Origin of the sequence: Alloalcanivorax sp. (assembly GCF_964221125.1) — a bacterium.
Lineage (GTDB): Bacteria > Pseudomonadota > Gammaproteobacteria > Pseudomonadales > Alcanivoracaceae > Alloalcanivorax > Alloalcanivorax venustensis.
Genome location: NZ_CAXPXK010000024.1, coordinates 1 through 45,940 on the forward strand (window position 1 = coordinate 1; position 45,940 = coordinate 45,940).

Annotated in this window: 44 protein-coding genes; 23 read left to right on the forward strand and 21 right to left on the reverse strand. The window is 66.3% G+C overall.

Annotation, left to right across the window (positions count from 1 at the left end; all coding sequences use genetic code 11):
- From ACEQZD_RS02915 to ACEQZD_RS02930, 4 genes are all read right to left on the reverse strand, one after another.
- A partial coding sequence (locus ACEQZD_RS02915; RefSeq protein WP_370183844.1) for an SDR family NAD(P)-dependent oxidoreductase occupies positions 1–526 on the reverse strand: 526 nt, incomplete at its 3' end.
- Between the two features lie 4 nt (positions 527–530).
- Positions 531–1,781, reverse strand: coding sequence for an acyl-CoA dehydrogenase family protein (locus tag ACEQZD_RS02920; protein WP_335629518.1), 1,251 nt, complete (start codon positions 1,779–1,781; stop codon positions 531–533).
- A 6-nt stretch (positions 1,782–1,787) separates the two neighbouring features.
- Complete coding sequence (locus ACEQZD_RS02925; RefSeq protein ID WP_370183846.1) at positions 1,788–3,509, reverse strand: class I adenylate-forming enzyme family protein; 1,722 nt, start codon at positions 3,507–3,509, stop codon at positions 1,788–1,790.
- 156 nt (positions 3,510–3,665) lie between these two features.
- Complete coding sequence (locus ACEQZD_RS02930; RefSeq protein ID WP_335629516.1) at positions 3,666–4,343, reverse strand: TetR/AcrR family transcriptional regulator; 678 nt, start codon at positions 4,341–4,343, stop codon at positions 3,666–3,668.
- Positions 4,344–4,576: 233 nt separating this feature from the next.
- Here ACEQZD_RS02930 and yghU point away from each other — a divergent pair, with 233 nt between their 5' ends.
- Complete coding sequence (gene yghU, locus ACEQZD_RS02935) at positions 4,577–5,446, forward strand: glutathione-dependent disulfide-bond oxidoreductase (RefSeq protein WP_335629515.1); 870 nt, start codon at positions 4,577–4,579, stop codon at positions 5,444–5,446.
- 251 nt (positions 5,447–5,697) lie between these two features.
- Here yghU and ACEQZD_RS02940 read toward each other — a convergent pair whose 3' ends face one another.
- From ACEQZD_RS02940 to ACEQZD_RS02965, 6 genes are all read right to left on the reverse strand, one after another.
- The gene (locus ACEQZD_RS02940; protein WP_335629514.1) at positions 5,698–6,222 is read right to left on the reverse strand and encodes a DUF2894 domain-containing protein; all 525 of its coding nucleotides are present in this window, start codon (positions 6,220–6,222) and stop codon (positions 5,698–5,700) included.
- Positions 6,215–6,883 carry an OmpA family protein gene (locus ACEQZD_RS02945; RefSeq protein ID WP_335629513.1) on the reverse strand — a complete coding sequence of 223 codons (669 nt, stop codon included), beginning with the start codon at positions 6,881–6,883 and terminating at the stop codon, positions 6,215–6,217. The genes ACEQZD_RS02940 and ACEQZD_RS02945 overlap by 8 nt, the downstream gene beginning before the upstream one ends.
- Entirely contained in the window at positions 6,883–8,946 is a 2,064-nt protein-coding gene (locus ACEQZD_RS02950; RefSeq protein ID WP_370183848.1) for a DUF802 domain-containing protein, read from the reverse strand. The genes ACEQZD_RS02945 and ACEQZD_RS02950 overlap by 1 nt, the downstream gene beginning before the upstream one ends.
- Positions 8,943–9,713 (reverse strand): DUF3348 family protein, encoded by a 771-nt coding sequence (locus ACEQZD_RS02955; protein WP_370183849.1) that lies wholly within the window; start codon positions 9,711–9,713, stop codon positions 8,943–8,945. Before ACEQZD_RS02955 ends, ACEQZD_RS02950 begins: the two co-directional genes overlap by 4 nt.
- Positions 9,714–9,883: 170 nt before the next feature.
- Positions 9,884–11,332 (reverse strand): alkaline phosphatase PhoX, encoded by a 1,449-nt coding sequence (locus ACEQZD_RS02960; protein ID WP_370183850.1) that lies wholly within the window; start codon positions 11,330–11,332, stop codon positions 9,884–9,886.
- 120 nt (positions 11,333–11,452) lie between these two features.
- A complete protein-coding gene (locus ACEQZD_RS02965) occupies positions 11,453–12,667 on the reverse strand; it encodes an MFS transporter (RefSeq protein ID WP_370183851.1) in 1,215 nt (404 codons plus the stop codon).
- A 157-nt stretch (positions 12,668–12,824) separates the two neighbouring features.
- On the opposite strand from ACEQZD_RS02965, the gene ACEQZD_RS02970 reads away from it, so the two are divergent.
- Positions 12,825–13,640 (forward strand): thioesterase family protein, encoded by an 816-nt coding sequence (locus ACEQZD_RS02970; RefSeq protein ID WP_335629508.1) that lies wholly within the window; start codon positions 12,825–12,827, stop codon positions 13,638–13,640.
- Between the two features lie 40 nt (positions 13,641–13,680).
- Positions 13,681–13,941 carry a DksA/TraR family C4-type zinc finger protein gene (locus ACEQZD_RS02975; RefSeq protein WP_142949208.1) on the forward strand — a complete coding sequence of 87 codons (261 nt, stop codon included), beginning with the start codon at positions 13,681–13,683 and terminating at the stop codon, positions 13,939–13,941.
- Positions 13,942–13,957: 16 nt separating this feature from the next.
- Here ACEQZD_RS02975 and ACEQZD_RS02980 read toward each other — a convergent pair whose 3' ends face one another.
- Both ACEQZD_RS02980 and ACEQZD_RS02985 read right to left on the reverse strand, forming a co-directional pair.
- Positions 13,958–15,049, reverse strand: coding sequence for an AI-2E family transporter (locus ACEQZD_RS02980; RefSeq protein ID WP_335629507.1), 1,092 nt, complete (start codon positions 15,047–15,049; stop codon positions 13,958–13,960).
- A 178-nt stretch (positions 15,050–15,227) separates the two neighbouring features.
- The gene (locus tag ACEQZD_RS02985) at positions 15,228–16,181 is read right to left on the reverse strand and encodes an aldo/keto reductase (protein WP_370183853.1); all 954 of its coding nucleotides are present in this window, start codon (positions 16,179–16,181) and stop codon (positions 15,228–15,230) included.
- A gap of 128 nt (positions 16,182–16,309) precedes the next feature.
- On the opposite strand from ACEQZD_RS02985, the gene ACEQZD_RS02990 reads away from it, so the two are divergent.
- Positions 16,310–17,188: a haloalkane dehalogenase gene (locus tag ACEQZD_RS02990; protein ID WP_142949205.1), complete on the forward strand. Its 879-nt coding sequence runs from the start codon at positions 16,310–16,312 to the stop codon at positions 17,186–17,188.
- A gap of 15 nt (positions 17,189–17,203) precedes the next feature.
- Here the strand turns inward: ACEQZD_RS02990 and ACEQZD_RS02995 are convergent, their stop codons facing one another.
- Both ACEQZD_RS02995 and ACEQZD_RS03000 read right to left on the reverse strand, forming a co-directional pair.
- On the reverse strand, positions 17,204–17,377 hold the full coding sequence (locus tag ACEQZD_RS02995) for a YqaE/Pmp3 family membrane protein (RefSeq protein WP_142949204.1): 174 nt from the start codon (positions 17,375–17,377) through the stop codon (positions 17,204–17,206).
- A gap of 79 nt (positions 17,378–17,456) precedes the next feature.
- Complete coding sequence (locus ACEQZD_RS03000; protein ID WP_370183855.1) at positions 17,457–18,509, reverse strand: methyl-accepting chemotaxis protein; 1,053 nt, start codon at positions 18,507–18,509, stop codon at positions 17,457–17,459.
- Between the two features lie 200 nt (positions 18,510–18,709).
- On the opposite strand from ACEQZD_RS03000, the gene ACEQZD_RS03005 reads away from it, so the two are divergent.
- The 5 genes from ACEQZD_RS03005 (at position 18,710) to ACEQZD_RS03025 (ending at position 24,060) form a co-directional block, all read left to right on the forward strand.
- On the forward strand, positions 18,710–19,069 hold the full coding sequence (locus ACEQZD_RS03005; RefSeq protein ID WP_067606640.1) for an STAS/SEC14 domain-containing protein: 360 nt from the start codon (positions 18,710–18,712) through the stop codon (positions 19,067–19,069).
- A gap of 217 nt (positions 19,070–19,286) precedes the next feature.
- Entirely contained in the window at positions 19,287–19,493 is a 207-nt protein-coding gene (locus ACEQZD_RS03010; RefSeq protein ID WP_067607036.1) for a cold-shock protein, read from the forward strand.
- 259 nt (positions 19,494–19,752) lie between these two features.
- Entirely contained in the window at positions 19,753–20,907 is a 1,155-nt protein-coding gene (locus ACEQZD_RS03015; RefSeq protein ID WP_370183857.1) for a TAXI family TRAP transporter solute-binding subunit, read from the forward strand.
- Between the two features lie 75 nt (positions 20,908–20,982).
- The gene (locus tag ACEQZD_RS03020) at positions 20,983–22,932 is read left to right on the forward strand and encodes a TRAP transporter permease (protein WP_255442539.1); all 1,950 of its coding nucleotides are present in this window, start codon (positions 20,983–20,985) and stop codon (positions 22,930–22,932) included.
- 30 nt (positions 22,933–22,962) lie between these two features.
- The gene (locus ACEQZD_RS03025) at positions 22,963–24,060 is read left to right on the forward strand and encodes a histone deacetylase (protein ID WP_335629502.1); all 1,098 of its coding nucleotides are present in this window, start codon (positions 22,963–22,965) and stop codon (positions 24,058–24,060) included.
- On the opposite strand, the gene ACEQZD_RS03030 is transcribed toward ACEQZD_RS03025, so the two are convergent.
- On the reverse strand, positions 24,057–26,030 hold the full coding sequence (locus ACEQZD_RS03030) for a hypothetical protein (protein ID WP_335629501.1): 1,974 nt from the start codon (positions 26,028–26,030) through the stop codon (positions 24,057–24,059). The genes ACEQZD_RS03025 and ACEQZD_RS03030 overlap by 4 nt on opposite strands.
- Positions 26,031–26,242: 212 nt before the next feature.
- On the opposite strand from ACEQZD_RS03030, the gene ACEQZD_RS03035 reads away from it, so the two are divergent.
- Together ACEQZD_RS03035 and ACEQZD_RS03040 are read left to right on the forward strand one after the other, a co-directional pair.
- A complete protein-coding gene (locus ACEQZD_RS03035; RefSeq protein ID WP_142949198.1) occupies positions 26,243–27,472 on the forward strand; it encodes an acetyl-CoA carboxylase biotin carboxylase subunit family protein in 1,230 nt (409 codons plus the stop codon).
- 68 nt (positions 27,473–27,540) lie between these two features.
- Positions 27,541–28,848: a pyridoxal phosphate-dependent aminotransferase gene (locus tag ACEQZD_RS03040; protein ID WP_370183861.1), complete on the forward strand. Its 1,308-nt coding sequence runs from the start codon at positions 27,541–27,543 to the stop codon at positions 28,846–28,848.
- 13 nt (positions 28,849–28,861) lie between these two features.
- Here the strand turns inward: ACEQZD_RS03040 and ACEQZD_RS03045 are convergent, their stop codons facing one another.
- Complete coding sequence (locus ACEQZD_RS03045; protein WP_067611662.1) at positions 28,862–29,284, reverse strand: VOC family protein; 423 nt, start codon at positions 29,282–29,284, stop codon at positions 28,862–28,864.
- Positions 29,285–29,474: 190 nt separating this feature from the next.
- On the opposite strand from ACEQZD_RS03045, the gene ACEQZD_RS03050 reads away from it, so the two are divergent.
- The 8 genes from ACEQZD_RS03050 (at position 29,475) to ACEQZD_RS03085 (ending at position 36,934) form a co-directional block, all read left to right on the forward strand.
- Positions 29,475–30,941 (forward strand): amidase, encoded by a 1,467-nt coding sequence (locus ACEQZD_RS03050; protein ID WP_370183864.1) that lies wholly within the window; start codon positions 29,475–29,477, stop codon positions 30,939–30,941.
- 166 nt (positions 30,942–31,107) lie between these two features.
- Entirely contained in the window at positions 31,108–32,154 is a 1,047-nt protein-coding gene (dctP, locus tag ACEQZD_RS03055) for a TRAP transporter substrate-binding protein DctP (protein ID WP_194855217.1), read from the forward strand.
- A gap of 76 nt (positions 32,155–32,230) precedes the next feature.
- Positions 32,231–32,818: a TRAP transporter small permease subunit gene (locus ACEQZD_RS03060; RefSeq protein ID WP_194855216.1), complete on the forward strand. Its 588-nt coding sequence runs from the start codon at positions 32,231–32,233 to the stop codon at positions 32,816–32,818.
- Entirely contained in the window at positions 32,815–34,125 is a 1,311-nt protein-coding gene (locus tag ACEQZD_RS03065) for a TRAP transporter large permease subunit (protein ID WP_067611650.1), read from the forward strand. The genes ACEQZD_RS03060 and ACEQZD_RS03065 overlap by 4 nt, the downstream gene beginning before the upstream one ends.
- 122 nt (positions 34,126–34,247) lie before the next feature.
- A complete protein-coding gene (locus ACEQZD_RS03070) occupies positions 34,248–34,808 on the forward strand; it encodes a gamma carbonic anhydrase family protein (protein ID WP_370183867.1) in 561 nt (186 codons plus the stop codon).
- Between the two features lie 81 nt (positions 34,809–34,889).
- Positions 34,890–35,288 carry a YciI family protein gene (locus ACEQZD_RS03075; RefSeq protein WP_370183868.1) on the forward strand — a complete coding sequence of 133 codons (399 nt, stop codon included), beginning with the start codon at positions 34,890–34,892 and terminating at the stop codon, positions 35,286–35,288.
- Positions 35,278–36,522 (forward strand): RNA polymerase sigma factor, encoded by a 1,245-nt coding sequence (locus tag ACEQZD_RS03080; protein ID WP_370183869.1) that lies wholly within the window; start codon positions 35,278–35,280, stop codon positions 36,520–36,522. Before ACEQZD_RS03075 ends, ACEQZD_RS03080 begins: the two co-directional genes overlap by 11 nt.
- Before the next feature lie 55 nt (positions 36,523–36,577).
- Positions 36,578–36,934, forward strand: a complete 357-nt coding sequence (locus tag ACEQZD_RS03085) for a YciI family protein (RefSeq protein ID WP_370183871.1) — start codon at positions 36,578–36,580, stop codon at positions 36,932–36,934.
- A gap of 64 nt (positions 36,935–36,998) precedes the next feature.
- Here ACEQZD_RS03085 and ACEQZD_RS03090 read toward each other — a convergent pair whose 3' ends face one another.
- Positions 36,999–38,621 (reverse strand): long-chain-fatty-acid--CoA ligase, encoded by a 1,623-nt coding sequence (locus ACEQZD_RS03090; RefSeq protein WP_370183873.1) that lies wholly within the window; start codon positions 38,619–38,621, stop codon positions 36,999–37,001.
- A 297-nt stretch (positions 38,622–38,918) separates the two neighbouring features.
- Here ACEQZD_RS03090 and ACEQZD_RS03095 point away from each other — a divergent pair, with 297 nt between their 5' ends.
- From ACEQZD_RS03095 to ACEQZD_RS03105, 3 genes are all read left to right on the forward strand, one after another.
- Positions 38,919–39,740 (forward strand): arylamine N-acetyltransferase, encoded by an 822-nt coding sequence (locus ACEQZD_RS03095; protein WP_370183874.1) that lies wholly within the window; start codon positions 38,919–38,921, stop codon positions 39,738–39,740.
- A 62-nt stretch (positions 39,741–39,802) separates the two neighbouring features.
- On the forward strand, positions 39,803–40,714 hold the full coding sequence (locus ACEQZD_RS03100; protein WP_370183876.1) for a recombination-associated protein RdgC: 912 nt from the start codon (positions 39,803–39,805) through the stop codon (positions 40,712–40,714).
- 80 nt (positions 40,715–40,794) lie between these two features.
- Positions 40,795–41,184: a nuclear transport factor 2 family protein gene (locus ACEQZD_RS03105; protein ID WP_370183878.1), complete on the forward strand. Its 390-nt coding sequence runs from the start codon at positions 40,795–40,797 to the stop codon at positions 41,182–41,184.
- A gap of 9 nt (positions 41,185–41,193) precedes the next feature.
- On the opposite strand, the gene ACEQZD_RS03110 is transcribed toward ACEQZD_RS03105, so the two are convergent.
- From ACEQZD_RS03110 to ACEQZD_RS03125, 4 genes are all read right to left on the reverse strand, one after another.
- Positions 41,194–41,946 (reverse strand): VOC family protein, encoded by a 753-nt coding sequence (locus ACEQZD_RS03110; protein WP_370183880.1) that lies wholly within the window; start codon positions 41,944–41,946, stop codon positions 41,194–41,196.
- Entirely contained in the window at positions 41,946–43,073 is a 1,128-nt protein-coding gene (locus ACEQZD_RS03115; RefSeq protein ID WP_194855211.1) for a zinc-dependent alcohol dehydrogenase family protein, read from the reverse strand. Before ACEQZD_RS03115 ends, ACEQZD_RS03110 begins: the two co-directional genes overlap by 1 nt.
- A complete protein-coding gene (locus ACEQZD_RS03120; protein ID WP_335629491.1) occupies positions 43,070–44,461 on the reverse strand; it encodes a hypothetical protein in 1,392 nt (463 codons plus the stop codon). The genes ACEQZD_RS03115 and ACEQZD_RS03120 overlap by 4 nt, the downstream gene beginning before the upstream one ends.
- A gap of 77 nt (positions 44,462–44,538) precedes the next feature.
- On the reverse strand, positions 44,539–45,294 hold the full coding sequence (locus tag ACEQZD_RS03125) for a TSUP family transporter (RefSeq protein ID WP_335629490.1): 756 nt from the start codon (positions 45,292–45,294) through the stop codon (positions 44,539–44,541).
- 161 nt (positions 45,295–45,455) lie between these two features.
- Here ACEQZD_RS03125 and ACEQZD_RS03130 point away from each other — a divergent pair.
- A partial coding sequence (locus ACEQZD_RS03130; protein WP_370183882.1) for a hypothetical protein occupies positions 45,456–45,940 on the forward strand: 485 nt, incomplete at its 3' end.

Below are 45,940 nucleotides of genomic sequence, written 5' to 3' on the forward strand. Positions count from 1 at the left end.
TGCGCACCAGGCCGATCAGCGCCAGCTTGGAGGTGCCGTACACGCCCAGGGTGTCGGACGGCTTAAAGGCGCCGACGCTGGCGGTGAACATCATCGAGCCGTTGCCTTTCTCGATCATGTCCGGCGCCACCAGGCGCGCCAGCCACAGGTTGGCTTGCACGTTCACCTGCATGGTTTTTTCGTAGGCGTCGTCGGGGATCTCGGAGATCGGCCCGTAGTGCACATTGACGCCGGCGTTGCCGACCAGAATGTCCACCGGCCCGGCGAGCTGGTGGGTTTTCTCCACCAGCGTCTCCAGTTCCTGTTTGCGGCCGGCGTTGGCGGCCACCCCGTGCACGCGCTCGGCGCCCACCGCCTGGTTGATCTCGGCGGCGGTCTCATCGAGCGTTTCCTGGGTGCGCGCGGAGATCACCACCGTGGCACCATGCGCGGCCAGGGCGTGGGCCATCGCTTTGCCCATGCCCTTGGAGGCGCCGGTCATCAGCGCCACCTTGCCGGTCAGATCGAACAGCTTGGTTTCTACCATGGCGTTACGCTCCGGTCTGGTTGTAGCGGTTCACTTCGTTGCGGGCGACCACGTTGTGGTGCACTTCGTCCGGACCGTCGGCGAGGCGCAGGGTGCGCTGCTGCATGTACATCTCGGACAGCGGCGACCACTGGCTGACACCGGTGGCGCCGTGGATCTGGATCGCCTGGTCGATGATCTGGCAGCACTTCTCCGGCACCATCGCTTTCGCCATGGACACCCAGATGCGCGCTTCCTTGTTGCCCATCACGTCCATCGCCTTGGCGGCTTTCAGGACGATCATGCGCATCGCTTCGATCTCGATGCGGGCACGGGACACGGTCTCCATGTTCTTGCCCAGGTTGATGATCTGCTTGCCGAACGCTTCGCGGTTCATGCCGCGCTCGAGAATCAGGTCCAGGGCTTTTTCGGCGGAACCGATGGAACGCATGCAGTGGTGGATGCGGCCCGGGCCGAGGCGCAGCTGGGAAATCTCGAAGCCGCGGCCTTCGCCCCAAAGAATGTTTTCTTTCGGCACGCGCACGTTGTCCAGCTTGATGTGCATGTGGCCGTGCGGCGCGTGGTCGTGGCCGAACACGCGCATCGGGCCGAGCACGTGCACGCCGGGGGCGTCCATGGGCACCAGAATTTGCGACTGCTGACGGAAGGTGGGCGCGTCCGGGCTGGTCTTGACCATGCAGATCATGATCTTGCAGCGCGGGTCGCCGGCGCCGGAAATATAGTATTTCTCGCCGTTGATCACCCAGTCGTCGCCGTCCAGCACGGCGCTGGTTTCAATGTTGCGGGCGTCGGAGGAGGCCACCTGCGGTTCGGTCATGCCGAAGCAGGAACGGATCTCGCCGGCCAGCAGCGGCTTCAGCCACTTCTCTTTCTGCTCGGGGGTGCCGACGCGCTCCAGCACTTCCATGTTGCCGGTGTCCGGCGCGGAGCAGTTCAGGGTCTGGGACGCCAGCGGGTTCTTGCCCAGCTCGAAGGCGATGTAGGCGTAGTCCAGGTTGGACAGGCCTTCGCCGGTTTCCGCGTTGGGCAGGAAGAAGTTCCACAGGCCGGCTTCGCGGGCCTTGTTCTTGGCGGTTTCCAGAAGCTCCAGCTGGCCGGGGGCGTAGCTGAAACGCTCCGCGCGGCCTTCGCCCAGACGGTGGAATTCCTCGGTGATCGGGTCCACGTTCTCGCGGATGTGCTTGGCCAGGGCGTCCAGCAGCGGGCGCGCGTCTTCGGACATGGCCAGGTTGTTCAGATCGGTATCGTTACCCATGGGTGTTTACTCCTCGTTGATGGGGGCGCCCGCCTCGGTGTCGGCGGCCAGGCATTGTGCGCGCAGGGCGCGGCGGTCGGTTTTGTCGGTGCCGCCCCGGGGCAGCGGGTCGCTGCGCAGCCAGATGCGGTCGGGAATCTTGAAACGGGCCAGATGGTCGGCCAGGAACGCTTGCAGCCCGGCTTCGTCAACGCGGGCGCCGGGCTTGAGCTGCACGCCGGCGCCGACGATCTCGCCCAGGCGCGGGTCGGGAATCGGGAACACGCCGGCTTCGGCCACCTCCGGGTGGCGGTGCAGGGCGCCTTCCACTTCCAGGCAGGCGATGTTCTCGCCGCCCCGGATGATGATGCTCTTCTTGCGGTCGACGATGTAGATCAGGCCTTCCTCGTCGATGCGCGCCAGGTCGCCGGTGTACAGCCAGCCGTCGCGCACGGTGTCGGCGGTGGCTTCGGGCTGGTTCAGATAGCAGCGCATATTGGCGGCGCTTTTCACGGTCAGCTCGCCGATCTCGCCGGTGGGCACCTCAACGCCGTCGCCGTCGACGATGCGCATTGCCTGCAGCGGCGGCGTCGGCCGGCCGGCGGCTTCCGGGTGGGCCACATAGTCGGGGCCGCCGATCAGAATGCCCAGGGCGTTGGTTTCGGTCATGCCCCAGCCGGAGGCGATGGCGGCGGCGGGGAAGGCTTCGGCGAGCTGGCCCACCTGGGCGGCGGGCCGCTTGGCACCGCCGCCTCCGATCGCTTCCCGGGTGTCCAGGCTTTCGCCCAGGGCGCGGGCGGTATCCATCAATTCGGCGGACTGGGTGGGCACGCCGGTGAAGCGGGTGATGCGCTCGCGCTTGATCAGGCGCACCGCCTCTTGTGGGTCCCACTTGTACATCAGGGTCAGGGTGGCGCCGCTGGCCAGGCCCTGCAGGAAATTCGACTGCAAGGCGGTGACGTGGAACAGCGGCGTCACCACCAGAAACGAGGGTGGCTGAACCTGATCCGGCTCCGGCAGGGGCGGCGGCGGGTCCGCCACCAGCGGTGCCATCAACCGCGCCATGATCCAGGAGTACACCGCCGAGATCGCGCCGCGATGGGTGAGCACCACGCCCTTGGGGTTGCCGGTGGACCCGGAGGAGTACAGCACGGCGAAGTCGTCGTCCGGGGCGATGGTCACATCCGGCCAGCGGTCGTCGCGGCCGCCGTCGCGCAGTTGTTCATAGCGCGGCCGGCCGGGCAGGGCTTCGGCGTCGCGCACGGCGATCAGCGCCAGGCCGTTGTCGGCGGCCAGCCTCTCGATGCGCTGGTGGCGCGGGCCGTCGGCGAACACCACCCGGGCGCCGCAGTCCGTCAGGCCGTAGGCCAGTTCCTGCTCCGACCACCAGGCGTTCATCGGCACCGCCACCGCGCCCAGCGCGGCCACCGCCAGAATCAGGATCGGCAGCTCCGGGTAGTTGCGCATGGCGATCGCCACCGGGTCGCCCTGGCGCACGCCCAGGTCGTCGGCCAGGGCGTTGGCGACGCGCCGCACCTCCCGGCACAGCTCGGCGTGGCGCCAGCGTTCGTCCTGGTAGACCAGGGCGTCGCGGTCCCCATAAGCGGGGGCGGCGTCTTCCAGCAGCACGCGCAGGTGTGCCGGGGCATTGGCGAATACCGGATAGCGGACTCCGCCGATCACCGCCTCGGTGAGCGCGAAGCGGGGATCGCTGGCGGCGATATGCGCCTGGGCGTCTTCGGGCGTCAATTGTTCTCCTTATGCACGGCGAGCGCCGTGGGCTGGCTGACACTTGTCAGGAATCAAGCTAAGGCGGATGGTGGCGGCAAGTCAAGCGCCGTTGACCGACGGGTCACACCGGAATCAGGAATAATGGAATGCTATTTCGACGGGTAAGCGTCTGAATTAATTGGGCTTTTCGCCCAGCTGGTCGACCATGGCGCGGACCGCCGCGGCCACCGTCTTGAGGATCACGGTGTCGTCGATGTCGCGGTTCAGCCAGTCGCGCATGGGCGCGAACGCGGCCAGGAAGACGATCATGTTGGCCACCACTTCGGCGCGCGGGTCGTCCTCGGGCAGACCGGTGCGTTCGCGCAGCTGGTCGGCTAAGGCATTGAGCACCGTCTCGTCGCGGGCGCGCATGGTCTTGCGGTCTTCGTCGCGGAGGTGGGGAATGGAGCGGTAGATCAGCAGGGTGCCCTGGCGCTTCTTGGTCCAGACGTCCTGGAAGAACGCCGCTACCTGATCCTCGAACGGCACGTCCGGGTCGCGCTCCAGACGCTCCGCCAGGGTCGGCACGTCCTGGGCGAACCACAGTTTGTTGAGCAGCCGGCGCAGGATGTCGTTTTTGTTGGCGATGTAATCGTAGATGCTCGCCTGGTTGACGCCGGAGCGCGCGCAGATGTCGCGGATGGTGGTGGCGTCGAAGCCCTTTTCCAGAAACAAGGACAGGGCCGCGTCGCAGATCTGGTTGCGGCGCGTCTCGGTGAGCGCGCTGTCCTGCACGCCGTCCACTGTGGCTTCCACCAGTTGCTGCTCGCTGTCGAGGGCGGTTTTATCGTTGTGTTCAGGTTCCGCCGGCAAGCGTCTTCTCCACAATCAGGTCGGTCCGGGAAGGTCGCTCGGACGTTAGCACAGTTGTTTCAGGGGCGGAAGAAAGCGGCCGGCGGCGCGCTTCGAGCGGCGCCAGGATCGGGCAAGGATCGGCGGGTTATGGAGCATCACGCGGCTATCTTGCCGCCGTCTTGAGCGTTATCTTGTCATTCTTTGCCCCTGAACCCGGGTATTACTTCGTTTGTCTGATCGAGAGAGTAGTTATGAGCGACGACACCTACACGCCTCCGAAAGTCTGGAAATGGGACGCGGAAAGCGGCGGCAAATTCGCCAGCATCAACCGGCCCATCGCCGGCCCCACCCATGACAAAGACCTGCCGGTGGGCAAGCATCCTCTGCAGCTGTATTCCCTGGCCACGCCCAACGGCGTCAAGGTGACGGTGCTGCTGGAAGAGCTTCTGGAAAAGGGCTTCGAAGGCGCGGAGTACGACGCCTGGTTGATCCGCATCACCGAGGGCGAGCAGTTCGGCAGCGGGTTCGTGGACATCAACCCCAACTCCAAGATCCCGGCCCTGGTGGATCAGAGCCAGGACCCGTCGGTGCGCGTGTTCGAGTCCGGCGCCATCCTGCTCTACCTGGCGGAAAAGTTCGGCGCCTTCCTGCCCACTGATCCGGCCAAGCGCACCGAATGTCTCAACTGGCTGTTCTGGCAGATGGGCGCGGTGCCGTTCCTGGGCGGCGGCTTCGGTCACTTCTACGCCTACGCCCCGGAGAAATACGAATACCCGATCAACCGCTACACCATGGAAGTGAAGCGCCAGCTGGACGTGCTCGACCGCCGCCTGGCGGACAACCGCTTCCTGTCCGGCGACGACTACACCATCGCCGACATGGCGGTCTGGCCCTGGTACGGCGCCCTGGTCACTAACAAGGTGTACGAAGCCGCCGAATTCCTGGAAGCGCACACCTACAAGAACGTGCTGCGCTGGGAAGCGGAGATCGCCGAGCGCCCCGCCGTGCAGCGCGGCCGCATGGTCAACCGCGCCTGGGGCGAGCCCAGCGAACAGCTGCGCGAGCGCCACGACGCCAGCGACTTCCAGCTGCGCACCCAGGACAAGCTGGAAGACTCATAGCCGCGACACTGGTGTGAGCGGACCCTTGTGGTGGCGGCCTTTGTGGGAGCGGGCCCCGCCCGCGAAAGGGAGCGAAGCTCCCGGCCAAGGTTGCCCCGCTGGATTCCAGAGGCTTTTTAACAGCGCCATAAACGGCGTCTCTGGGATCCTGCCGGCAAGCGTTGCTTGCCTTTCGCGGGCTGGGCCCGCTCGCACAAGGTGGTCCCTTTCGCAGCGGGTCCCGCTCCAAATGACTTGCCAAAAACCCGTGCTTACGAAGATCGTTTTGTGGCGGGGATTTTCTCCAACACCATCAGGTCATCCAGGTAGGTGACCAGATGCTCCAGGTATTCCGGCGACACTTCCTGCAGCGCGGCCAGCGCGCGGGCCACCTGCCGGTGGGCGTTGAGCGGGCCGGCGTCGTCGGGCACGTGGGTGATGGCGTGCTGGATGCGCGCGGCCAACTGCTGTCGGGCCTGGGCCTCGCGGATCGGCGCAAGGGCTTTCAGCTCCATGGGCGCTTCGCCATCGCCACGCAGTCGGGTCAGCAACGTGGCCAGCGGGGATTCGTACCGCGGCGTAGCGGGATCGCCCTGGCTTTCATCGTCGTCGGCGTCCGCGCGGGCCCGGTAGTCCGCGAGTGCCTGTTCCAGTTTTTCCTGATGTTTTTGCGACGGCGCGCGCCGGCTTTCGGCCAGGCGCGTGGCGAAGCTCTCCAGATAGGTGAAACGCACCGGGTCGCGGTGGTGGGCGCCGGTCTGGCGCAGGGCTTCCAGTTGCGCCAGCACCTCACTCATCGAGTTGCCCGGTCTGTTCCGGCTCGCCGGCGGTGGCGTCGGCGCGCGGCACGGTGGTGATCTCCACGCGCCGGTTTTTGGCGCGGGCGGCGTCGTCCACGTTGGCGGTCACCGGCTGGTTGTCGCCGAAGGCGGCGGCGAAAATGCGCGCCTCCGGCAGGCCCTGATCGATCAGGGTGCGGGTCACCGTGAGCGCGCGCTGGGCGGACAGGCCCCAGTTGTCCGCGTAGCGCGGGTTGCCCTGCTGGATCGGCAGGTCGTCGGTGAAGCCGCTCACCATCAGCAGCTCGTCGTGTTGCGCCAGGTAGGTTTGCAGCGGTTCCACCAGGCTCTCCAGCAGCGCACGGCCCTCCGGCTGCAGGCGGTCCGCGTTGAGCGCGAACAGCACGCTGCCGTTGATGCCGATGCGGCCGTTCTGGAACGAGATGCGGCCGCTGGCGAGCGGGTCGGCGAGCGCCTCTTCCAACGCCTGGCGTCGTTGCTGCTCGGCCTGCAGTTTGGCGCGTTCCTGCTCCAGCGACTGGCTCAGTTCCAGCTGAATGCCGATCACCCACACCAGCAGCAGCACGAAGATGCCCACCAGCGCCGCCATCAGGTCCGAGAAGATCGCCCACACCGGGGTGGACTGAGCGCCGTCCTGGCCGTCGTGAAGCTCGTCCATCAGCGCGCCTCGCCGGCTTTGAGGGCGGCCAGGGCGTCGATCACTTCCTTTTGCGAACTCAGGCTGAGATCGATCACCTCGCGGGCCTGCTCCACGTAGTAGGCCAGCTGCTCGTCGCTGCGCGCGGCGGACTGTTCCAGGGACGTCTCGATGCGTCTGAGGTTATCCAGCAGCTTGCCGTTGGACTCGCTGAACAGGTTCACCGCGGTGCCGAAGGCGTCGCCCAGGCTGGCCACCTCGTGGGCCCCGCCGGTGATGTCGGCGGCGGCCTCGTCCAGGCGGGCGGTCTGCGCGTCCACCTGGCCGGCGAAGGTATCGCTGACCTCCTTGAGTACGCCGCCGGCGTCGCGGATCAGCGTTTCCACCGCGTCGCGCTGCACGCCGGCCGCCTGCTGCTGGGCGGTGAGCAGGGCGTCCAGCTCGCCCATGATGCGGCGGCGTTCCTCCAGCAGTTCGTTGTCCCGTTCGCTGCTTTGCGCCATTTCCTCGCGCAGGCGGCTGATCACTTCGGCGGCCGCCTTGGGCGTCTCCGAGGCGGTTTCGATCAGCCGCGTCATCGGCGCTTCCAGGGCGGTGCCCAGCTCGGTGAGGTGGCGGGTGACGGTGGCTTCCAGGTCGGCCAGGCGCTGCGTGGCCGCGTCGCCGCGCGCCGCCTCCTGATCCCGCAAGGCGCTGAGCTGCTCGCCGGTTTGCGCGAGCAGGGCGTCCAGGCCTTGCCGCTGCCCTTCCACCAGGCCGTCGGCGGTGTGCCGGAAGCGGTCCGTGTGGCCGCACAGGGTGTCGCCGAGGTCGCTGACCAGGCGGGCGAGGGTCTGCTGTTGTTGCTCGAGGCCTTCCCGCCAGCCCTCGGCGGTGGCGTCGCCGGCTTGTTGGAAGCGCTCGGTGATGGCGGTCAGGCGTTGCTGGTTGTCGGCCCGGGCCTGTTGCTGGTCGTCGCGGATCTGCGTCAGCAGGGCGTCGCCGTGGGCCTGGAAGCGGTCGTTGTGCGCTTGCAGGGCGGCGGCCACCTTGTCGGTGAGGCTTTGCGCGGTCTGTTGGTGCTCGGCCAGGCCCTCGCGCCAGTGGCGCGCCGCTTGCTCGGTGGTGGTGTCGAAGCGCTCGGCGATCCGGCTCAGCTGGCTTTCGGTGAGCGTGTTGAGGCGCTGGTGGCTCTGCTCCGCCTGGTCGTTGAGGCGTTCCAGAGCCTCGGCGATCACCGGGCGGACGCTTTCCGCCGCCAGCCGGCTGCTGTCCGCCAGGCTGGTGCTCAGGCTGTCGCCGACGGACGCCGCCAGTTGGCGGTAGTGCTCGGCGGTCTGCTCGTGGAACTGCTTTTGATTGTCGGTGAGCGCGCTGTTGAGCTGGTCGCCCATCTGCTCCAGGCGTCGGGTCAGGGCCTGCAGGCTGTCGACCACGGCGGGGAAGGCGTCGGACTGTGATTGCAGGGCGCGGAACGCCTCCTGCTGCTGATGTTTCAGGGAAAACGCGCGCAGATCGCGGCGCAGCACGGCGTCCAGGTCACGGCCCACCAGGGTACGCTCGCGGCGGCTCAGGGTGGCGCCCAGCCCCAGCATGGCGGAGGCGGCGACACCGGCGATGGAGGTGCCGAAGGCCAGGCTGAGCCCGGCGATGGGCGCCGCCAGCGCGCTCTGCACGGCGGCCAGGTTGTTGCCGCCTTCCAGGGCACTGACCGCGCCCTGCAGGGTGACGATCATGCCGATAAAGGTACCCAGCAGGCCCAGCATCACCAGCAGGCCGGACAGGTAGGGCGTCAGCATGGGCCCGGGCAGTGGCGTGCTTTCCCCTTCCACGCGCCGGCGCACGGCGCCGCGCAGGGCGGCGGGCAGCTCGGCCAGCCAGCGCTCCAGGCCGTCGCCGTCACCGGGCGGGGTCTCCAGTTGCCGGGCCAGTTGCGTGCTGTCGGCGCGGAAGCGGCGCAGCTCCAGGAAGCCGAAGGCGTACACGAAGGCGATCAGCAGGGTGGCGGTGAGGGCCACCAGGTTGGTGCCCAGAAAGCCGATGCCCACCCAGGCCACGGTGGCCGCGCCGAGCAGGCATACCAGTGCGAATAAAAAGCGTGTCATTGAGGTCCTTGTGGGTGGTTGTGCGCGCTTTCCAGCGCCATGAGCAAGCCCTGCACCGGCTCCAGGCGGGTGTCCAGCTCCGCCAGCAACAGGGTCTTCATCTCCTGGCAGAAGCGGTGCAGCCAGGCGCCTTCCTTCATCCAGTCCTGGGGATCGTCGCCGGGCGTATCGCTGAGCAGGCTGTGCTGGCGGTCCGGCCAGAGCGCCAGGAAGCGCTTTTCCAGCACGCCGGGCACGGCACCGAAGCCCTTGCGGGCGTAGCCGGTAAGGGTGTTGTCGAGCACCGCGTCGATGCGCGCTAGCCGCGCCAGGGCCGGGCCGTGGTCGGTGAGCGCGCCACGGGCTTTCAGCCGCAGCGGCGGCACGGCGGCGGCCATCTGCCGCTGCTTGCTCTGATAGAAGCGCCGGTAGGGCTCGAAATCCGGCGGCTCGGCCGGGCTTGGGCCGGCCTGCGGCGCCGGCAGACCGTTGCGGGTGCCGATCCGCTCGGCGGTGACGCTGGCTTCGATGGCGTCCCGCTGGCTTTGGCGCAGTTTCTCCAGCTCCGCGCGCAGCCGCTCGGCGGCCTTGCCGTCGGCGCCGAAATGGCCGTCCCGGGACGCCACGTTGGCGGCGTCCAGCGCCACGGTGTCGGACAGGTCGAACAGCCGCGCCAGCCGTTCGCCGAAGCACGGCAGCGGCGCGCCGGCCGCGCGCACGCCCAGGCCCGCCAGCTGCCGCCGCAGCGGGCCGGTGTTGTTCACGCTGTTGGGCCTGCCGTTGCTCATCGCCGCGCCCTGGTTGGACATCCATGGAGAATAGAGGGCCCGACGCGCCCTGGCGCCGGGAAGCCGCACATTCTAATCAGGAACGGCCGGCGATGATAATGGCGGCATGTAGCCGCCCGACCGGCGCCCTGGAAAGGGCGCGGCGGGGCGGACGGGGCAGGGGGCGCGGGTCAGGCGCGGCGGAAGGCTTCCGGGATGGTCAGCTCGTAGGTGGCGCCGGTGGGCAGCAGCAGCGCGGAGGGGCCGCGCTGGGAACTGAAGTAAAGCCGCGAGCCGTCCGGGGTGAAGGCGGGGCCGGTGAGTTCGCTGCCGCCGCCGGGGATTTGCAGCAGGATTCTGGCGGGCTGGTTGGGCACCATCACCATCAGACGCATCAGGTCGCCGTCTTCCGCCACCACCACGTCGCCGGCCGGGCCGACGACGATATTGTCCACGTCATTGAACGGCGCTTCGCCGCTGCCGATCAGTTGCTCGTTGTCGAACACCACTTCGATCTGGTCGTTGTCGATGTCCAGGGCGTAGACCCGGTTGTCGCCTTTGCAGGCCAGGAACACCACCGCGCGTAGCGGGTTGGCGCTGCCCGCGATGTCGGGCCGCTGGCCCTCCGGCAGGGTCTGCACCCACAGGCCTTCGCCGCCTTTGAAGCGGGTGCCCGGGGCGCCCTGGCCGGTGGCCGCCTCGATCTCGGCGCGCACCGTTTCCTGGGCGCGGTGCGGGTCCTGCACCGGCACCCAGCGCACCTTGTGCAGGCGGCGGGCCTGGTCCAGGTCTTCCTGGTAGGCGCCGTTGGCGAAGCCGTCCACTTCCAGCACCTCCAGCACGCCGTTATCCAGGTCCAGGCCCGGTTCCCCGGTGATCGAGGTGACCACGCCGGCGGACCGGAAGCGGTACAGACGGCCGTTGCCGTCGTCCTCGGACAGGTACAGGGTGCGGGTGTCCCAGTCCGCCACGGCGGCTTCGTGGTTGAAAATACCCAGCGCCGGATGCGCCCGCGCCAGAGATGCGGGCCCCAGCGGGTGGCACTCATAGACCTGGCCGTCGGTGGTCTCCTCGCAGGACAACCAGGTGCCCCAGGGCGTGGCGCCGCCGGCGCAGTTGCGGCGGGTGTTGCGCAGGATGCGGTAGGCGTCGATGACGGTGCCGTCGCGGTCGAACCGCAACGCGCCCACGCCGCCGCCGGGGGCGATTTCACTGTTGGAGACATAGACCCAGCCGCCGTCTTCCCGCACCGGGAACACTGCGCCGCCGTCCGGGAAGATGTGCCAGTTGTCGCGCAGCAAGCCGGTGAGGTTGGGCAGACCGGAGATCGGATCTTCCAGGTGCCGGGCCACGCGGCGGATCGAGAACCCCTCGGGAATCAGAATGCCGTCCACGTCGCTTTCCACCAGCTCGCCGATACCGGCCAGCGGCCCCGCTTCCAGGGGCAGCATGGTGGCCGGCGGTACCGGCGGCTCGGGAGCGGGCGGCTCCGGCTCCGACGGGCTGGGGGTCGGTGACGGGGTGCCCGCCGGGCTGCCCGAGGACGAGGAACCGCCGCCGCAGGCGGTGATCACCGCGGCGCCGGCACCGTAGAACATGGCCTGGATCAGTTTGCGTCGGGTCAGGGTTACGGAGTTCATAAGCCGGTCCGGAGTCGATAACGGCGGACAGGCTGGCCGCCGATGATGACAATCCGGTGATGCCGGCGGCGCCGGTGGCGGTCGGTAACAAAAGTCGAACCGAACGGTTACCGAAGGCGGTCAGTCCACCGCCAGACCGGCGGGGAAGCGGCGGATCTTCTGCGCCAGGTAGAGGCCCACCAGCAGCGCCAGGCAGGTGAACGCCACCGCCAGGCGGAAGCCGCCGGTGGCTTCGATCAGCCAGCCGGCGATGGCCGGGCCCAGGAACTGGCCGCCGGCGAAGAACACCGTCACATAGCTGAAGGCGATGGGGATATGGCGCGGCGCCACCTGGTCGGTGCTGGCGGCCTGGACCATGGTGAACACGCCGTTCACCGCGCAGCCCATCAGCAGGAAGTGGGCGAAGAACATGGCCAGGCTCTGGTCGATCAGCGGCAGCCCCATGGCCACGGTGACCACCGCCATCGCCAGGGTCAGGGCGTTGCCCCGGCCCCACACGTCGGACAGCGAGCCCCATAGCGGGCCGGCGGCCACCGACAGCAGGCCGGACATGGCCATCAGCCAGCCGGCGGTGGCTTCGTCGAAGCCGGACTCCACCACGTAGCTGACCATGAAGATCGCCTGGATGATGTAGACCATGCCGATGATGCCGTAGATCGCCGCCATGATGATCACGCGCGGGTTGCGGTAGATGCGCCATTTGTCCGCCGGCGCCGGGCGGTCCGGATGGTCGTGGGCCACCGGCGCCGGGTCGCGCACCGCCGCCAGGACCAGCGCCACCGCCACCGCCGCCAGGGCGGCGAACAGGCCCCAGGCCAGGCGCCAGCCTTGCTCACCGAACTGGTCGGACAGCCAGGGCACCAGCAGCCCGGTGACGAAGATGCCGGCGCCCACGCCGCCGGCCATGCAGCCGATCACCATGCCGCGCTTTTCCGGGTACCAGGTGGCCAGCAGCGACACCATGGGCGCGAAGCAGAAGGCGGTGCCCAGACCCAGCAGCGCCATCAGGCCGACGACCACCGGGTAGGCGCTGGCCAGCGCCAGGCCGGCGAAGCCGACGGTGAGAATCAGCAGGCCGGTGGCCACCGCGTTGCGCGCGCCCCAGCGGCTGGCGGCGATGCCGCCCAGCAATACGAACAGCAGATAGCCCAGCGCGGTGACGGTGCCCAGGGTGCCGGCCTGCCGGTAGCTCAATCCCAGATCGTCGCGCATCGGCGGCAGAATCAGGCCGTAGGCGAGCCGCGCGAACACGATCGCCACCAGCGCCACCAGAATACCGCCCGCCACCATGATCACGATGTTGGGACGGCTCGGCGACTGGGATGTGGCGGACATAGGCAGTGAATCCATGGTCTGGGGCGTTTGGCGCGGGCGCTACTGTAGCGCACGGCGCTCGCCGCACCCAGTGTTTCGTTCCCCGCCAGGGCGCCGTCTGGGTTAGGCTTGGGCGTTTGTATCCGGACCAGCAAGGTCAGAAAGGGGAGTATCGGAAGTGGATCAGTCATTGTTTGTCCGCCAGGGCGAGACCTACGTGCCCACCGCCAGCGCCGGCGGACCCTGGAGCCCCAGCCATCTGCACGGCGGCTCGCCCACCGGGCTGCTGGCGCTGTTGATGGAGCAGGCCACCGCGGACAGCGGGCTGCGGCTCAGCCGCCTCACGGTGGATCTGTTGAGGCCGGTGCCGGCGGCGCCGCTGACGGCGGAGCTGGCGGTGGTGCGCGCCGGGCGGCGCCTGCGGGTGTTGCAAGCGTCGCTGCTCGCCGACGGCGTCGAGGTGTGCCGGGCCAGCGGCCTGTTCCTGGAGCAGGCCGGCGCCCGGGTGCCCGACTTCGGCCGGTTTGAAACCGGCGGCCTGGAACCGCGCGGCGACCGCCCGGTGATGACCCTCGCCGAGGTGGGCGGCGACGGCAAGGGCGGCGGCTGGACGCCCCGGGGGCTGCATACCACCGCCCGCATCTGCGTGCTCGACGGGGTCGGTGGCCAGGGCCAGGGCCGGGTGTGGATGTCGCTGCCGGTGCCGGTGGTGGCCGGGCAGCCCTGCTCGCCGCTGGTGCGCGCCGCCACCTTGTCCGATTTCGGCAACGGCATCGCCCAGCTGCGGCTGGCGCCGGAGGTGGGCAGCATCAATTCGGATCTCAGCCTCTACCTGCACCGCGACCCCCGTGGCGACTGGCTGGGACTCGACGCCCGCGCCCGCATGCAGGACAACGGCACCGGCCTGGTGGACACCACTCTGTATGATGAGGACGGCCCGGTGGGGCGGGTGCTGCAGGCCACCCTGGCGATGCCGCTTTATGCCGGCGGATGATTGACGTTACATTAGGATGAAAGGCCACCAGGAGGACGCCATGGCGACCGGCTGGGCCCCGGAAGGGGCCGTTCAGGATCAGATCGACAGCACCGTGGATTCGGCGGTGCAACACGCCCGCAGCCGTCTGCCCGCCGGCGAGAGCCTGACGCATTGCGAAGAGTGCGAGGCACCGATCCCCGAAGCGCGCCGTCAGGCGCTGCCCGGCGTGCGCCTGTGCACGCTGTGCCAGGGCGAGCGCGACGAGGCCCGGTCCGAGGGCTACAACCGGCGCGGCAGTAAAGACAGCCAGCTTCGTTGAGGCGAAGGGCGTTGAGTCAGCGTCCCAGAAATTCGGACAGCAGCCGCAGCGACGAGACGTTGTCGCACACCAGTTTGATGCACACCAGCAGCGGCACCGCGATCAGGATGCCGACCACGCCCCACATCCAGCCCCACAGCAGGATCGACAGAAACACCGCCACCGGACTCAGGGCCAGGCGATGGCCGGCCACCGTCGGCGTAATGAACTGCCCCTCCAGCACGTTCAGGGCCATCACCAGAAACGGCGGCAACAGCACCTGGGTGAGGCCGTCGAAATTCAGGCTGCTGATGAACAGCAGGATCACGCCGCTGACGATCGGCCCGATATAGGGAGCAAAGTTCAGCATGCCGACCATCACCCCGAAAAGGATCGGGTTGGGCATGTCCAGCAGATAAAGAATTAACGCCGCGCCGGCGCCCAGGCAGGTGTTGATGATGGTGATGGTGCCCAGGTACACCGATACGCTGGTCTGGATCTGGCGCACGGTTTCCACCGCCGCCCGCTTATGTTCGAACTGGGGAATCACCCGCACCAGCTTGCGCAGAAAGGTGTCGCCGGACGCCAGCATGAAATAGAGAAGAATCACGCTCAGGGTGATGCCGTACAGCGCCGACCAGGTGCCGGAGAGAATCCACTTCACCGGGCTCCAGGTGGGGGCTTCTTCCTTCTGTTGGTTTTCGTCACCGGGGGTGATGTCCTCGATCTGGGCGTTGGCCAGCTTGAGCTGCTGCATGGGCTCGCTGAACTGGTGGAATTCCTGTTCCAGCTGACGCAGATCGCGGGGCGCTTTTTGCAGCCATTCCATGGCCGGTTCCGAGAGACCGTACAGCGCGCCGAAGCCCAGGCCGAGCACGCCGATCACCACCGCCGCCGCGCTCACCGGCGGCGGGATTTTCAGCACCCGCAGCGCGCGCACCACCGGGGTGAAAATCAGGCTGGTAAGAAACGCCACCATCAGCGGCATAAAAAGAGTGGCCGCGGCGTACAGGGTGTACATCACCAGCAGCAGAAAAATACCGGTGAGCATGGCGGAACGCACATTCACCGACTCGAAGTTGGCTTTGGGCCTGTTCCGGTCCACTTTGGGCGGGGTGTTTGACGGCATCGGGGTGTCCATTGTTAGCCGGGCGGCGCGGGCGTTCCGTGGCGCGCTGTCGTTATGGCTGCCAATGATTGCATGCCGGGTGCGGGCGGTTAAGTGATCCGGATGACGGGGGCGGTAAAAAAGGGTAAAGGCGTGAGCCGCGTGGCGCCGGCGGCACCACACGGGATCGATTGGGCGTTTATTCGTCCCAGAGTGTCGCCAGGGTGTAGGGGCTGCCTTCCTGGGCCCAGAAGGCGCCGTCCACGTAGCGGCGGTGGCGGTCCAGGTCGGCGATCTCGTTGAGGTCGTCGTCGCTGAGCCTCAGATCGGCGGCGGCCAGGTTCTGCCCCAGGCGTTCCGGGTTCACGGATTTGGGGATCACCGCGGTGTCGCGGTGCAGCGCCCAGCTGATCAGCACCTGGGCCGGGGTGGCCTGGTGCCGCTCGGCGATGGTCTTGATCACCGGGTCTTCCAGCAACACCGGTTCGTCCTTGGCTTTGAAATTGTCCGGGCGGTCGGACGAGCCCAGCGGTGAATAGGCGGTGACCTGGATGCCGTTGTCATGGCAGAAGCGCACCAGCGGCGCCTGCTGCAAATACGGGTGCAGCTCCACCTGGTTCATGGCCGGCCGGTGGCGGGCGGTTTCCAGCAGCGCGGTGAGCTTGCGCACGCTGAAGTTGGACACGCCGATCTGGCGGGTCAGATTATCGTCCACCAGCGCTTCCATGGCGCGCCAGGTGTCGGCCACCGGCATGTCCTCGGGGTCCAGGATATCGGCGCCGGATTTCGGAAAACTGATGCCCGGGGTCAGCGCCACCGGCCAGTGCATCAGGTAGAGATCCAGGTAGTCGAGCTGCAGGTCGTCGAGGGTTTTTTCCAGGGCCGGCTGCACGTCTTCCGGGGCGTGGGCGCTGTTCCACAACTTCGAGGTGATCCACAGGTCCTCGCGGCTGACGGTGCCGGCGGCGAAGGATTCCGCCAGGGCCTGGCCCACTTCCGCCTCGTTGCCGTAAATGCGGGCGCAGTCGATGTGCCGGTAACCCTGTTGCAGGGCTTCCTTGACCGCGCCGTACACGTCGCCGGGGTCGGACTTCCAGGTGCCCAGGCCGAGCATCGGCATGGTGTCGCCGTTTTCGAATGTCAGGGTCTTCATGGGTCACTCCTTCCTTGTTGGGCTTCGCTTACCCTAAACAGTCGGCCGGCCCGGGGGCTAGCGGGATACTGTTAAATTCTTGCCCGTTCGTTAAGCTGGGGCCCACTCATCAGCAGGAGACCGCCGCCATGATTTCGGACCAGATGCCCTACCAGAAACATTTCCAGGACGTCGACGGCAAGCGCATCGCCTATGTGGACGAAGGCGAGGGCGACCCGATCGTGCTGCTGCACGGCAACCCCACCTCCTCGTACCTGTGGCGCAATGTGATTCCGGAGCTGGTCGGCAGTGGCCGGGTGATCGCGCCGGATCTGATCGGCCAGGGCGATTCGGAAAAGCTGCCGGCCAGCGACGGCCCCGGTCGTTACGGCTTTCTGACCGCCTACCATTACCTCGACGGGTTGCTGGCGGCGCTGGGTCTGGACCGGAACGTCACCCTGGTGGTGCACGACTGGGGCAGCGGTCTGGGCTTTCATTGGGCCAGCCAGCACCCGGACGCGGTCAAGGCGATCGCCTATATGGAAGCCATCGTCATGCCGATGACCTGGGACGACTGGCCGGAAGCCGCCCGCGGCATCTTCCAGGGGTTCCGCTCGGAAAAAGGCGAGGACCTGATTCTCAAGCGCAATATGTTCGTGGAAGCGGTGCTGCCCGGTTCGGTGCTGCGCGGTCTCACCGATGTGGAGATGGCCCACTACCGTCGGCCCTTCGAGCTGGAGGAAGACCGCCAGCCCACCCTCAACTGGCCGCGCGAGATCCCCATGGAAGGCGAGCCGCCGGAGATGATCCGGCTGGTGGAAAACTACGGGCGCTGGCTGGCGGCGAGCCCGGTGCCCAAGCTGTTCGTGAACGCCGAGCCGGGCTCCATTCTGATCGGACGGCAGCGGGAGTTCTGCCGCAGCTGGCCGAACCAGACCGAGGTCACCGTCCAGGGCAGCCACTTCCTGCAGGAAGATTCACCGGTGGAGATCGGTCAGGCGGTGGCCCGCTGGCTGGCGGCGCTGTGACGCCGCCGGCCGGCCTCAGTGCTTAAAGATCACGTAGAGCGCGTGGATGATGCCCGGAATGTAGCCGAGCAGGGTCAGCAGGATGTTCAGCCAGAAATGGCCCTTGAAGCCCACTTCCAGAAACACGCCCACGGGCGGCAGCAGAATCGCGAAGATGATCTTGATCGGGTCGGTGGCGGTGAATGGCATGGTACGACTCCTTCGAAGGTTGTGTCCTTGGTCTCCGTCAGTGTGCAACCGGTCCGGTGCTTTTTCCAGATACCTTTGCTCACTCCGCCCGCCGCGTCAGATCGCATTCGATGACGCCGTACCAGCCCAGCCCCCGGTAGGTTTCGTAACCGGGGGTCAGGGCGAAGGCCACCAGGCGGTCGCCGTCCACGTAGTAGCCCCGCTCCAGGGTGCCGCCGTCCGGCGCCCGGGTGTTCAGCGGGTAATGGTCGCCCAGCTCGCCCTTGCCGCTGGCGTCGGCGATAACGCGATGCTGGGCGTCCAGCAGCATGACCCGGCAGGCGCCGCGTTCCTCGTCGCTGAGCCCGACGCCGTTGACCACGTCGGCGGCTTGCGGCGTCCAGTCGAAAAAGATGCCCAGCACGCCGATGGCGTCACCGTTCTCCTGGCCGCCGTCACGGATCGCCGTGGCATAGGTGGCCACCGCGGCGTCGTCCAGCGCCGGGTTGCGGGCGATATCGGTGACCGCGAACTCGTCACCGCTGGCGGTGCGCATGGCCTGCTGAAACCAGGCGCTGCGCGATACGTCCAGGCCCACCGCGCCGGGGTAGCGATCCGGCCGGCCGTTGGCGATCACCCGGCCGCGGCCGTCGGTAACCCATAAGTCCAGATACACCACATAGGAACGCAGGATGGTCGCCAGCCGTTGGCTGGCGTGCTCCAGCCCCGGGACGTCGCCGGGGTTGGCGGCGGCGCTGACCAGAGCGCTGTCGGTCGCCCACCAGCGCACGTCGCAGGAGCGCTCGAACAGGTTGCGGTCGATGATCTCAATGGCGTTCAGCGACAGGTCGGTGAAACGCTGGCCGCGAAAATCGATCAGCATCCGGCCGCCGGCTTCCTCGATCTCGCTGGTGTGCGCTTCCACCGCGTCGCGGAAATCCGCGGCGATATGATTGATCTGCTCGGAGACATTGCCGATTTCCTCGGCGACCACGCCGAAGGCGGCACCGGCGGTGCCGGCGCGGCCGGCTTCGATGCGCGCATTGAGTGCCAGGATCTTGGTGGTGGTCATGATCGACTCAATGGCGCCGACCTTGTCGCGGGTCATTTGGGAGATGTCGTAGGCCAGCTTCAGGATGGTGTTGTCTTGCATGTCCTGCTCCTTTTGATGCATTTGACACAGAGCGCCCGGGGGCCAGGCGGAGGCTGCAAGAAACAGGCCTAACCCGTTGACCTATAAGGGGAAATAAAAAGTTTAAAGGAGGGGTTATCAAATCTTATCGGCCCCTCTTGAGAAAGCTTTAGAGCCGCCGCATCTAAACGGGTAAGGCAAGACACAAAAGGAGTGGTGTCATGATGGAATTGATCGAGCTTCAGGAAGACCACATCGTCGGGCTACGTATCGACGGCAAGGTGGACAACGAGACCTTCGACCGGGTGCTGGCGGAGATCGAGGACCGGCTGACCCGGCACGACAAGATTCGTCTCTATGTGGAGTTGGTGTCCCTGGGCGGCATCGGGCTGGAAGCCCTGTTCAAGGACATGAAGTTCGGCCTCGGCAATTGGCGGCGCTTCGAGCGGGAGGCGGTGGTTTCGGACCGCTCCTGGGTGCACAAAATTGCGTCCGTGACCGACCGGCTGATGCCCTCGGTGGAGGTAAAGGCGTTTCCCCTGGAGGAAAAGAGCGCCGCGCTGGCCTGGGTCCGGGAGTGACCGGGCCCGGCATGCCGGGCGGAGCGAAATAGTTTTGACAGGGGCCGGAAGGCGTGTATCCTTGGTCACAGCTTGAAAGTATGCACGTATTTATGAATCCCTGTTCGATGCCCTACCAGTTAGCGTTCGTCCTGACCTTCATAAGTAACCGTAAGACTTCCAGCACAATCGGCCCCCAGCGGGCTTCCATTACTTTCTGAATGATCAGGAGACTATTATGTCCACTACCACCGGTACCGTTAAGTGGTTCAACGAAGCTAAAGGTTTTGGTTTTATCGAGCAGGAAAACGGCCCTGACGTGTTCGCACACTTCAGCGCTATCCAGGGCTCAGGCTTCAAAACCCTGGCCGAAGGCCAGCGCGTTGAGTTCACTGTAACTCAGGGCCAGAAAGGTCCTCAGGCAGAGAACATCGTCGCCGTATAAAGCGATGTTGAAAGCCGCCCGCGCCTAACCGCGCCGGGCAGGAAAAGCGGGGCCTTCGGGCCCCGCTTTTTTTATGCCCGCTGTTTAGTGCCCAGCCCTTGCCCCGCACCCGAGCGGCGCGCTCTCCGCCAGGATTGTCGACGCGGTCACTTTCCCCTCCTCTCTGCCGGGTATAGGCTCTAACCGAGAACGTTATTGGACGCCTGTTTCGCTATGCGGAATAGCTATCACAACAACAATGCGTAAACGGAGAGCAACCATGACCCTTTTCCAGCGAGGCGCACTCTGTCTGGCCGCCCTGGTGTTGGCCGGCCTGACCCAGGCGGCGGACGATGTGAAGCTGCCCGGCACCATCGCCATGACCGCCTACGGCACCGGCTCCGCCGGTTACACCCAGATGGTGTCGGTGGGCAATCTTCTGCAAAACGAATACGACGTGTCGGTGCGTATTCTCCCCGGCGAAAACGATGTATCCCGTATGACGCCGCTGCGCACCGGCCGGGTGCCGCTGTGTGCCTGTGGTATCGCCAGTTATTACGGTTCGGAAGGCGTGCTGATGTTCGCTGACCGCCAATGGGGGCCGCAGCCGATCCGGGTGATCGCCACCTCCATCGCCAGCTTCGGTCTCGGCGTCGCCGTGGCCGGTGACATCGAAGTGGAAACACCGGCGGACCTCAAGGGCAAGAAAGTTTCCTACATTCGCGGTGACGACGCCCTCAATCTGGGCACGGAAGCGTTTCTGGCGTTCGGCGGGCTCACCTGGGACGACGTGGAGCGGGTTGAATTCCCCGGTTACGGGCGCGCGTTCGACGGCGTGATCGCCGGCCAGAGCGACACCGGATTCACCATGTCGGTGGCGCCGCCGGCGCAACAACTGGCCGCCAGCCCGCGTGGTATTGTCTGGCCGCGGCTCGATCCCGAGAACAAGGAGGGCTGGAAGCGTTTGCAGGCCGTGGCACCCTATTTCCAGCCCCATCAAGTCACCGCCGCCGCCGGCGATTATGGCAAGGACAACCCCTGGGTGGGCGCCAGCTACCCCTATCCGATTCTGGTCGCCAACGCGGATCAGCAAAGTGGTCTGGCGGGCGGTCTTATTAAAGTGCTGATCGAGGATCACGACAAATACAAGGATGCGGCGCCTGGCAACTCCGGCTACGCCCTGGAAAAGCAGAACATGCAGTGGGTAATCCCGTTCCACGATGAAGTGGTGGCCTACTACAAGGAAATCGGCCACTGGACCGATGAGATGCAGGCCCACCAGGACCGTCTGGTGAAACGCCAGCAGGTGCTGCAAAACACCTGGAAGGCCTACACCAGCGACGCGCCGGAGGACGATGAGGCGTTCCGCGAGGGTTGGATGAAGGCCCGCGCCGAGGCGCTGGAAGCCGAGGGCATGAACCCGGTGTTCCGCTAAGTCTTTCCCGCTTCAAGGAGTTCTGCCGTGGATTCTCATCATACGGGTGAGCCAACGGCGAAGCAGGTGTCGGGCGTGCGCGACTTACAGGGCCTCTGGCCCTGGCTGCCGCGCTTGGCGACCCTGGTTCTCACCGTTCTGACCCTCGATTACGTTCTTAACCTGGGCTATTTCAGTCTGGTCACCGCGGTGGAGAGCCAGTTTCTCTACACCGTGGTGGCGCTGATGGTGCCGCTGGTGTTCATCATGTGGCCTGCGTTTTCCGGTGGCGACCGCCGACGGGTGGCCTGGTACGACGTGCTGCTGTTTTTGCTGGCCGTGGGGACCTGCGGCTACTTTGTGTATAACGCCGAGCGCATTCTCGACAACGGCTGGGAATACGCCGCGCCGCAAACCGCCACGGTGATGAGTTTCGTATTGTGGGGGCTGACGGTGGAGGCGGTGCGCCGGGCCGGCGGCTGGCCGCTGGCGTTGATTGTCGGCGTGGCCGGCTGCTACCCGATGGTCGCCGACATCATGCCGGGGCCGATTCAGGGCTTTCCGTCCTCACCGAGCCAGACCGCCATTTACCACGCCATGAGCCGTGAAAGCGTGTTCGGCATTCCGTTGCAGGCGTTCGCCAATCTGGTGATCGGCTTTCTGCTGTTCGGCGTGGCCTTGCAAAAAACCGGTGGCGGGAAGTTCTTTATCAACCTGGCGTTCGCCTTGCTCGGCCATGTGCGCGGCGGGCCCGCCAAGGTATCGATCTTCTCCAGCGGCCTGATGGGCTCCATGAGCGGCAGCGTGATCACCAACGTGCTGACCACCGGGGTGCTCACTATTCCCGCCATGCGCCGGGTCGGTATCGGCCGCTCCTACGCCGCCGGCGTGGAGGCGTGCGCTTCCACCGGCGGTGTGCTGATGCCGCCGGTGATGGGCGCCACCGCCTTTGTCATGGCCAGCTTCCTGAATACGCCCTACAGCACCATCGCGCTGGCGGCGGTGGTGCCGTCGCTTTTGTTCTATCTCGGTCTGTTCGTGCAGATCGACGCCTACGCCGCGAAACATGAACTCAAGGGCCTGCCCGAAGAGGAACTGCCGTCACTCAAGCAGACGCTTAAGGAAGGCTGGTACTTTATTTTCGTGTTCGTGTTGCTGATCTGGATGCTGTTCTGGCTGCGCCGTGAAGCGATCGCGCCGTTCTACGCCACCGCGCTGCTGCTGGTGATCAACCAGATTCTGCCGTATCAGCGTTGGGGCTGGCGCGACGTCACCGATTTCTTCTCCAGCGCCGGCAAACTGTTTGCCGAGTTGATTACCATTCTGGCCGGCGTCGGCTTGTTGGTGGGCGCGCTGTCGGTCACCGGGCTGTCGGGCACCATCGCCAACGACCTGATCTACATCGCCGGCGGCAACCCGCTGGTGTTGTTGCTGATGGGTGCGGTGACCAGCTTTATTCTCGGTATCGGCATGACCGTGACCGCCGCCTATATTTTCCTCGCGGTGGCGCTGGCGCCGGCATTGATTCAGGGCGGGGGTATGAATCCGCTGGCCGTGCACCTGTTCATTCTCTACTGGGGCATGCTCAGTTACATCACACCGCCGGTGGCGTTGGGCGCTTTCGCGGCGGCCACGGTGGCCGGCTCCAAGCCGATGGAAACCGGCCTTAACGCCATGCGTCTGGGCAGTGTGATTTATTTCGTGCCGTTCCTGTTCGTGCTGAACCCGGCGCTGATTCTGCAAGGCGGCTGGCAGGAAATCGCGCTGGTACTGGCGCAGGCCCTGGTCGGTGTGGTGCTGATCGCCAGCGCCATTCAGGGCTATCTGGTGGGCATCGGCAGCTTGTCCACGCAGCGGCTCCTGCAATGGCCGATCCGGTTAATGCTGATCGTCGGCGGGCTGGCGTTCGCCGTGCCCGGCGGCGGCGCCATGCCGCTGGGTCACGGCGCCATGTTCGCGCTCAGCCTGGCGTTGACCGTGCCGGCCCTGGGGCTGGCCCTGTGGATCAATCGCGGGCTCTTGTCGTCCCGCCGGGAACCTGTATAAGGAAAGAAGGTTTTCTCGGACGGGGGCGCCATGATCGGTGACCGTGAAGTGATACTGTTCCAGGATCCGCGCATGCTGGATCACCGGCCCGACCCGGACGCCGCCTTCCTGCCGGGGCGGCTGGACCGCCGGGTGCGGGAAATTCTTTCCGGGCTGGGCGCCAAGTGGAGCTACCCGGAACACCCGGGCCGGCTCACCGCCGTGCTCGATCTGCTCGAGCGTGAGCCGGTGCCCGGCGTCCGTCTGGAAGCCGGGCGCGTGGCCACCCGGGCGGAACTGGCCCGGGTGCACACCACCTCCTACCTGGACGGCATTTACGCCATGCGCGGCGAAAACGCCTGGCTGGACATGGACACCACGGCGGTGTCGCCGGGCAGCGTGGAGGCCGCGGAGGTAGCCGCCGGCACCGCCGTGGCGGCGGTGGAGGCGGTGGCCGCCGGGCGTGCCGCCGGGGCCTTCGCCCTGGTCCGGCCACCGGGCCATCATGCTGAATCCGTGCGCGCCCGCGGCTTCTGTCTCTTCAACAACGTGGCGGTGGCGGCGGCCCATGCCCAGGCGGCCCTCGGCTGCCGGCGCGTGCTGATCGTGGATTGGGATGCGCACCACGGCAACGGCACCCAGGAAATTTTCTGGGCCGACCCGGACGTTTTGTTTTTCGATACCCACCGCGCGGCGCCGTTCTATCCCGGCTCCGGCTCGTTGTCCGAAGTGGGCGGCGGTCTGGGCGAGGGCTACACGGTGAACGTGCCGCTGCCCGGCGGCACCGGCGACATGGCCATGCTCAAGGCGTTCCGGGATATTCTGGTGCCGGCGGCGGACGCTTTCCGGCCGGACCTGGTGCTGGTGTCCGCCGGCTTCGACGCGCACCGCTTTGATCTGGCCATGAACGTCAGCTACGAGGGCTTCGCCTCAATGACCGGCATCGTGCGGGAGATCGCCGACCGCCATTGCGGCGGCCGGCTGGCGATGGTGCTGGAGGGCGGCTACCACACCGAATCCCTGGCCCGCGGCGTGCACGCCACCCTGGAAGTGATGGCCGGCGCCGACCCGCAGGACCCCTGGGCGCCGGGCATCAACGAAGTGGAAGAGGCCGCCGGGTTCCACCGCGACGCCTTCCGGGAAGACTAGCGCTCCAGCGCCCAGCTGCCCCGCGCCAGCGCTTCCACTTCCGCCACGTCCTCCGCCGGCACGCCGGCGGGGTCGATGTGCTCAAGCGGATCGTAGTGGAAGATGTACAGGCGTGACACGAACTCCGCCACCGGCAGGGACGATTCGCCGAAGCGCTCGCCGCGTCCTTCGGTGGACACCTTCACCCCATTGCCCAGGTCCTGCCCGGAATCGTTATTGGGGTTGTAGAAATACACCCGCATCACTTCGTCCTGATCCAGCGTCACCCGCTGGATGGTGATGGCGTGCCAACCGACGAAACGGGCGGCGCTGTCGGTCACCGCCAGGCCCACCGGCTGCGGATAGATCAACGGCTGGTTGCCGTTGTGCAGCGGGTGGTAGCAGGCGTAGAAGTAACGCACGAAATCGTCGTAGTTGCTCAGCTTGCCGGTGGGCAGGTCCACCGCCAGCTTGAACCCGCGGCCCACCCACCAGCCGTGGAATTCCGGATTGATCCAGCGGTGCGGGTCGTCGCCACGGTCCGCGCACAGCGCGCCCATGGCGTGATAGATGCGGTCCAGGTGGGGCACCAGCACCGCCGACACCGCGTCCACGTCCAGCGGTGCGATCGCGGGCGTGGTCAGCGCCAGCTCCTTGGAGGACAGACGCTGGCCCTCGAAGTGCATCACCAGGTCGTCGTCGCGGGTGGCCCAGACGATCATCTGCAGCAGGTAGTCCGGGTCGTTGTAGGCCCACATGGAAATCGCCCGCGCCGACTGGCAGGTGGGGTTGTTGCCCTGGCCGACGCCTAGCGGCAGACCGAGCACGCCGAGCACTCCGGCGATCAGCTGTACCTTGGCCGGCCGGATGTCGCTCAGCGCCTGGACGATGGCGGCGTCGGCATTGGCGCTCAGGGTCTGGCCCAGCTGCCGCCACAGCGCCGGCGCCACCGGCGGCGCGAACAGCACGCCGCGCTCCAGCATCAGCGCCAGCCCGTAGGCGGCCTGGGCGGTTTCCGGAAACACCGAGGCGTCGATCAGCGCGTAGACCAGATCCTGGTAGCAGAGCAGGGCGTCGCGGCCGGTGGCGCTCAGGCCCAGGGCGGCGCTCACCAGGTCGGTGGATTGGGACACGGCGAAGCGCAGGAACACCGGCTGATACGCCGACACCAGGCCGGTGTCGTGCATCGCGCGGGCGAAGCCGTTGGCCTCCTGCTGCAGGGCCTGGCTGTCCATGCCCGCCAACCGCTCGGCGTACACCTCCAGCCCCGGGTCCTCCACGGACGCCTGGGTGGGCCCGAACAGGGCACTCACCAAACGGTCCGCGCCGCGGCTGTTGGACACCGTGATCGCCGGGTTGTACAGGCAGGCGGCGATCTGCGTGATCATCGCCTTGAGGTGATCCACCCGTACCGGCCGCTGGGCCAGAATCCGCCAGATCTCCTCGATCAGCCGGTCGATGATGTTGTCGTAGCCGATGCGCGACACCAGCAACTGCAGCACGCCGCGTACCGCCACCGCCATGCGGCCCTGGCGCACGCGGATCGCTTCGCCGCCGGTCTCGAACAGCAGGTCCAGGTTCAGCGCCAGCACCTGGGCCAGATAATGGTGCGCCTGTTCCGCGGACAGCGCGTCGTGGGGCAGCTCGCCCTGGGCCACCGCCAGCAGGCGCAATTCACTGAGGGCTTCCAGGGTGATGTCGTCCGGCGCACCCAGCCGCAGGGTCTGAACGGTGATGTCCGCCTGCAGAATCTCTGGGTTGGCCCAGTCGGTGCCGGAAAACAGGCCCGAGTGTTCGATCGCCGTGGCGCGCTGATACAGCTGTTCGGCGCCCTCGGGCTGGCACAACAGGCGGCCGGCCAGTTGCAGGACCTTGCCGGTGTGCAGTGCCTTGGCGAAACGGCTGGCCTGGCTCACCTGTTCCAGGGCCTGGTCGAAGCGTCCCGCCAGGTCCGGTGTGGCGTCGTCGTGCTGCGTATCGCTGGTGCTCATGATATCCCCGGGTCGGGCTCGTTTGCCGCCGGTAGGGCGGCCCGCGTGACACTATACCCCAAGATGAACCCGGAACCCTTGACGCGGCAAGCGCTGCGTTCTGCTACCCTGTAAAAAGGGTCAGCGACCCGGTGTGCAAGGACGCCACGCCGAACCCCGCGGTGGCATGCCGCGCCCCCTCTCTACGGTCGGCCCGAAACAAGGAGATGATCATGACGGCCAAGAAAGATCCGCAAAAAGGTTACGTGGCCCTGCTGGGCTGGAGCCTGAACGCCATCGAAGCACTGGAAAAGTTCGACCGCCGGTTTGTGGTGGTGGCGCCGGACTGGGCCCGCGCGTTCGCCGAAGAGCACGACATTCCCTTCATGAGCTGGGATTTCGAACGGCTCAACGACCGCTCCATGGAAATCGCTGAAAAGCTTCAGGCGGAAGGCGTCGACGTGGCGATCCCGTTGTTCGAGGAGACGGTGGAATGGTCCGGGGCGATCAACTCGGTGCTGATGGACAACCCGCGGCTGTACGGCCAGTCGGTCTTGTTCCGCGACAAAGCCTTGATGAAACGGCGCGCGCAACTGGGTGGCATTCGCGTGGGCATTTTCGAAGAGGCCCACGACCGTGAAGACGTGATCCGCTTTCTCAAGCGGGTGAATCAGACGCTGCTCAAGCTGGACGGCGACCCGAACGATCCGATTCACCTGAAAGCGTTCGACAAGGCCGGCTGTCTCGGCCACCGCGTGATCCGCACGCCGGACGAAGTGGATACCATCCCGGACGAAGAATTCCCGGTGTTGATGGAAAGCCACCTGGACGGCTGGGAATTCGCCGTGGAAGCCTGGATCCACGACGGCAAGATCCGCTTCCTGAATATTTCCGAGTACGTGACGCTGGGTTATTCCGTGTTTGTGCCCGCCACCCCGGATCTGGAAAGCTGGCGCCCGCGCATCGAACAGGAAATCGAAAAGCTGATCAAAACCTTCGATCTGAAATCCGGCTTTATCCACCCGGAATACTTCGTCACCAGCGACGGCACCATGTACTTCGGCGAAGTGGCCTATCGCCCGCCGGGCTTCAAGGTGTTCGAGCTGCTGGAAAAGGTTTACGGCTTCAACGCCTACCAGGCCATGGTGCTGGTGTTCGACCCGAAAACCACCGAGCAGGAAATTGTCGATTTCTTCCCCAAGGAAGTGGTCGACGCCAAAGGGCACGCCGGTTGTTTCGGCGTGTACCCGCGCCGCCGCGTGGTCAGCCAGCTGGAAATTCCGCAAGAAACTCTGGAGCACCCGTACTTCGATTTCCACGAGCTCACCGCGCCGCTGGAAGAAACCGTTACCAAACGCACCGCCTTCGGCACCCACTGGGGCCTGGTGTATTTCCACGGCGACGACCCTTACCAGCTTCGCGATCTGCTCAAGCACCAGGAAGATCTGGATTTCTATATCTAAGCGGTTTCATCCGCGCCTAAAGGCGGTATCGTCGGGGTTTGTGTTTCTTCAGCCAGAAGGCCCCGACGATGACCGCGGAGTTCCACCCCAGCGTTAACCTCAACCTCAATGTCCGTGGCCTGGGGGTGTCCGCCACCCTCGCCATCAACGAACTCAGTAACGAACTGCTTGCCCAGGGGCGCCCGGTGTTCAAGCTCGGGCTGGGGCAGTCGCCGTTTCCGGTGCCGGCCTCCGTGGTCGGCGCCCTGCGCGAGCACGCCGCCGCCAAGGATTACCTGCCGGTGCTGGGGCTGCCGGCCCTGCGCCGGGCCGTGGCCGGCTACTGGCAGCGCTGGCAGGGCGTATCGTTTTCCCCGGACAACATCATGATCGGCCCCGGTTCCAAGGAGCTGATGTTCATCCTGCAGCTGGTCTATTACGGCGACCTGGTGATTCCCACGCCCAGCTGGGTGTCCTACGCGCCCCAGGCGCGCATCATCGGGCGCCAGGTACACTGGCTGCCTACCACCCGCGCCAACCGCTGGAAGCCCACCGCCGAAGCCCTGGAAAATCTGTGCGCCCGGGATCCGGGCCGGCCGCGTCTGGTGATCCTCAATTCGCCGGCCAACCCCCACGGCTACGGCTTCGACGAACAGGAGCTGCGGGCGCTGGCCGAGGTGGCCCGGCGCCACCGTCTGATTCTGCTCAGCGACGAGATCTACGGCGAGCTGGACTATAACGGCGCGCACCAGTCCATCTCCCGCTACTACCCGGAGGGCACCATCGTCAGCAGCGGGCTGAGCAAATGGTGCGGCGCCGGCGGCTGGCGGCTGGGCACCTTCGCCTTTCCGGACAACCTGCACTGGTTGCGCCAGGCCATGGCCACGGTGGCCAGCGAAACCTACACCTCGGTGGCGGCGCCGATTCAGCACGCGGCGATCACCGCCTTCCAGGGCGGCACCGAGCTGGAGGACTACCTGTTCCAGTCGCGCCGCATTCTGGCGGCGCTCGCCGGGCATCATGTGGCCGCCCTGCGTGACGCCGGGGTGGAGCTGGAGATGCCCGACGGCGCGTTTTATCTGTTTCCCGACTTCTCGCCGCTGGCGGCGCGGCTGGCCGGCCGTGGCATCCGCGACAGCGGCACGCTGTGCGAGCGGCTGCTGGAAGAGACCGGCGTGGCGACGCTGCCCGGCGAAGCCTTCGGGCTGCCGGCGGAGGAGCTGACCCTGCGGTTGGCGTTCGTCGACTTCGACGGCGAGCAGGCGCTGGCCGCCGCCGCGCGGGAACCCCGCGACCGCCCCCTGGACGACGCCTTTCTGCGTCGCCATTGCGGCCGCTGTGTCACCGCCGTGGAAAAAATGGCCGCCTGGGTGGTCGGCGAGGCGACACCGCAGTAACCGGCGGCGCCGGCTACCAGGTGCCGGTGTTTTCCATCGACGCCCAGGGTTCCCGCGGGGGCAGGGCGTCGCCTTTCTGCAGCAGCTCCACGGAGATCAGATCCGGCGAGCGCACGAACGCCATGTGGCCGTCCCGGGGCGGCCGGTTGATGGTGTAGCCCATGCCTTGCAGGTGTTCGCACAGGGCGTAGATGTCGTCGACGCGGAACGCCAGATGGCCGAAGTTGCGCGCCGAGCCCATGTCCTCCTCCGGGTCCCAGTTCCAGGTCAGTTCCAGCTCCGCGTCCGGGGTCTCCGGGGCGGCCAGGAACACCAGCGTGAAACGCCCGCCGGGCACCTCCTTGCGGCGGTTCTCTTGCAGCCCCAGCCCTTCGCAATAAAAGCGCAACGACGCGTCCAGGTCGCTGACGCGCACCATGGTGTGCAGGTATTTCATAGGGATCTCCTTGCCGGCTGTGACGGGAAGCATGGTGCTCCGCCGATTGCGGGTGCACGATTGGAAGCGGATTCTGTCACGGTGCTGGAGGGCTTCGCCAGCGATTGCCGCCCTCCGCCGACTCTGATAAAAACGAAATTGCATTCCAAAATAATGATAGTGGTGCGCTGCGTACCCAAAGGGAGAGCACATGGATTTACACCTTATCGGCGCTTCGGCTCTGGCCCGGCGCATCAAGGACGGGGAGGTCACCGCCGAGGCCGCCCTGGAGCATTTCATAGACCGTATCGAGCGCCTCGACGGCGCCTTGAACGCGGTGGTGGTGCGCCGCTTCGAGCAGGCCCGTGAGCGCGCCCGCGAGGCGGACCAGGCGCTGGCCCGGGGCGAGGACTGGGGCGCGCTGCACGGCGTGCCGATGACCGTCAAGGAGACCTACGAAATCGCCGGCTGGCCCACCACCGCCGGCATCGAGGCGCTGCGCGACCACGTCTCGGCGCACACCAGCGTGGCGGTGCAGCGGCTGCTGGACGCCGGCGCGGTGATTTTCGGCAAGACCAATGTGCCCGCCTACGCCTCGGACCTGCAGACCTACAACGACATCTACGGCACCACCCACAACCCCTGGAACCCGGACCTGACGCCGGGCGGTTCTTCCGGGGGCGCGGCGGCGGCGCTGGCCGCCGGCTTCACGCCGCTGGAACTGGGCAGCGACATCGGCGGCTCGATCCGCACGCCGGCGGCGTTTTGCGGTGTCTGTGGCCTGAAGCCGAGCTTCGGCCTGATTTCCACCCGCGGTCATGTGCCGGGCCCGCCCGGTGCGCTGGCGCGCCGTGATTTGTCCGTGGCCGGCCCGCTGGCCCGGCACGTGGCGGATCTCGAGCAAGCGCTCACTATTCTCGCCGCCCCGGACGAAGAGGAGGCCACCGCCTGGCGCCTGGAGTTGCCGCCGGCCCGCCACCGGGCGCTGAAGGACTTCCGCGTCGCCACCTGGCTGGACGACCCGCGCTGCCCGGTGGACCGGCCCATCGTCGACGCTCTGGAAGGCCTGAGCGCCCGGCTGGCGGAGCTGGGCGCCTCGGTGGACGCCGGCGCCCGCCCCGACGGCGTGACCCTGGGCGAGGCCCACGATATCTACTACCGGCTGCTCACCGGCACCATGGGCGAAGGCTTGCCCAGCGGTCTCTACGACCAGCTGCGCGAGGCCGCCGGCCAGGCGCCGGCGGACGACAACAGCTACCGCACCCTGTTCGCCAGGGGCGCCACCCAGTCCCACGCCGACTGGCAGCGCAGCCATGAGCAGCGCAGCGTGATGCGCGCCGCCTGGGCGCGCTTCTTCCAGGACTTCGACGTGATGCTCTGCCCGGTGGTCCAGACCCTGCCGTTCAGCCATCGCCACACGCCGGGGCCGGACCAGCGCACCCTCACCGTGAACGGGGTGGCGCAGCCGTACATGGATATTCTGGTGTGGGTGGGGCTGGCGGGTGCCGTCTATCTGCCCGCCGCCACGGTGCCCATCGGTCTCACCGAGGATGGCCGGCCCTTGGCGGTGCAGGTGATCGGGCCCTATCTGGAGGATCGCACGGTGCTGGCGTTCGCCGCCGCCCTGGAGAGCCTGCTGGACCCGCTGCCGCAGGCTCCCCTGGTGGCGCCGGCGTGAAGGGGTGACACTGAATATACCTTGCGACAAATTGAGGGTGTGGTGCGGCGGAAAGCTGTGCTACATTTCAGATCCTGGTTTCATTTTACGCCCTCACTGTTCCGCTATGCGAAATAACCATGCGGAATTTGTGAGATAAGCAGCACAACAACAACAGGAGTTTTCCATGACTCTGCTCAGCGTATTCCGCAAGCAATTGATGATCGGCGGTTCGGCTCTGGCTTTCGCGACAGCCACGGTCTTCTCTCCCCTGGCCCAGGCCGCGGAGGACACCATCACCTGGAAAGTGCAGTCGCACTGGCCCGGTTCCAGCAGCTCCTACGAGGACAGCCTCAAGCGTATCAAGCGGGTGCTGGAAGAGCGTACCGACGGCAAACTGGAGCTCGAGCTTTACGAAGCCGGCGCTCTGTTCAAGGCCCAGGAGACCTTCAACGCGGTCAGCCGTGGCGTGATTCAGATGGGCACCATCTCCCCGGCGTATGCCCAGGACAAGATGAGCCTGGCCGGTATCGCCTCGGGCCTGCCGTTCGCGTTCCGCAACGTCTGGGAAGCGGCTTACTTCCACAAGAACATGGGCTTCGAGGACATGCTTCGCGAGGAAGCGGCCAAGCACAACGTCTACTACTCCACCGACAAGGTGTACCCCACCGAAATGGTGGTGAAGAAGCCGATCGAAAGCTGGGATGATTTCACTTCCCTGAAGATCCGTTCTTCCGGCGCCCTGCAGAAGTTCCTCAGTGAAGCCGGCGCGGCGGGCACCTACATCCCGGGCGGCGAGCTTTATCAGGCGCTGTCCAGCGGCGTGGTCGACGGTGCGCACTGGGGCGCCGCCCAGGGTGCCGCCAGCATGGGTCTCTACGAAGTGGCCAAGTACCACGTACAGCCGGCTCTGAACATCGCCGGTACCGACGCCTTCATCGTTAGCCAGAAGGCGCTGGACAAGCTGCCCGAAGGCATGGCCAAGATCGTCAAGGATTCGCTCAACGAACAGTTCTGGATTCGCACCAGCGAATACCTCTACAAAGAGCGCATCACGCTGGCCAAGGTAATGGCCGAGCAGGACGTGCAGATCAACACCATGCCCCAGGACGTGCAAGACAAGCTGGCTAAAACCGCCCAGAAAATGTGGGACGAGGAAGCCAAGCGTAGCGACAAGGCCGCCGAAGTGGTTGAGAAGCTGAAAGGCTTCCTGTCCGATCTCGGCTACCTGTAACACCCGAGAGCGCCCCGGGGGAGCCATGCGGCTCCCCCTTTTATTGTCCGACTATTGAGCCCCCCGCGGAGGAATCATGTCCTTCCTGCAGACGCTGATAAACGGGGTGACCCGCCTGAACGACTTTCTTGGCCGCTGGATCGCCCATCTGATCTTCGCCATGACTGCTTTGCTTCTGTTCGAGGTCATTTGCCGTTACCTGTTTGACGCCCCCACGGTCTGGACCACCGAGTTCGCCCAGTTCCTGTTCGCCATCTATTCGATCATGGCGGGCGGTTATGTCATGGCGCACCGGGGTCACGTCAACGTGGACCTGTTGTATTCCCATTTTTCGCCGCGCGTTCAGGCGGTGATCGATGTGTTCACCTCCGTGGTGTTCTACATTTTTATTCTCGCGTTTTTGTATTTCGGTACGTCCATGGCCTGGGAATCCTTCCAGGGCCAGGAAACCACCTATTCCGCCTGGAACCCGCCGGTATGGCCGGTCAAGGCCTTTATCCCGCTGGCGGTGACGCTGGTGTTGCTGCAGGGCACCGTGAAGCTGCTGCGTGACATCGCCGTGGCCATCAACCCGCGGTACGCCGACGTATTGAAAGACGGTCTCGACGATGGTGAAGGTGTCGCCGACAACATCGAAGCCGATGTGAAGGAGCAGCACCGATGAGCATCGAAATGATTACCCTGCTGTTCTTCGGCTCGCTGCTGTTCTTCCTGGTGCTCGGCCTGCCGCTGGCCTTCGTGCTGGGCGGCGTCTCGGTGATCTTCCTGTATTTCACCTGGGGCCCGGACGCCTTCTACATGGTCGCTTCGCAGATATGGAGCACCATGGGCAACTTCACCCTGGTGGCGATACCGCTGTTCGTGTTCATGGCGATGGTGCTGGAACGCACCGGCGTGGCCAAGGACCTCTACCGCATGATGTACCTGTGGTGGGGCGGCCTGCGCGGCGGCCTGGCCATCGGCACCCTGGGTATCTGCGCCATCTTCGCCGCCATGTGCGGCATCTCCGGCGCCGCCGTGGTGGCCATGGGCACCATCGCGCTGCCGTCCATGCTCGAGCGCGGCTACGACAAGCGCATGGTGCTCGGCTGCATCAACACCGGCGGCGGCTGGGGCATTCTGATTCCGCCCAGCATCCTGATGATCCTCTATTCGCTGATCACCGGCGTGTCCGTGGGGCAGATGTTCGCCGCCGGCGTGCTGCCGGGCATCCTGCTGATGGTGCTGACCTGCATCTACATCATCGTGCGCTGCTACTTCCAGCCGCATCTGGCCCCGGCCCTGCCCAAGGACGAGCGCGCCTCCTGGCGGGAAAAAATGCTCGCCCTGCGCGCCGTGATCCTGCCCATCATCATCGTGGTGGTGACCCTGGGCTCGATCATCGCCGGCGTCACCACGCCCACCGAAGCGGCCGCCGTGGGCGTATTCGGCGCGCTGGTATCGGCGCTGGTGTACCGCAAGTTCTCCTGGGAACTGATGCGCGACGCCTCGATCCGCACCTTCAAGCTCACCGGTATGATCATGTGGATTCTGTTCGCCGCCCACGCGTTCAGTGCCGCCTACCAGAGCATGGGCGCGCAGGAGCTGATCGAAGGCATGATCACCGGCATCCCGGGTGGCCCCTGGGCCGTCATCATCACCATGATGGTGATCGTGTTCTTCCTGGCCATGGTGCTGGACCCGGTCGGCATCATGCTGATCACGCTGCCGGTGTTCCTGCCCATCGTGCAGTCCATGGGCTTCGATCCGGTGTGGTTCGGCATCCTGTTCGTGATCAACATGGAGATCGGCTACATGACGCCACCCTTCGGTTTTAACCTCTTCTATCTGAAGGGCGTGGTGCCGCCGAGTATCACGATGAAGGACATCTATGTGTCGGTGATTCCGTTCGTGCTGGTGGAGATTGTCGGCCTGGCGCTGATCATGATCTTCCCGGAGATCGCGACCTATCTGCCCGACCTGATGTTCTGATCGCGTTCCCATGCGGTACCGAGAAAGCCCGGCTTGTGGAAACAAGCCGGGCTTTTTTTGGGGTACTCCCCGCACCGACCGTTTGCCATACTCCCGGAACAATAAAAACCCGGGAGAGAGAAGTGGGCTACATCGACACCCAGGCGCGCACCGACCAGGCCGCCTATATCCATGAGTCCGCCTGGCTGTACGGCGACATCGAACTGGCGGAAGGCGCCTCGGTGTGGATCAACGCCGCGCTGCGCGCCGAGCTCTATGACATCCGCATCGGCCGCTACACCAACCTGCAGGATTTCGTCATGGTGCACATCGGCAACCACACCGGCACGCGCATCGGCGATTACTGCTCGATCACCCACCATGTGACGCTGCACGGCTGCACCATCGGCGACAACTGCCTGGTGGGTATCAACAGCACCATCATGGACGGTTGCGTGATCGGCGATAACTGCATCATCGCCGGCCATACCTTTCTGAAAGAGGGCACCGAGATTCCCGACAACTCCATTGTCATGGGCGCGCCGGGCCGGGTGGTGAAAACCCGGGACTGCGGCGAGCCCAACCGGATCAACGCGCTCGCTTACTACAAGAACGCGCTGGCTTACCAGCGGGGCGATTTTCGTGCCTGGGCGCAACCGGATTTCTTCCAGCAACTGCGCCGGGAGGTGGGCGAGGTGGAGTGATCCCGGCGCTGTCGAAACGCCGTCCGCCGGTTCGACTGTGGAGTATCGATGCCCAATGGCGTTTGCTCCCGGAGAATCGAGATGGATTATATTTGCCTGGTGTACGTGGATGAGAACCGGTTGGCGTCACTGCCGCGCGCCGAGCGGGATACTCTGCTGGCGAGGACCTGCGACTACCGGCAAGCCCTGATCACCGAGCAGCACTATCAGTGGGGCCAGTGGTTGCCGTCGGCGCGGCTGGCGACCACCCTGCGCCACCGCGACGGCGGCCTGCGGTTGCGCGACGGCGCCGCCGTTCCCGGGGACCAGCAACTGGCGCTGGTGGTGCTGCTGCGCGCCCGCGACCTGGACCAGGCGTTGCGGCTGGCCGCCGGCCTGCCGCTGGTGCGGCTGGGCTGCGTGGAGGTGCGCCCGCTCAGCGAGCCGGCGCCCTGGAGTCGCCAGGGGGACGCTCAAGGGAGGGAAGCGTTTGTCGATTAGCCGTCATATCGAAGCCCTGTACCGGGAGGAATCGCGCCGCGTGCTGGCCACGCTGATCCGCCTGCTGGGCGATTTCGACCTGGCCGAGGAGGCATTGCAGGACGCGTTCGCGGCGGCGGTCACCCAATGGCCCGTGGACGGGCTGCCCGACAACCCGCGCGCCTGGCTGATCAGTGCCGGGCGCTTTAAAGCCATCGACCGGCTGCGCCGCCGCGCCCGCTTCGACGCCTCCCTGGAAGAGCTGGCGCTGCGCTTCGAGCAGGCCACCGAAATGCCGGACCTGGACCTGAGCGTCGAGGACGACCGGTTGCGTTTGATCTTCACCTGCTGCCACCCGGCGCTGTCCGAGCAGGCACGGGTGGCGCTGACACTGCGCGAAGTCTGCGATCTCACCACCGAGGAGATCGCCAGCGCCTTCCTCACGCCCACGCCCACCGTGGCCCAGCGCATCGTGCGCGCCAAGGCCAAGATCCGTGACGCCGGCATCCCCTACCGGGTGCCTGAGAAAAGCGAGCTGGCGGAGCGGCTCGACAGCGTGCTTCAGGTGATCTACCTGGTGTTCAACGAAGGCTACTTCCCGTCGTCCGGCGACGCGCCGACCCGCGCCGATCTCTCCAGCGAGGCCCTGCGTCTGGGCCGTCTGCTGCTGTCCCTGCTGCCGGAGCCGGAAGTGGCCGGCCTGCTGGCGCTGATGCTGCTCACCGAGGCGCGCCGGGCGGCGCGCACCGACGCCGCCGGCGACCCGGTGCTGCTGGACGACCAGGACCGGACGCTGTGGGACCGGGCCTTGATCGCCGAGGGCGAGAAACTGGTGGAGCAGGCGCTGCGTTCGCGTCGCTTCGGGCCCTACAGCCTGCAGGCAGCGATCGCCGCCGTGCACGCCGAGGCGGCCCGCCCCGAGGACACCGACTGGGAACAGATCGTCGGGCTCTACGACGTGCTGCTGCGCGCCGCGCCGTCGCCGGTGATCGCGCTCAACCGGGCGGTGGCGGTGGCCATGCGCGACGGCCCCGAGGCCGGGCTGGCGCTGATCGACGGGCTGCTCGCCGACGGCGGCCTGGACGGCTACTACCTGGCCCGGGCCGCGCGGGCGGACCTTTGCCGCCGTGCCGGCCGTACCGAAGAGGCCCGCGCCGGCTACCGCGAGGCGCTGGCGCTGTGCCAGCAGGGCGCCCAGCGCGCCTTCCTGGAAAAGCGGCTGGCGACGCTGGATGTCGAATCCGCCGCCCGCTGAACGACCAGGGATAATCCACCCATCAATAAGGCCGATAAGGCCAAGGAGAGTACCGATGAAATACCTGTGTCTGGTGTACGCCGAGGAAGCCTCGCTGCACAGCCTGCCCGACAGTCCCGAGGACGACGAATGCCAGGCCTACGCGGACTCGCTGGCGGAAAGCGGCCACATGCTCGGCGGCGAACCCCTGGAGCCGGTCAGCAGCGCGGTTACGGTGCGGGTGCGTGACGGCAAGACGTCGGTCACCGACGGTCCCTTCGCGGAGACCAAGGAACAGCTCACCGGCTTTTACCTGGTCGACGCCCGCGATTTGAACGAGGCCATCCGCATCGCTGAGAACATTCCCCCGGCCCGGGTCGGCAGTCTCGAAGTGCGGCCGGTCAGAGAGCTTCAGGTGAACGGGGAAGGGTAAACGGAGAAGGTAAGGAAGACGCCGCGCCCCAGGGGGCGCGGCGTAACGGGCTTAACGCCGCGGATTACTCTTTGATCAGGTAGTCGCCGTACTGATCGCGGAGCTTGTTCTTGAGCACCTTGCCGGTGGCGTTGCGCGGCAGTTCGTCCACGAACACCACCGCGTCGGGCAGCTGCCAGGAGGCGATCTTGCCCTCGTAGCCGGCCAGGATGTCCTTTTCGGACGGGTCCTGACCTTCCGCCTTCACGGCGATCAGCAGCGGGCGCTCGTCCCACTTTTTGTGGGTGGCGGCGATCACCGCGGCGTCGGCCAGTTCCGGCATGCCCACGGCGATGTTCTCCAGCTCCACGGAGCTGATCCACTCGCCGCCGGACTTGATCACGTCCTTGGAGCGGTCCTTGATGGTCACGATGCCGTTCTCATCCAGGGTGGCGATGTCGCCGGTGGGGAACCAGCCGTCCACGTGCGGCGGCTCGGCGTCCACGTTGAAGTAGGCGCTGATCACCCAGTGGCCCTTGGCGTACAGGTTACCCTGGGTTTCGCCGTCCATGGGCAGCTCGTTGCCGTCGGCGTCGGCGATGCGCAGGTCCACGCCGAACGGCGGGCGGCCCTGTTTGGCGCGAATCGCGGCCTGCTCTTCCTCGGACAGCTGGGTGTGCTTGTGCAGCAGGGTGCTCACCGAGCCCACCGGGCTCATTTCGGTCATGCCCCAGGCGTGCAGCGTGTCCACGCCGTAGTCGTCACGGAATGTGGCGATCATGGACGGCGGGCAGGCGGAGCCGCCGATCACGGTGCGGGTCAGGCTGGGCACCTTTTCGTTGGCTTTCTTGAGCGCGCCGATCAGACCCTGCCACAGCGTCGGTACGCCGGCGGCGCAGGTCACGTTTTCGCTGTTGATCAGGTTCTTCAGGCTGTCGCCGTCCAGACCCGGGCCGGGCAGCACCATCTTGCTGCCCACCATGGCGGCGGCGTAGGGGATGCCCCAGGCGTTCACATGGAACATCGGCACCACCGGCATCAGGCAATCCCGGGCGGAAAGATCCAGGCTGTCCGGCAGCGCCACGGCCATGGAGTGCAGCACCGTGGAGCGGTGCGAGTAGAGGGCGCCTTTCGGGTTGCCGGTGGTGCCGGAGGTGTAGCACAGGCTGGAGGCGGTGTTCTCATCGAATTCCGGCCATTGGAAATCGGCGTTGCCGGAATCCACCAGGTCGTCGTAGAACTTGATGCCGGGCACTTTCTCGGCGGCTTCGGCGTCTTCGCCGCTCAGCAGCACCACGTGCTCCAGGTGTTCCAGCTTGTCCTTGATCGCCGCGATCAGCGGCAGGAAGGTCTTGTCGATGAGCAGGACGCGGTCCTGGGCGTGGTTGAGGATATACACCAACTGTTCCGGGAACAGGCGCGGGTTGATGGTGTGGCACACCAGGCCGGCACCGGACACACCGAAATAGGCTTCCAGGTGGCGGTAGTTGTTCCAGGCCAGGGTGGCGACCCGGTCGCTCTGTTTCAGGCCCAGGCCCAGCAGCGCCGAACCCAGCTGGCGGGACCGCCGTTCCACGTCGCCCCAGTTGGTGCGGTGGAGGCCGCCGGTGGTCTCCACGGAGACGATCTCTCCATCGGCGTGGTAGCGGGCGGCGTGGGCGATCTGTGCGCTGATCAACAGCGGCTGGTTCATCATTTGGCCTAGCATGTTTTCTCTCCCGAGGCTTGGCGGTTGTTGTTTTCGGCTACCGAGGTTTGCGATATCCCCGGGCCTTGTCAAATGGTTTCGCGATCCGGCCAGCCTGTCATTCCGGTCATCGCCGTGGCGTGAAGTGGGCAAAAACGCTCCGGGTTCTTGAGTAAATTTTATTGACCTTTGGGATCGTGGATCCCTATCACGCTGATCCGAAGCCTTGATCGCCGCCGCTGTTTACCTCAACAAAGCTTCAGGTCCTAAGCTTCGTATTTCTTGCTTTTCAATCAGGTGAACCCGGTGGAGAAAACAATGAGCGATAGCGTGGATCTGAACGCCTATTTCCAGCGCCTTGGTTACCAGGGCGAGCGGCGCCCGACCCTGGCGACGCTGGCGGAACTGCAGCACCGCCATGTGCGGCGCCTTCCGTTTGAAAACCTGACGCCGTTTCTGGGCGAGGAGGTGGTGCTGGATATCGGCGCCCTGGAGCGCAAGCTGGTCGGCGACCGGCGCGGCGGATACTGCTACGAGCACAATCTGCTGTTCCTGGATGTACTGAAGCAGTTGGGGTTTCAGGCACGGGGCCTGGCGGCGCGGGTATTCTGGAAAGAGCACCCGGACGCGCGCCCGCCGGCCACCCACATGCTGTTGGCGGTGGACATCGACGGCGAGACCTGGCTGGTGGACACCGGCTTCGGCGCCCTGACCCCCACCGGCCCGCTAAAACTGGACACGGAGGACCCGCAAACCACGCCCCACGAGCCGTTCCGGGTGCTCCACCGTGGTGAAAGCTATCAGCTGGAGGCCCGGCTCGGCGACACCTGGCGCCTTCTCTACAGCTTCGATTTCCGGGAGATGTGGCTGGCCGACTATCAGCTCGCCAGCTGGTACCTTTCCCATCACCCGCGCTCCCATTTCGTCACCGATCTGGTGGCGGCCAGGGTCGGGCAGGGGCGGCGCCATACCTTGCTCAATGACCGCTACACGGTGCGCTATCCGGACGGCACCAGCCAGCCCCGGGTGTTGGCGGGGCCGGACGAGGTGCTGACGGTGCTGGAGCAGGTGTTCCGGGTGCGGTTGCCGTCCCCGCAAGCGTTGCGGTTGGCGCTTGAGGAGAAGGGTGCCGTCCGCTAGGCTGTCCGGCTTCTTCCGGGCCGCCCGGCCCGCCCGTAAAAGCCTGTTTCTGGACCTGTCCTATGTGGATCAAGAACCTCACCGTTTTCCTGGGCGTGGAGCCCTTCCCCTGGTCGGCGGCGGAATTGGAGGAGCGCCTCGAGCAGCACCGCTGCCCGCCCTGCGGCCGGCAGAGCCTGAGCAGTGAAGGTTTCGTGCCGCCGCTCAAGGGCGAAGACCGCATGGTGGTGGTGGCGGACGGCTTCCTCTACTGCGTGCACCAGGAAATCGCCCGCCTGCTGCCCGGGCCGGTGATCAAGGAAGAACTGGACGAAAAGGTGGAACAGATCCGCGAGCAGGAAGGCCGCCCGGTGGGTCGCCGTGAGCGCGCCGAGCTGAAGGACCAGATCACCTTCGAGCTGCTGCCGCGCGCCTTCACCCGCTCGCGCCGCACCGGCGTACTGATCGACCTGGAGCGCCGCCGCATCCTGGTGGACAGCGCCTCGGACAGCCGCGCCGAGCAGATCGTCGCCGCCCTGCGCAAGGCGGTGGACTCCCTGCCGGTGACCCGGCCCACCGCGGCCAGCGCCACCACCGCCGCCTTCGGCGAATGGCTGCGCGACCCGGCGTCGCTGCCGGAGGGTTTCACCATCGGCGACCGCTGCGAGTTCAAGGACGGCGACGGCGCCAGCGTGCGCATCACCGCCCTGGACCTGAGCCGCGAGGAAATCCTCGCCCACCTGGAACAGCTGGCGGCGGTGAAGGTGAACCTGTGCTGGAACGATGAAATGGAATTCGACCTGCAGCAGGACCTGGCCATCAAGCGGCTCAAGCCGCTGGACCTGATCCAGGAGAACATCGACAACATCAACGCCGAGGACGCCCTGGAAGAGCTGATGGCCCGCCTCAGCCTGCAGGGCGCCACCCTGCGCGCCGCCCTGGACAGCCTGTACGACTACTTCGAAGTGAAAGCAGAGAGCATCGGCGCCGCCTGATTCTCGACGCAAACCACCATGGCGCCCGGCTTCCCCGCCGGGCTATGTTGAGCCTTCCAACAACAACACAGGACACCGCCATGATCGAGCAGACCATTGAACGCTGGCACCGGCTGGTGGACGCCAAGGACGCCGAGGCGCTCAACGATATCCTCGCCGACAACGTGGTGTTCCACTCGCCGGTGGTGCACACCCCGCAGGAAGGCAAGGCGATCACCAAAATGTACCTCACCGCCGCCCTGCACACGCTCAACAACGAGCACTTCCGCTACGAGCGGGAAATCCTCGACGGCCGCAACGCGGTGCTGGAATTCACCACCGTGCTGGACGGCATCCAGCTCAACGGCATCGACATGATCCACTGCGACGAAGACGGCCGCATCGACGACTTCAAAGTGATGGTGCGACCGCTGAAAGCGGTCAATAAGATCCACGAAATGATGGGCGCCATGCTCAAGAAGCTGGGCTAGTCGCGGGCGTTACCCTTGCTCGAGCTGCCAGCGCACGCCGGCCAGTTCAAAGCCGCCCCGATCCACCGCCAGCCCCTCGGCTCCGGCCCGCGACAGCAGAAGGTCCGGGTCGGCGCTACGCAGTGACAGCGCACTGAGGCATTCCTTCCGACCAGACTGGAACCGCAGCGCCACGCCGCCGGCATCGGCGCGGTGATCGTCCGCCACCGTTATACCGAGCAGGCTTCCCCAATGGGCGGCCAGATCGCCGGGCGCGGGGCTGTCCAGGATGACGGCGTCCAGACGGCAGGGCGGCTCCGCTTGCGGCGCCGCCTGCCAGTCCGGCCCGGCCGGCCAGTAAGGCCCGTCCAGGGCCGCGCCGCCGTCGGTGCGGTTGAACTCGATCATCGCCGCCCGGCAGGCTTTGGGGTGCAACTGCACGCCCAGGTAGGCGTCCACCCGCAGGCGGTTTGCCACCGGCACCCCCAGCGCTTCCGCGTCCCGGGCGCGGCGCTCCGGATCCTCGCAATCGAAGATCGCCATATAGCCGCCCCGGCCGCCGCTGCGTTCCAGAAAACGGCCGGCGGCGGTGCCGTCCTCGGTCGGCGCGACGATTTCGATAAAGCGGTCGCCGAGCCGGAAGATCACGTTCTCCAGACCGTAGCGGGCCAGGTGCGGGTCCCGGTGGCAGGGCGCCGCGCCGAGCACGGCGGCCAGCGCCCGCTCCGGCGCCGCCAGCGCCGGCGCCACCAGGCACACCTGCCGCAGCCTCGGGGTCGCCATCAATCGAACAGAATCACCTGGCGGATGGCGTCGCCGTCGGCCAGCCGGTCGAAGCCTTCGTTAATGTCTTCCAGCTTCATGCGGTGGGTGAGCAGCTTGTCCACCGGCAGGCGGCCGGCCTGGTACAGCGCGATGTACTCGGGAATATCCAGCGCCGGCACATGGCCGCCCAGGTAGGAACCCAGGAAGCGGCGTTCCTCGGCCACCATCTGCACCGGGCTCACCGCCAGGCGGGTGTCCGGGTGGGGCAGCCCGGCGGTGACCGTGCTGCCGCCCTTGCCGGTGGCGGCGAAGGCGAATTCCAGCGCCGGGCCGACACCGGCGAACTCGGCGGCGATGTCCACGCCGCCGCCGCTGATGTCCTTGACCTGCTGCACCGCGTCCGCGTCCTTGGAGTTGACCACATGGGTGGCGCCCATGGCCTTGGCCAGCTCCAGCTTGTCCTCGGCGATGTCGGCGGCGATCACCTGGCGGGCGCCGGCGGCCACCGCGCCCAGCACCGCGGACAGGCCCACGCCGCCCAGGCCCACCACCAGCACCGACTGGCCGGCGCGCAGCCCGGCGGTGTGCACCACCGCGCCCATGCCGGTGAGCACCGCGCAGCCGAACACGGCGGCGATTTCGAACGGCAGGTCCTTGGGAATCTTCACCGCGGAACGGCGCGAGGTCACCGCGTGTTCGGCGAAGCCGGACACACCCAGGTGGTGGTTGATGGTGGCGTCGCCCTGGTGCAGGCGGCGGTCGCCGCCCAGCAGCACGCCGTCGTTGTTGGCCTTGGCGCCGGGGGCGCACAGCGCCGCGCGGCCCCCCAGGCAGTAGTCGCAGGTGCCGCAGCTGGGCACGAACGAGAACACCACATGGTCGCCCACTTCCAGATCGGCGACGCCGGCGCCCACTTCCACCACCTCGCCGGCGGCTTCGTGGCCCAGCGCCATGGGCAGCGGCCGGGGCCGGTTGCCGTCGATCACCGACAGGTCGGAGTGGCAGAGGCCGGCGGCGCGCACCCGCACCAGAATCTCGCCGTGGCCCGGGGCGTCCAGTTCCACCTCTTCGATTTTCAGCGGCTGGGAGTCCTTGAACGGGCGCTGGGCGCCCATCTCACGCAGTACTGCGGCACGGGTTTTCATTGCGTTTCCTCGTCGTTGTCCTTGGTGAAGGTCTGGTCGTTCTCGCCGCTGAAGAAGCGGCGACCGTAAATCAGGATGCACAGCGCCACGCCCACGGCGAACGCCCAGGTGGCGCCCTTGGTGGCGAGCACCGCGGCGACCACCCCGGCGATGCCCAGGTCGCGCTGGCTGCGCGCTTCAAGAATGCCGATGCGCACGCTCACGTAGCCCTGGATCAGCAGCGTCAGCGCCAGGGCCACGCCCAGGATCGGTTCCACCAGGCTGACAATCGGCATCAGCAGCAGGCCGGTGTTGGTGCCCCAGCGGAACGAGCCGGCGCCGCCAAAGATCGAGTCCATCGCCTTGCGGCCCTCCTTGAAGCGTTCCACGATCACCACGTGCATGGCCGCCCACAGCGGGCCGCACATGGCCACGTCCGGGCCGATGATGCTCATGGTGGCGTTGCGGCCGCCGAAGATCATGTGGGCGCGGTCCGGGTTGTAGTCCACGTTCTCATCCTGGCGGCTGGCGTCCGCTTCCTTGAGCAGCGCCTTGCCCTGCAGCACGTCGCCGAACAGCACGATGTAGGCCGCCAGCATGGTGGGAATCGCCTGCAGGAACATTTCCGGCGACGGCAGGCCCAGGCCGAACACGGTGTACTCATTCCACAGGGTGGCGAAGTCCGGCGTGGTGAAGCCCCATTCAATGGTCGGCCAGGGCGCTTCGCTGAACAGCGGCGCCAGCACGATGGCCAGGGCGATGATCGGGAAAATACCCAGCTTGCCCAGAGTGGACCAGAAGGCGTTGCGGGTTTTCAGCACCGCGAAGTGCTTGGAGAAGATCAGATAGAAGGCGATGCCGATGGCGATGGAAATGGTCCACGGGAAGCTCTCGAAGCGGCCGCCCACCTCGAACACCGAAATCACCGCGGCGATGCCGGCGCCCATGATGATGCCCGCCTTGATTGCCGGCGGCACCAGGCTCACCACCCGCCTCGATAACCCGGTGGCGCCCAGCCCGATACAGAACACACCCAGTAACAATTGAAACGCGATCAGCGCATGCACCCGCGCCTCGCCCTCCGGAAAACTGGCGCAGTAGGCCATCAAAAGGGGGATCGCCGGGGTGATCCAGCCGGGCACCACCGGGTCGCCCAGCAGGTGGTGCAACAGGTACAGAAAGCCGTTCAGCAGCACCACCGCCAGCGCCGCTTCGAACGGCATGCCCAGCAGTTCGGTCATCAGCGGAATGGCGGCCAGATCCACCGCGCACATCAGCAGGCCCTGGAAATAATCGGGCCATTCGAAACGGTAATGCAGGAAGGGAAGACGGAGTTTGAAGGGGCCCATCGGCCAGTAAAGGGTCTCGCCGTCCGGCCGACGGTAATCACGCCTGGATGTGTCACCCATGAAGAAGGTCCCGAGCTCGTTGGTATTATGGCGTAATCAGTGTATGACCCGTGGGTCAGGAATCAAGCGACCGGCGCTCAGCCGAACAGATAGCGAAGCAGCATGGCCAGGCAGACGATCACGATCAGCGGCCGGATCAACCGGGCGCCGCCGCGCAGCACCGCGTGGGAACCCAGCCAGGCGCCGGCCATCTGGCCGACGATCATCACCGCGCCGGTGACCCACAGCACCTTGCCGCCGACCACGAACAGCGTCAGCGAGGCGATGTTGCTGGCGAAGTTCAGCGCCTTGGCTTGGGCGGTGGCGGTGATCAGATCCTGGCCGCGCAGGGCCACGCCGGTGAGCGAGAAAAACGAACCGGTGCCCGGCCCGAAGAAGCCGTCGTAGAAGCCGATCACCGGCACCACGGTGCGCTCGTAAAGGCGTGCGGACAGTCGCGGTGCCCGGGTCACGTTGCCGGCGCCGGGGCTGAACAGGAAATACAGCGCGATCACCGCCAGCACCACCGGCACCAGCACCTGCAGGGCGTCGCTGTCGGTGAGCTGCACCAGCACCGTGCCCAAGGCGCTGCCCCCCAGCGACCACAGAAACGGACGCCTCAGCCCCGCCAGGGTGTCCGCGAAGCGGCGCCGGCGCAGCAGCATGAAGGTGGCCATCCCCGAGCCGAAGGTGCCCTGCAGCTTGTTGGTGGCGAGCGCCTGCACCGGGTTCAGTCCGGCCAGCAACAGCGCCGGCAGGGTGAGCAGGCCTCCGCCGCCGGCCAGGGTATCGATAAAGCCCGCCAGCAGGGCGACCCCGCCCAGTATCAGTAATAGCGACAGTTCCAGTTCCACGCTTCGCCTCCCTTCGAGGGGCACGAGTTTAACGTGAACGGCGCCGCCGCTGTTAAACAGTGTTAAGCGGGGGCGTTGTCCGGCGTGGCGGGGCGTAGGATGAAAAGCGTTAGTCGTGGTTGCCCAAGGACGGCAGCCGATACCCGAAAAGGAGCAGTACCATGCGCAATCTCACCGTTTTACTGGCCACCGGTGCGCTCACCGGCACGTTATTCCTGGCCGGCTGCCAGCCGCCGGACGAGGACGACGCCAAGAAGGCGGCGGACGACGAAGAGACCGTTCCGCACCCGCCCATTGAAGAATCCCGGCCCGGCGAAGAGACCGGCGCCGAGCAAACCGGCGGCCCCGCCGACGGCAGTGAGGAAGAGGCCGGTGGCGGTTATGAGTCCGCCCAGCAGCCGAATGCCGCCGCCACCGGTGAGGACGCCGCCTCCTTCACCGACACCCAATTCCGCATTGCGGTGAACTACCCGGAATCCCTGCAAAAGGTATCCGCTGAAGACGGCGAGGCCGGGGACACGGCGCAATGGCACGCCTTCGCCGACGGCCGGGAGGGCCGGCGCCTGCTGACTCTGAAAGTACCCGGTGAGGTGGACGCGCGCTTTCAGCTCGGCGCCAGCCGCAACACCAAGGCGCTCACCCACTG

Excerpts from the sequence above, each read along its gene's own strand:
- ACEQZD_RS02920 (WP_335629518.1), bottom strand. The coding sequence starts at position 1,781 with ATGGGTAACGATACCGATCTGAACAACCTGGCCATGTCCGAAGACGCG.
- yghU (WP_335629515.1), top strand. The coding sequence starts at position 4,577 with ATGAGCGACGACACCTACACGCCTCCGAAAGTCTGGAAATGGGACGCG.
- ACEQZD_RS02940 (WP_335629514.1), bottom strand. The coding sequence starts at position 6,222 with ATGAGTGAGGTGCTGGCGCAACTGGAAGCCCTGCGCCAGACCGGCGCC.
- ACEQZD_RS02945 (WP_335629513.1), bottom strand. The coding sequence starts at position 6,883 with ATGGACGAGCTTCACGACGGCCAGGACGGCGCTCAGTCCACCCCGGTG.
- ACEQZD_RS02950 (WP_370183848.1), bottom strand. The coding sequence starts at position 8,946 with ATGACACGCTTTTTATTCGCACTGGTATGCCTGCTCGGCGCGGCCACC.
- ACEQZD_RS02955 (WP_370183849.1), bottom strand. The coding sequence starts at position 9,713 with ATGAGCAACGGCAGGCCCAACAGCGTGAACAACACCGGCCCGCTGCGG.
- ACEQZD_RS02960 (WP_370183850.1), bottom strand. The coding sequence starts at position 11,332 with ATGAACTCCGTAACCCTGACCCGACGCAAACTGATCCAGGCCATGTTC.
- ACEQZD_RS02965 (WP_370183851.1), bottom strand. The coding sequence starts at position 12,667 with ATGTCCGCCACATCCCAGTCGCCGAGCCGTCCCAACATCGTGATCATG.
- ACEQZD_RS02975 (WP_142949208.1), top strand. The coding sequence starts at position 13,681 with ATGGCGACCGGCTGGGCCCCGGAAGGGGCCGTTCAGGATCAGATCGAC.
- ACEQZD_RS02980 (WP_335629507.1), bottom strand. The coding sequence starts at position 15,049 with ATGCCGTCAAACACCCCGCCCAAAGTGGACCGGAACAGGCCCAAAGCC.
- ACEQZD_RS02985 (WP_370183853.1), bottom strand. The coding sequence starts at position 16,181 with ATGAAGACCCTGACATTCGAAAACGGCGACACCATGCCGATGCTCGGC.
- ACEQZD_RS02990 (WP_142949205.1), top strand. The coding sequence starts at position 16,310 with ATGATTTCGGACCAGATGCCCTACCAGAAACATTTCCAGGACGTCGAC.
- ACEQZD_RS02995 (WP_142949204.1), bottom strand. The coding sequence starts at position 17,377 with ATGCCATTCACCGCCACCGACCCGATCAAGATCATCTTCGCGATTCTG.
- ACEQZD_RS03000 (WP_370183855.1), bottom strand. The coding sequence starts at position 18,509 with ATGCAAGACAACACCATCCTGAAGCTGGCCTACGACATCTCCCAAATG.
- ACEQZD_RS03005 (WP_067606640.1), top strand. The coding sequence starts at position 18,710 with ATGATGGAATTGATCGAGCTTCAGGAAGACCACATCGTCGGGCTACGT.
- ACEQZD_RS03010 (WP_067607036.1), top strand. The coding sequence starts at position 19,287 with ATGTCCACTACCACCGGTACCGTTAAGTGGTTCAACGAAGCTAAAGGT.
- ACEQZD_RS03015 (WP_370183857.1), top strand. The coding sequence starts at position 19,753 with ATGACCCTTTTCCAGCGAGGCGCACTCTGTCTGGCCGCCCTGGTGTTG.
- ACEQZD_RS03025 (WP_335629502.1), top strand. The coding sequence starts at position 22,963 with ATGATCGGTGACCGTGAAGTGATACTGTTCCAGGATCCGCGCATGCTG.
- ACEQZD_RS03030 (WP_335629501.1), bottom strand. The coding sequence starts at position 26,030 with ATGAGCACCAGCGATACGCAGCACGACGACGCCACACCGGACCTGGCG.
- ACEQZD_RS03035 (WP_142949198.1), top strand. The coding sequence starts at position 26,243 with ATGACGGCCAAGAAAGATCCGCAAAAAGGTTACGTGGCCCTGCTGGGC.
- ACEQZD_RS03040 (WP_370183861.1), top strand. The coding sequence starts at position 27,541 with ATGACCGCGGAGTTCCACCCCAGCGTTAACCTCAACCTCAATGTCCGT.
- ACEQZD_RS03045 (WP_067611662.1), bottom strand. The coding sequence starts at position 29,284 with ATGAAATACCTGCACACCATGGTGCGCGTCAGCGACCTGGACGCGTCG.
- ACEQZD_RS03050 (WP_370183864.1), top strand. The coding sequence starts at position 29,475 with ATGGATTTACACCTTATCGGCGCTTCGGCTCTGGCCCGGCGCATCAAG.
- dctP (WP_194855217.1), top strand. The coding sequence starts at position 31,108 with ATGACTCTGCTCAGCGTATTCCGCAAGCAATTGATGATCGGCGGTTCG.
- ACEQZD_RS03060 (WP_194855216.1), top strand. The coding sequence starts at position 32,231 with ATGTCCTTCCTGCAGACGCTGATAAACGGGGTGACCCGCCTGAACGAC.
- ACEQZD_RS03065 (WP_067611650.1), top strand. The coding sequence starts at position 32,815 with ATGAGCATCGAAATGATTACCCTGCTGTTCTTCGGCTCGCTGCTGTTC.
- ACEQZD_RS03075 (WP_370183868.1), top strand. The coding sequence starts at position 34,890 with ATGGATTATATTTGCCTGGTGTACGTGGATGAGAACCGGTTGGCGTCA.
- ACEQZD_RS03085 (WP_370183871.1), top strand. The coding sequence starts at position 36,578 with ATGAAATACCTGTGTCTGGTGTACGCCGAGGAAGCCTCGCTGCACAGC.
- ACEQZD_RS03090 (WP_370183873.1), bottom strand. The coding sequence starts at position 38,621 with ATGCTAGGCCAAATGATGAACCAGCCGCTGTTGATCAGCGCACAGATC.
- ACEQZD_RS03095 (WP_370183874.1), top strand. The coding sequence starts at position 38,919 with ATGAGCGATAGCGTGGATCTGAACGCCTATTTCCAGCGCCTTGGTTAC.
- ACEQZD_RS03100 (WP_370183876.1), top strand. The coding sequence starts at position 39,803 with ATGTGGATCAAGAACCTCACCGTTTTCCTGGGCGTGGAGCCCTTCCCC.
- ACEQZD_RS03105 (WP_370183878.1), top strand. The coding sequence starts at position 40,795 with ATGATCGAGCAGACCATTGAACGCTGGCACCGGCTGGTGGACGCCAAG.
- ACEQZD_RS03110 (WP_370183880.1), bottom strand. The coding sequence starts at position 41,946 with ATGGCGACCCCGAGGCTGCGGCAGGTGTGCCTGGTGGCGCCGGCGCTG.
- ACEQZD_RS03115 (WP_194855211.1), bottom strand. The coding sequence starts at position 43,073 with ATGAAAACCCGTGCCGCAGTACTGCGTGAGATGGGCGCCCAGCGCCCG.
- ACEQZD_RS03120 (WP_335629491.1), bottom strand. The coding sequence starts at position 44,461 with ATGGGTGACACATCCAGGCGTGATTACCGTCGGCCGGACGGCGAGACC.